The organism is Qipengyuania profundimaris, from assembly GCF_030717945.1.
GTDB classification, from domain to species: Bacteria; Pseudomonadota; Alphaproteobacteria; order Sphingomonadales; family Sphingomonadaceae; genus Qipengyuania; species Qipengyuania profundimaris.
This window is the reverse complement of record NZ_JAVAIM010000001.1, coordinates 339015-394816: the sequence shown is the minus strand read 5'-3', so window position 1 is coordinate 394816 and position 55802 is coordinate 339015. Positions and strand designations below refer to the sequence as shown.

The following is a 55802-nucleotide window of genomic DNA, read 5'->3' as shown; positions in this document are numbered from 1 at the left end:
GTCACCTTTTTTCAGTCACTGCCGGAACCCCCCGGCGTCTCGTGAGTATTGGGTAACGGCGAAGAAGTTAACGAGGCAATAGGCCCGTAGAACTCCAGCGGTAGGCCGCCTGCCAAACGCGCCGAGTCGTTGAACGGCGGCTTCAGACCCCCTGAAAAGTGAACTCGGACAAGATTTTGCCACGTTTCGGGCGGCCTTTCGTCGCGCTTGGCGCACAGCTCGTGGAAGTGCCTTGACCCGATGCCCACGTGGCGAATCTCGTCGTCAAGGATTCGCTGCAGGATTTTCGCGCCGTTTCCGTCGCCCTGCGCGCGTACGCGCTCCAGCGTGGCGGGCGTTACATCGAGGCCGCGTGCCTCCAGCACCATCGGCACGATCGCGAGCCGCGCCGCCACGTCATGCGCCGTGTCCTGCGCTGCGCTCCACAAGCCATCGTGAGCGGGCAGCGCGCCGTAAGCCGAACCGAGCGTCTCCAGCTTTCGCGCAAGCAGGGCGAAATGCATCGCCTCGTCCGAGGCTACCGACAGGAAGTCGGACACGAAGCCCTCACCCATAGATTCGCCGAAGCGGCCCGCCATATCGAGCGCAAGGTCGATGGCAACGAATTCGATATGCGCGAGCGAATGCCACAGCGCGATGCGGTTGCGCTGCGAACCCATCTTGCCGCGCTTGGGCATGTCGCGCGGCGGAAGGAGTTCGAGGCTTTCCGGCCAGGCGGGCCGGTCGGGCATGGCGACGTCGAAGGCGAAATCGAGCCGGCCCAACCGCCAGTCGCGCGCCACCTGCCGCGCGGCGAAGACCTTCGCCGTCGGGTCCGCTGTCAGCAACGCCGCACGGATTGCGGCAGCCACAGTCTGGCGCGGGGACGTCAGCGTCATGGCCATCAGAGGGCGCGCGCGGCCTCCAGCACGTCTTCGGCATGGCCCTTGACCTTAACCTTCGGCCAGATGCGGGCGATCCTGCCGTCTTCGCCCAGCAAATAGGTCGAGCGGACCATGCCCATGAAGGTCTTCCCGTACATTTTCTTCTCCGCCCACACGCCGAGCGCGTCGGACAGCCCGCCCTCTTCCGCATCGGTCGCAAGATCGACCGTGAGATCATGCTTAGCGATGAAGTTCTGGTGCTTCTTGGGCGAATCCTTGCTGACGCCGAGCAGGGCTACGCCCGCCTTGTCGAATTCAGGCTTGAGCGCAGTGAAATCCTTCGCCTCGGTCGTGCAGCCGGGGGTGTTGTCCTTGGGGTAGAAGAAGATCACCGCCTTCTTCCCCTTGAAATCGGACGGGCGCACCGTGCCGCCATCGGGGGTTTCCATCGCGACATCGGGCATCGGATCGCCTTCGCCGGGGGGTGTGCTCATTCATCCATCTCCAGTGTTTCGCCGAATATCTCGCCCCACGCTGCCGCGACGTCACGCCGTGCCTGCGCGAAGCGGCCGGTGAGGCCATCAAAATCCTCGCACCCGCTCTGCCGCGCCAGGATTGCCGCCGCGGCATCGTTGGGGCGCGCAAGATCGGGTGCCAGCAGGCGCGTACCGACCAGCAGGCGCGTCATCAAGTCATGCGCCGGAGCGATCGTATCGGGCAGCAGGCCCTCTACGGCCAATGCGGCGATTGCATCGCCCAGACGCGGCGTCAGCGCGCTGCGGTGCTCGAGCTGAAGGAAGTGGACGAGGAACTCGATGTCCACCAGGCCGCCACGCAACAGCTTGGCGTCGAGTGGCCCACGTGCTTCCTTATGCCGCGCCATCTCGCCACGCATTTTGAGAACGTCCTTGCGCAGCTGCTCCGCGTCCCGCTCCATCTCGAGGATCGACGTCACGACGGACTGCACCTGATCGCGCGCCGCCTCGCTGCCCACCAGCACCCGCGCCCGCTCCAGCGCCATGTGCTCCCACGTCCACGCATCCTCGCGCTGGTAACGTGCGAAACTGTCGACGCTGACGGCGAGCGGGCCTTGCGCCCCCTGCGGTCGGAGGCGGGTGTCGACTTCGTAGAGCGCGCCCTGCGCGGTCGGGACACTGAGGGCGGCAGTCACCCTCTGGGCGAAGCGATTGAAATAGAGCGTCGCACCGAGCGGGCGCTCGCCATCGGATTCGGCGTCGTGCGATCCGGTGAAGAGGTAGATAATGTCGAGATCGGAGGCATGAGTGAGCAAGCCACCACCCAGGCGGCCCAAGCCCACGATGACGAGTTCGCTGCCCTCGATCCGCCCATGCTTGGCGGCGAATTCGTCCTCCGCCGCTGCCACCGCGACCTGCAGGGCCGCCTCCGCCGTTCGCGAAAGCGCTTCGGCAACGGCGATCGGATCGCGCGCGCCTTCGATCAGCTGGACCCCGAGCCCGAACCGCGATTCGCCCGTGACGATGCGGATGCGATCGAGCCGGTCCTCGTAATCGTCCCCCCGCTCGCGCTGTGCCATCGCCGATACCAATGCGGCCACATCGCCGGGCAGATCGAGCGCGGTTCGATCAATCAGCGCGTCGAGCAAATCCGGCCGCCGCGACAATTCGTCGGCCAGCGGCGGGGCGAGGGTGAGGCATTTTGCCAGCAGGTCGAACAGGCCGGGGCGCGCCTCTAGCAGGCGGAACAGGTTGATCGCGCTCGGCAGCCGGCCCAGCAGGGTCTCCCAGCGCGCCATGGTCCGCTCCGGATCGGCCGACGCCGCGACGGATTGGAGCAGGTCAGGCCGGATCGCATCGAAGGCCGCCAGCGCCGCCGGGCTGCGCAGGGGCGGATAGCGCCCGTCGCTCCATTCAGCCACGCGGGCGACGATCTCCTGCGGCACCGGAGCCGCAGCGGCGTCTGTGCCCGCCACGTGCAAGGCATGCCCCGGCACCGACACGCGATCTTCGTCGAGCAGGGCATCGAACCGCTCGCCCACCGGCGCCGTGACGTCATTCAGCAGCGCGACAAGCGCCGCGCCGTCATCCAGCCCGTGCAGCCGCGCGACATTGTCCAGCGCCTCGCCGGACGGGAGCGAGTGCGTCTGCTGGTCCCGCACCATCTGCAATCGGTGCTCGATGGTGCGCAGGGTGTCGTAACCCTCGCCCAGCACAAGCGCGTCTTCTTCCGCTATGCGCCCGCTTGCCGCCAGCGCGTCGAGCGCGGCGCGCGTTCCCCGCACGCGCAGCGATGGATCGCGCCCGCCATGAATGAGCTGGTGGGTCTGGGCGAAGAACTCGATCTCGCGGATGCCACCCCGCCCGAGCTTGAGATTGTAGCCCGGCCCGGGCTGTTGCGGCCCGCTCTGCTGCTCCCGGATGCGGCGCGTCAGGCGACGGATCTCGTCGATTGCTCCGAAATCGAGGCTGCGTCGCCACACGAAAGGGCGGATATGGTCGAGGAAGGCCTCGCCCGCTGCAATATCGCCCGCACAGGCGCGCGCACGAATGAAAGCCGCCCGCTCCCACGCCAGCGCAGAGCTCTCGTAATGCGCCGTGGCGGCATTGAGCGGCAGCGCCAGCGGGCTGACTTCGGATTGCGGACGCAGCCGCAGGTCGACGCGGAAGACATAGCCCAGCGGCGTCACTTCGGAGAGCAGGCGGACGACTTCGCGGGCATAGCGCTGCGCCGCCTCCCCCGGCTCGTCGCGCTCGCGGCGGGGCAGGGTTTCGGGATCGAACAGCAGGATCGGATCGATATCGGAGGAATAGTTGAGTTCGCCCGCGCCATGCTTGCCCAGCGCGAGGCCGATCATGCCTTCGTTGCGGGCATCCTCCACCCGCCGCGTTATCGCTGCGCCGATGGCGGCATGCAGCGCCCGGTCGGCGAAGGTCGACAGTTCGCGCATGACCTTGTCGAGGTCGAACGCCCCGGCGAGATCGCCCACCGCCAGCACCAGCGCGAGGCCGAGGCGTTCGCTGCGCAGCGCCGCCGCGACGTCACTTTCGCGCGTCCTCTTCGCCGCCAGCAGCGCATCCTCGCCGCGCCCCTGCTCCAGCATCGCAGCCAGATCCTCGCGCTTCTCCAGCGCGCGCGCCAGAAACGGCGCGTGAGTGTGCGCCCGATCGAGAGCGGAGGTCCAGTCGGCAGCCATCGCCGCTTCCCTGCCGCCACTGCGCCGCACGCGCAAGCTTGCCCTCGCGCCGCCATGCTGCAAGAAGCGCGGCCGAGAACGGGACACGAGAGAGAGGTTCGCAACGATGAAACGCCTGACCCTTGCCGCCACGACAGCGCTGTTGCTGTCCGCCTGCACGACCATGGAACCGGCTGGCGACATGAGCGCCGCCCCGACCGGCATCGACGTACCGGAGGTCGCCGAAGGCACATTGTCCGAGCAGACGATGAAGACCGTGACCGAGCGGCTTTCTTCCGACGAGTTCGAAGGTCGCGCGCCCGGCACGGCGGGCGAGGAAAAGACCGTCGCCTATCTGATCGAGCAATTCACGCGCGCCGGCCTGACCCCGGGCAATAACGGCAGCTGGGTGCAGAACGTGCCGCTGGTGGAAATCACCGGCAAGGACTTCGCCCCGCTCACCATCGCAGGCGGCAGCGGCGGACCGATGAGCCTCGACTTCGGCGACGACTGGGTCGGCGTCTCCTATCGCGAAGACGCGGCGACCTCGCTCGAAAACAGCGAGCTGGTGTTCGTCGGCTACGGCATCAATGCGCCCGAAAAGGGCTGGAACGATTATGCCGGGCTCGACATGCGCGGCAAGACGGCGGTCATCCTCGTCAACGATCCCGATTTCGGCGCGCAGACGCTGGAAGGACCGTTCGGCGGCAAGGCCATGACCTATTACGGGCGCTGGACCTATAAATACGAAGAGGCCGGCCGCCAGGGCGCGGCGGGCGCGATCATCATCCACGATACGGCGCCTGCCTCCTATGGCTGGAACGTCGTCGAAAGCAGCTGGAGCGGTCCGCAGGCCTATGCCGCGCGCGGTGCGAATGCGCCGATGATGACCAAGATGAACGGCTGGGTGCAGAAGAGCGTCGCCGAACGGATCATGCAGGCGGCAGGCCAGAACCTCGCGCAGCTCTCCGCAGCAGCCAAACAGAAGGGCTTCCAGGCCGTGCCGCTCGGCCTGACCGCCTCGACCAGCTTCGAAAACGATATCCGCACTTTCCAGTCGCGTAACGTGATCGGCATGCTGCCGGGTAGCGAGCGGCCGGACGAATATGTGATGCACACCGCCCACTGGGACCATCTCGGCCGCTGCAAGCCCGCGCCCGATGGCGACGACATCTGCAACGGCGCGGTCGACAATGCGACCGGCACGGCCGCACTGGTCGCACTGGCCGAAGCGCATGCAAAGGCAGGCGCGGCAGACCGCAGCCTCGTCTTCCTCGCCGTAACGGCCGAGGAATCGGGTCTGCTCGGCGCGGATTATTACGCCGCCAATCCGGTCTTCCCGCTCGACCAGACGGTCGGCGGCATCAACATGGACGCCTTCCAGGTTGCCGGCCCGGCCAGGGACGTGACCGTCGTCGGTCCGGGCAAATCGGAACTCGACCTGTTCATGAACGCGGCGCTGGAGTCCGAAGGCCGGGTGGCGACGCCCAATCCGAAGCCGGAAGCAGGCTATTACTACCGCTCCGACCATTTCGCCTTCGCCAAGCGCGGCGTGCCGATGCTGTATATCGACGGCGGAGAGGACCTGGTGGCAGGCGGCACGATCGCCGGGGCAGAGGTCGCGCGCGATTATACCGAGAACCGCTATCACGGGCCGAAGGACGAATATAACCCGGACTGGGACTGGTCCGGAGTGATGAGCGATCTCGAACTGTTCTACCGCATCGGGCGCATGCTGGCGGAAAGCGACAGCTGGCCCAACTGGAACCCGGGCGACGAGTTCAAGGCCACGCGCGATGCCGATTGCGCGGACGGGCCTTGCGGGTCGTAATCGCCCTTTAAGCGAAAGAACCGATCCATGCCTTACACCATGCCGCCCGAATGGGCGCCGCAGGACTGGCTGTGGATCGGCTTCCCGCACAATGCCGATGAATGGCCCGAAGTCCTGCCGCGTTCGCAGGAGCAGATCGCGGCATTCGCCAATGCAGTAGCCGAAAGCGGGCAGGAGGTTCGCCTGCTGGTCCGCGATGGGGCGAACGAGGCGCGGGCGCGGCAATTGGTCACCGGATCGGTCAGGCTCGAGCGCCGCACCTATGGCGACGTCTGGCTGCGGGATACCGGGCCGCTGGTGCTGGCCGACCGCGAGGGCAAGCGCATGGCACGGCGCTTCGGCTTCAACGGCTGGGGTGGCAAGTTCCTGATGGAAGGCGACCAGACCGTCGGCGCGGAACTGGCGGAGGATGCAGGCCTGCCGCTCGAGGTGTCGGACTGGATCCTCGAAGGCGGCGCGATCGATGGCGATGGCGCGGGCCTCGTCGTCACGACCGAGCAATGCCTGCTCAACCCCAATCGCAATCCGCAGCTCTCGCGCGAAGACATCGAGGCGCGGCTGCAGCGCGATCTCGGCTTCGAACGCGTGCTCTGGCTCGGCGACGGGCTGATCAACGATCATACCGACGGGCATGTCGACAATCTCGCGCGCTTCGTCGGCCGCAACACATTGTGCCTGCCGCGCGCGACCGGCAACGACGATCCCAATGCCGCGATTTACGCCGACGCCAATCGGCGCGCACAGGACGCCGGGGTGGCGGTCGCCGAGATTCCCTCGCCCGGCCTCGTTACCAGCGGCGATCATGTCGAGCCCGCCAGCTACGCCAATTTCGCGATCACCAGCCATTTGGTCGTCGTTCCGACCTTCGGTAGCCCGCATGACGAGGACGGGGTGGCGGCCATCGCCGAACTCTTCCCCGACCGCGCGACAATCGGCCTTCCCGCCGATGCCGTGCTTGCCGGAGGCGGAGGTTTCCATTGCGCCAGCCAGCAAATGCCCGCGGCGAGAGCCATATTTTAACGCTTCGTTAGGATTTGCCCGCGACAATGGCGGCATGGCCAAGGCTATCGCTCTCGCCCGTACGCATGTCGCCCCGATCTCGGCGACCGACATGGCGCGCGCACTGATCGTGAGCGGATGCGGCCTCGCACTGGCCCTTGCCGGGCCGGTCCTGCCTTTCTGACACGCTAAATCAGCCGAACGCCTTCCACAGCGCGGCGAGCGCCGCCCCGCCTAGCACCGCGCCCACGCAAATGCGCCAGGTGCGGTCCTCGATCCGGCCCGACACCCTGTTGCCCAGCCAATTGCCCGCGAGCACGGCCGGGAACAGCAGAGCCGCAAGCAGCGCGAGCGCCCAGTCGAGCATGCCCAGCGCCGCGCCGCTCACCAGCCCAGCGGACGAGGCGCAGGTAAAAATCAGCAACATGGAGGCTTTCGCCACTGCGCGCGGGATATCGCGCCCCACGTAATAGGGCACGACCGGCGGGCCGGGCATGCCGGCATAGCCGGTCATCAGCCCGCTCAATATCCCCACCCCGCCGGTTGTCGCCGGATGATGCTCCAGAGCGCCCCGGCGTGGCAGGAGGATGGCGACGAAGGCCGACAGGGCGATGAAGGCGATGACCACGCGGGCGATGTCCGGCGTGGTCGCGCCGAGTAGGAACAGCCCAACAGGCGTCGTCAGCGCAACCAGCCCGATGATCGCCCAGGCAGAGCGCTCGGCATCGCGCAGCAGGCGGCGGATTTCCGAGAGGCCGATGAAGACCGAAAGGAAGTTCGTCAGGAGCACTGCATCCACCGGCGTCAGTGCCAGCGCGAGGATCGGCACGATCAGGATCGCCATGCCGAACCCGGTCAGCCCGCGCACGAAGGCCGAGCCGAAAGCGGCAACCAGCGCGGCGACGATGGCCGCCGTGCCGTAGCCCGCAAGCAGGTCCATCGGCGGCCTAGCCCTCGCGCAGGTCGGGCGGCGTCGCTTCGGCCTTGAGCATCGCGATCGCCTCGTCGAGGCTCATCACGCGCTGCTCCTTCTCGCCCAACGTGCGAATGGCGACGGTGCCTTCCTCGGCCTCGCGATTGCCGACCACCAGCAGGTGCGGGACCTTGGCGTGGCTGTGTTCGCGCACCTTGTAGTTGATCTTCTCGTTGCGAAGATCGCTCTCGACGCGGATGCCCGCGGCTTCCAGCTTGGCGACCGCTTCCTTCGCATAATCGTCGGAGTCGGAGACGATGGTCGCGACCACCGCCTGTACGGGCGCGAGCCAGACCGGAAGACGTCCTGCGAAATGCTCGATCAGGATGCCGATGAAGCGTTCGTAGCTGCCGAAGATCGCGCGGTGGAGCATGACAGGGCGGTGCTTCTCGCCATCCTCGCCGACATAGCTCGCATCGAGGCGGTCGGGCAGCACGCGGTCGCCCTGGATCGTGCCGACCTGCCAGGTACGGCCGATCGCATCGGTTAGGTGCCATTCGAGCTTGGGCGCATAGAAGGCGCCTTCGCCGGGCAGTTCTTCCAGCTTGCCGTCACCTTCGCCCTGCATGTCGCTGACCGCGACGGCATCGCGCAATTCCTGCTCCGCCTTGTCCCAGTCCTCGTCCGAACCGAATCGCTTTTCGGGGCGCAGGGCGAGCTTGACGTCGTAGGTGAAACCGAAGTCGCGATAGACCTGGTCGGCTAGCTCGATGAAGGCCTTCACCTCCTCGACCACCTGATCTTCCGTGCAAAAAATATGCGCATCGTCCTGCGTGAACTGGCGCACGCGCATCAGCCCGTGAAGCGCGCCATGCGGTTCGTTGCGGTGGCAGCAGCCCATTTCGCCCAGCCGAATTGGCAGGTCGCGATAGGAGGTGATGCCCTGCTTGAATACCAGCACATGCGCCGGGCAGTTCATCGGCTTGATCGCCATCCAGTCCGCATCGGGCGCGACGCTGGGGTTTGCCGGTCCGTCTCCGAGCTCCTCTACCTCCGGGACCATGTCGGGCACGGCGAACATGTTCTCGGCATATTTGCCCCAGTGGCCGGACTGCTCCCACTGGCGCACGTCCATCAGCTGCGGCGTCTTGATCTCGCGATAGCCGGCCTTGTCCATCTTGCGGCGCATATAAGCCTCCAGCTCGCGCCAGATGCGATAGCCCTTGGGATGCCAGAAGACGCTGCCGTGCGCCTCTTCCTGCAAATGGAAGAGATCCATCTCGCGGCCCAGCTTGCGGTGGTCGCGTTTGGCGGCTTCCTCCAGACGCGTGAGGTGGGCGTTGAGCTGCTTCTTGTTGAGCCAGCCGGTGCCGTAGATGCGCGTGAGCTGCGGATTATTCTGATCGCCGCGCCAGTAGGCCCCGGCAACGCGCGTGAGCTTGAAGGCCTGCGGATCGAGCTTGCCCGTGCTGGCGAGATGCGGACCGCGGCACATGTCGAGCCAGTCCTCACCCGACCAGTAGACCGTCAGCTCCTCGTTCTCGGGCAGTTCCTTGGCCCATTCGGCCTTGAAGACCTCGCCTTCGGCTTCCCACTTGTCGATCAGCTGCTGGCGGCTCCAGACTTCGCGGCGCAGCGGCTTATCGGCCTTGATGATGCGGCGCATCTCCTCTTCGATATCGGGGAGATCGTCCATGCTGAACGGCTCGCGATCGGCGGGTGCCTTCACATCGTAATAGAAGCCGTCGTCCGTCGCGGGGCCGAAGGTGATCTGCGTGCCGGGATAGAGCGACTGGACCGCTTCGGCGAGGACGTGCGCGAAATCGTGCCGCGCCAACTCGAGCGCGTCTTCCTCGTCGCGGCTCGTGACCAGTGCGAGTTCGGCATCGCCCTCGAACGGGCGGTTGATGTCGCGCAGTTCGCCGTCCACGCGCGCGGCAATGGCGGCCTTGGCAAGGCCGGGTCCGATCGCGGCGGCGACATCGCCGGGCGTGCTGCCGGGTTCCATTTCGCGCACCGAACCGTCGGGCAGGCTGATCTTGAGCAGTTCCGTCATCGTATCTCGTCCGTCGTTTGGCGCGCCATGACACAGGCGCGCGCGCCATTGAAGCGGCGTTTGCGTTATTTCCGGTTTCGAGAGGAACGCCGCGCCACCCGAAACCGGGCGGCGGTGGCTGCGGTTAGGCCGCGACCATCCGCCCCCGGAGACCCGGGGTTGTGGTAGTCGTGGTGGTGAAGCGCAGTTGCGTCATGGCCGGACAGATAGCGCGGGTGCCTGCGCTTCTCAAGTCGCTTGCAGCTTGCGGTTGCCCGCCAACGTGGTCATGCGGTGGGTTGCGGAGACGCCCGCGCCCTTCTCGCGCACGCTGGAGAGGAAGCGGAACTCGCTCGACGCGCTGCCGGGCGTGAGCTCTACCGCCATATAGCCGCGGCGCGCCGAATCCATCCATTGAAGCTGCGGATTGTGGTCGACGATCGCGCGCTCCAGCCGGTCTTTCGGAATGAACGACAGATAGCTTTCGAGCCCCGGCGACGTGACGCCCTGCACGCCGAACTCAACGCCGACCGGCTGCCCGGCGTGATCGAGATCGAAGGCCCAGGCATTGTGCGTGTCGCCAGCAAGACTGATCAGGTTCGCATTCGCATTGAGCGCGGATTTCAACAATCGCTCGCGCGCGGCGGGATAGCCGTCCCATGCGTCCATATTGAGCGGCAGTTCCGCCCGCCCGGCCATCGCGCCTGCCAGGATGCGCTGGCGAATGAAGTCGGGAAGATCGCCCGGCAGGCCCTCGGTCAGACCCGGGGCGGTGGAGAGGTTGCCCATCAGCACCTGCTGCACCAGCACCTGCCACGGCTTGCCTGCCCCGGCGGAGCGCCGCATGCCATCGGCGAGCCACGCCTGCTGCCGCGCCCCGAGCAATTCGCGCGAGGCATCGCGATAGTCGCCCTCGCGGAAGGCGGTCAGCGCAGTCATCGCCTCGTCGGCCGAGGTCTGGCCGGTCAGGATATCGCCATAGGAAAACTGCTCCGCCCGCGCGGTTAGTCGCGTTTCCAGGCGGAACAGCGTGGCGAGATCGCCGATTTCGTAAGCCGCCCAAGGCTCGTCGGAGACGGGCATCCACTCGCGATAGGCCTTGATCGCCGCCGCCTTGCGGACCGACCATTCGCCCTCGCTATCGGGCTGGTGGTTCTGGGCGCCGCCTTCCCACGAATCGTTCGCGCTCTCGTGATCGTCCCAGCCGCTGATCATCGGATACATCTGGTGGAGGCGGCGCAGATCCGGGTCGCTGCGATAGAGCGCATAGCGGCGGCGGTATTCGTCGAGACTGACGATCTCCTTCGCCGGGAACAGCGTACGGCCGGACAAGGCCTCGTCGGCGGAGGGGTAGGTGCCGGGCCCGTATTCATAGAAATAATCGCCCAAATGCAGCGTGCAGTCGAAGGCGTTCGCATCGGCGGCATGGGCATAGGCGTTGAACCAGCCGAAGGCGATGTTGGAGCAGGAGAACACCGCCATGCGGAACCGCTCGGTCGGGCCTTCGGGCAGTGTCTTCGTGCGGCCGACATCGGACATCGAACCGTCGGGCGCGACGAAGCGGAAGTAATAGAAGCGTGCCGGGGCAAGGCCGCGCGCGGTCGCCTTGCAGCACCAGTCGTTATCCGCGCTGGCCGTGACCGTGCCGCCCGCAGCGATACTGCCGAAATCGGCGCTTTCCGACAGCTCATAGGTCAGCGGCGTGTCCTGATTAGCCACGAACCGAGTCCACACCAACACGCCATTCGCCGCAGGCTCGCCGCTTGCGACCCCATGCGTGAAGCCGCGTACGGGCACCTGCGCGGCCAGCGGCATCCCGGCGAGGCCTGCGCCGAGCACTCCACCCTTGATCACGCTCCGGCGATCGAGCGACGGCAGCTTCGCGGCAGCAGGCGGTTCGGTGGCGATCATTTGTTTCTCCTCACTCATTCTGCTGCCTGCGCCGGATGACCCCTGCATGACAAGTCTTTCGACACTGCTGGAAAGGTCGCGCTCCATATTGGAAAGTGTGCTTGACATAACCCGCCTCCTATGACAAATACACTTTACACCATAGCAAAGGAGCTTGACCAATGAACCGTACAATCCTTTCCAGTGGCTTCGCCATTGCCATGCTGCTGACCGCGCTCGGCGTGTCTCTGGGCGCAATTGACGCCGCGGTCGGTGAACCGATGCTGATTGTCTTCCCGGCACTGGCGATCGCGACGATCCGGCCGGGCAAATGCTGCGCGTCGCTCAAGGGCGTCTTTTCGTGACCGATAGCAGCGAAAACGCGCTCCGCAGCTCGGTGCCCGTATGGGCCGGACTGACCTTCGCCAGCTTCGGCGCAGCGATGGGGTTGGCGCTGAGCGATGCCATCAACTCGACCACGGCCATGATCCTCCTGATCGTTCCGGCAGCGCTGTTCTTCCAGACGATGCGCGCGGCCAACCGGGCCGCGAACAATCGCGGGCCCTGCAGCGCCAAGGGCGAGGCACAGCAACGCTATATCAAGCGGGTGATGGTGTTCAGCAGCGCCTATCTGGTTGCCATCGCGTTGCAGGTCTCGTTGCTGAGCGATGGCGATCCGTCGACCGCCGCTCGCGTGGCGCTGGCGCTGCTACCCGCCTTCGCCATCATCGGGGTGTTCTGGGCGATTGGCCGGCTGATCGTCGAGGAGCAGGACGAGTTTCTGCGCATGCTGATCGTACGCCAGTCGCTGATCGCCACCGGCTTCGCACTTGCCGCCGCCACGCTGTGGGGGTTCCTCGAATCGACTGGCGTCGTCATCCACCTCGACGCCTATTGGTGGGCGGTCGCATGGTTCTTCGGCCAGTTCGTCGGAGCGATTGCCAACCGCATCAGCTACGGCACCTGGGGCGCGCTATGAAGAACCGCCTCAAGGTGCTGCGCGCCGAACGCGACTGGAGCCAGCAGCAGCTTGCCGACCTTCTCGAGGTGAGCCGCCAGAGCGTAAACGCGATCGAGACCGGGCGTTACGACCCGTCGCTGCCGCTGGCTTTCCGGATCGCCGAAGTCTTCGAGCTGGCGATCGAGGAGATCTTCCAGCGCGACGAATAGTCGCTCGCTCTGATTGACACAGCCCCTTCGATCCCCGAGCATCCGGCGACGGGATCGAAGGGGTTTTACTGCATCATGCACGGTAAATACGATGGCGAGGGCGGCGAAAGCGCTTTCGTGTTCGAAGGCAACTGGCGCGAATTCGCACCGATCGCCTTCACCAATCTGCTGCTGACCATCGTCACGCTGGGAATCTACCGCTTCTGGGCCACTACCCGCGAACGGCAATATCTGTGGTCGCGCAGCCGCTTCGTCGACGAGCATCTCGAATGGGCCGGAACGGGCAAGGAGCTGTTCTTCGGCTTCCTGATCGTGCTGGTCCTGTTCGGACTGCCCTATTTCATCATCTCCTTCGGCGCGCAGGCGCTGATCGCGCGCGGTTATGAAGAGATCGGCGCGGCCCTGGGCGTGCTGGCATTCGTCGCGATCTTCTACCTGATGGGCGTCGCGCGCTTTCGCGCCCTGCGCTATCGCCTGTCGCGCACGCGCTGGCGTGGCATCCGCGGGGGGAGCGACAATCCCGGTTTCGTGTTCGGCCTGTCTTATATGTGGAAGACGATCGTCGGCTGGCTCCCGCTCGGCCTGCTGATCCCCTGGTCGATGACCAGCCTGTGGAACGAGCGCTGGAGCAAGATGAGCTTCGGCCCCTATCGCTTCGAAGCCAATGCCGAGGCGGGCGGCGTGTTTGTCCGGTTCCTGCTGTTCTATCTTGCCCCGTTTATAATGTTCTTCGGAGCCCTGTTCATGGCGGGGATGGGCATGCTTGCAGGCTATGGAATAGGCGGCGAGGATGGCGCAGCTTTCGGCGGTGTGCTTGGGATTTTTGGCCTCGTCCTGTTCTTCTATCTCGGCCTCGGCCTGATTGCGGTGGCTTTCTACGCCAAGTTCTATCGCGAAGTGGTTGGCGCGACGCGGTGGAAGGATCTCGATTTCAGCTTCGAGGCTTCGACGCTGGAGTGGTTCAAGCTGCTGGTCGGCGATGTGCTGCTGGTAGTCTTCACGTTCGGGATCGGCCTTATCTTCCTGTCCTATCGGCACTGGAAGTTCTTCATCACTCACTTGGAGGCGAGCGGGGAAATCCTGCTCGACGAACTGACGCAGTCGACCACCAAGACCGCGCGCCATGGCGAGGGCCTTCTCGACGCTTTCGACATGGGCGCGATCTGAGCCGATGGACGACAGCTTCCAGGTCCCGGCCAGCTGGTACGACGGACACTCGGCCGTCCGGCACGAAGGCCATGCGCGCTGGGACGGCGGGGGGCAATTGCTGCTCGATGCGCCGACCAGCCAGCTTGCCGTGCCGCTGGACGACCTGCGCTTCGGCGAGGCGCGGGGGGAGCATGTCTTCTATCGCCGCGAGAGCGAGACCGATTTCCGCCTGACCCTGCCCGCCGACATGCCGCCGGGGCTGGCACGGCATTTGCCTGAGAAAAGCGAATACGGCGCGTGGATCGACCGGCTGGGCCTTGGCAAGGCGGCGGTGATTTTCGCCGCGGCCAGCGCGGTCGCCGTGGCGCTCTTCATGACCGCGCCCGAATGGCTCGGCCCGCGCGTGCCCGAAAGCTGGGAGCGCAATCTGGGCCAGGCGATGATCGGCGATTTCGGCGGCCGGCTGTGCAGCACGCCCGAAGGCGACGCAGCCCTTGCCAAGCTGCTCGACGAGGTCGATCCGGCGACGACGCAGGTGAATGCGGACGTTGCCAATATCGACATGGTCAATGCGGTGGCGCTGCCCGGCGGGCAGGTGCTGCTGTTCGACGGCCTCATCCAGCAGGCCGAAAGCCCGGAAGAGCTCGCCGGTGTGCTCGCCCACGAGGTCGGCCATGTGCGGGAGCGGCATGTGATGACCGCGCTGCTGCGCCAGTTTGGCATGTCGGTGCTGCTGGCGGGCGCAAACTCGGGCGTCGGCGACACGGTCTTTGGCGTCGCCTCCATGGGCTATTCGCGCGATGCCGAGAGGGAGGCGGACGACTATGCCCGCGCGCGCCTCGCCGAAAGCGATGTTTCGCCGCTGGGCGCAGCGGGTTTTTTCGAGCGCATGGCCGAGGAATATGGCGACGATGGCGAGAGCAATGCGATGACGGGGTGGCTGGCGAGCCATCCTGCGGCGGGCGAGCGAGCGCGGGCTTACAAGAACGCGGCGAAGGAAGGCGCGGACTATCCGCCGGTCCTCTCGGAACGGGAATTCGCCGCGCTCCAGTCGATGTGCGAGGACGATCCCGACGTCGAGGAGTTCGACTTCTTCTGACGCTTCGCCCGGAGCCGGGGTTGCATTCGCGCCCCCGAGGTTCGACATCTTGACGCCATGAGCGACACGCAATTCCATACCATGCCCGACGGTCGACGCATCGCCTTCCGCCATTCGCCGGGCGCGGGTCCGACGCTCGTTTTCCTGCCCGGCTACATGTCCGACATGGATGGCGGCAAGGCGACTGCGCTGGTCGCCTGGGCGAAGGCGCGCGGGCAGGGCTGCCTGTTGCTCGATTATTCGGGTTGCGGGTCGAGCGGGGGCGACTTCGCCGACGGCACGCTGTCGCGCTGGGCCGAAGAAGTGCTCGCGCTGATCGATGCGCATGTCGAGGGCCGCGTGATCGTGATCGGCTCGTCCATGGGCGGCTGGCTGATGTTGCTGGTCGCCATCGCACTGGGCGAGCGGTTAGCCGGACTGGTCGGCATCGCTTCCGCGCCCGACTTCACCGAATGGGGTCGCTCCGACGAGGACAAGGCGAAATTACGCGCAGGCGAGACGGTCTACGATCCCAATCCCTATGGCCCCGAGCCCACGCCGATGCATCCGGGCTTCTTCGCCGACGGGCAAGAGCAGCGCCTGCTCGACGGCGAAATCGCGATCGATGCGCCGGTGCGCCTGCTCCACGGCCAGCGCGATGCCGACGTGCCGTGGCAGATCAGCATGAAGCTGGCCGAAGCGCTGCGTTCGGACGCGGTACACTTGCTGCTGGTTAAGGACGGCGATCACCGGCTGTCGCGCGAGCAGGATATCGCCCTGCTGCTGCGCACGGTCGAATCTTTGTCCGGAGACGTCTGAGTGTTCATGTCCGCCCTTGCCCTGCTGATCATGCAGGTCGGCCCCAATCCATCCGTCGGCGCGATTCCCGACGTGCCCGATGAGCTGGCGAATCGCCCGCAGCGCGAGACTGCCGATATTATCGAAACGACGCCGTCCCCGCGCAGCGAATATCTCTCGCGGTGCCTGGCGCTGACGACCGGCGAGCCGGAAGAGGCGCTCGATTTCGCGCAGGCCTGGCGCGTGCAGGTGGAAAGCGATCTCGAACTGGCGCAGTCGGCCCATTGTCTCGGGCTGGGGCTGGTGAGACTGGAGCGATACGAAGAGGCGCGCACGATCTTCGAGACTGCCAGTGCCGAAGCGCCGGATACCCTGCCCGCCTACCGTGCCCGGCTGGGGGCGATGGCCGGCAATGCCGCGCTAGCCGACGACAAGCCCGCCACTGCCGAGCCGCTGTTCGCGCAGGCCATCACCCATGCGACGGCAGCGGGCGACGGCGCTCTCGCAGCGAGTCTCCATGTCGACCGCGCCCGTGCGCTCGTGGCGGCGGGTCGTCAGGAGGATGCGGCAGAGGCGCTCGCCTCGGCCCGCGCAGAGGACCCGGCCAATGCGCGCGCATGGTTGCTGTCCGCAACTCTTTCCCGCCGCCTTGATCGGCTGGGCGAGGCGCAGCTGCAGATCGAGCGTGCTGCCGAAATCGATCCGCGCAACCCGGTGATCGGGCTTGAGGCCGGCGTGATCGCCGCCCTGTCCGGCCGCGACGACGACGCGCGGCGCAGCTTCGAATCGGTCCTGCTGGTCGCACCCGAAAGCACAGAAGCCGACCGCGCCCGCGCCTATCTGGAGCAACTTGCCCAATGACCGATTTTTCCGTCCTCGACCTCGTCCCCGTTCGCGAAGGCGGCAGCGTCGGCGATGCGCTCACCGCCGCGACCGACCTTGCGAAAGCTGCCGAGGCCGCGGGCTGCAAACGCTTCTGGGTTGCCGAGCATCACGCGATGGAAGGCATTGCCGGCGGTGCGACCTCGGTCGTGCTCGCGCATATCGGCAATGCCACCAGCACCATCCGCATCGGATCGGGCGGCATCATGCTGCCGAACCACACGCCGTTCCAGATCGCCGAGCAATTCGGCACGCTCGACGCGCTGTTTCCCGGCCGCATCGACCTGGGCCTTGGTCGCGCACCGGGGGCGGGACCGGAATTGCAGCGGGCGCTGCGCAAGGACCTGCACCGCGCCGCCGAGATGTTCCCGCAGGACGTCGTCGAGTTGATGGCGCTGATGAAGGGCGAAGGGGCGATCCACCCCACACCCGGACGCGGCGCAGAGCCCGAATTCTGGATGCTCGGATCGAGCCTGTTCGGCGCGCAGCTGGCCGCGAAACTCGGCCTGCCCTACGCCTTCGCCAGCCATTTTGCGCCCGATCACCTCGATGCCGCGCTTGAACTATATCGCCGCGATTTCCAGCCATCCGAGGCTTGCGAGAAGCCGCATGTCATGGCGGCGATGAACCTGTTCGTCGCCGACAGTGAGGCCGAAGCCGAATATCTCGCCAGCTCGCAGTTGCAGGCCTTCGTCGCGCTGCGCACCGGGCGGCCCGGAAAGCTGCCCCCGCCGCGCGAGAACTTCCGCGATAGCCTCCCCCCTCAGGCGCAGGCCATGCTCGCCCACATCGGCCAGGCGAGCGCGATCGGCACGCCCGCAATGGCCCGCGACACGGTCGAGAGCTTCGTCGCGCGTACCGGTGCGGACGAGATCGTTTTCGGCGGCAGCACTTATGACCCTGCGGCGCGCATCCGGTCGCTCGAACTCGCGATGGACGCGCTCCAGCCCTTACGCGCCGTAGCGTAACCCGCCGTTCCGCATAGGAATGCACGTCTGCGCATGTGCCACCTTGCGACGCGCCGACAAGGGGCCTAGGCGCGGCCTCTGACATCTTCGCCGCATGAGTCGAAAATTGCGCGGCGAAGTAACGATACTACGCGATCCTGCGAGAGGTCCCCATGGGTTCGAAGAGCGCCGCCAAAGCGAAATCCGGCACATTGTCCAAGAAACTGCACGCCGAGCTGGTGGAGCGCATGCGCCAGTCGCTGCTGCGCGGCGATACGCCGATTACCGACGCGAAGATGGACGAGGCCGCGCGTTTCCTCGGCGAAACGGCCTATCAGCGCGAATTCGGCGAGCCTGCCATCCATGTCGAAAGCGCGACCGAAGACCGCCGCTTCACGCGCATCGCCATCGTCAATGACGACATGCCCTTCCTCGTCGATTCGCTGGCTGCGGCGATTGCGGCGCTCGGCCTCTCGATCGACCATCTCGTCCACCCGGTCGTCCCGGTGGAGCGCAAGAAGGATTGCGTGCTCAAAGCCATCCCCGAGGGCGATCCGGAGGATGCCTATTGGGAATCGATGATCTACCTCGAAACCGCGCGGGTCGATGCGAAGACGCGCCGCCAGCTCGAGGATAGCATCGTCGAGACGCTGAAGGACGTTCGCGCCGCTGTGAAAGACTGGCCGAAACTGCAAGCCGCCATGGCCGCCGATGCCAATCGCATCGCCGATGTCGATGAAGAGGGGGCGGCGCTGCTCGAATGGCTCAATTCGGGCATGCTGACGCAGCTCGGCCACGTGACCCGCCACCGCGACGGCACGCAGGACGATCCGCTGGGCATCTGCCGCACAAGCACCGAACAATTGCTCGCCGAAGCGTCTTTCGACCGCGCCTTCGCGTGGTTCGACGACACAAAGAACACCCGCGTGCCGCTGGTCATCAAGGCCAATCATTTGAGCAGGGTCCACCGGCGGGTCCCGCTGGACGTGCTGATCGTGCCGCTGCGGGAAGGTGGCAAGCTGGTGGCGCTTTCGCTCCATGCAGGGGTATGGACCAGCGCCGCCCTCGCTGCCCCGCCCCGCGCCGTCCCGCGCCTGCGCGAGCAGCTGCAGCGGCTCTACGATCGCTATGGCTTCGACGAGGGCGGCCATGCGGGCAAGGCGCTGGTGCATGCGCTGACCACGCTGCCCCACGACCTGATGATCGGTTTTCAGGAAGAGGACGTCGATCGCGTCGCGACGACCATGATGAGCCTGGTCGACCGCCCCCGCCCGCGTCTGGCACTGGTGGAGGCCCCGCTGGCGCGCCACCTCTTCGCCTTCGTCTGGCTGCCGCGCGACATGCTGGCGACGCAGGTCAGGCTAGAGATCCAGGCCCTGCTGGAAGACACCGCCGCTGCGCGCCTGCTCGATTGGAGCCTCGAGGTCGAAGGCGGCAATGTCGCTACGCTGCGCTTCGTCCTCGACATCCGCGACGGCTCCGGCGCACCCGATGAAGTGACCCTTGAGGAGCGCCTGCAGACATTGCTGCGCGGCTGGAGCGAAGCGGTCGAGGCGGAACTCGGCCAGACCGAGGAACCGCCGCGTGCCGCCGCGCTGGCCATGCGCTTTGCCGAAAGTTTCCCGACTGCCTTCCGCGGCCGGTTCGGGCCGCAGGAAGCCGCGCTCGATATCGTGCGGCTGCACCGGCTTGGCGCCAGCGCCGAAAGCGAAGAGATCGCCCGCGGTGCGCGCATGTATCAGTGCGAGCGGGAAGCCGAAACCTGCCTGCGCCTGAAGCTCTATCAGTCCGAAGGCAGCCTGCCGTTGTCCGAGGGCGTACCCGCGCTGGAAAACTTCGGGTTTCACGTGCAGTCGGAAATGCCGACCGTGCTCGACGACGGGCGGCTCGGCACGATCCACGACTTCCGGCTGGAGCTGAAGCCGGGCGGCGATCCGGCCGCGCTGGTCGAACGCGCCGACGCGATCGAGGAAGCGATCGCAGCAGTGCTCAATGGCGAGGCGGAGAACGACGTCTTCAACCGGCTTGTGCCCGAAGCCGGCCTGTCCGCGCGCGAGGCCAACTGGCTGCGCGCCTTCTATCGCTATCTGCGGCAGGTCGGCATGGGCTTCACCATCTACACGGTGGTCGATGCGCTGGCCGCCGCACCCGATGTGACTCGCGCTCTGGTGGCGCTGTTCACCGCTCGGCACGATCCCGATTTCGGCAGCGGCCGCGAACAGGCGATCGAGGATGCACGCGCCGCGATCAAGCGCGGCCTGTCCAAGGTAAAGGCGATCAACGACGACCGCCTGCTTCGGCTCTACAATTCGCTGATCGACGCGATCCTGCGGACCAATGCTTTCGCTCCGGCGGCAGGCGAGGCGCTCGGCTTCAAGATCGACAGTGCCCGCGTGCCGGGCCTGCCCAAGCCTATCCCCTATCGCGAGATCTTCGTCTATTCGCGCCGCATCGAAGGCATTCATTTGCGCGCCGGCCCGGTGGCGCGCGGCGGCCTGCGCTGGTCCGACCGGCGCGACGACTTCCGCACCGAAATCCTCGGCCTGATGAAGGCGCAGCGCGTGAAGAACGCGGTGATCGTGCCGACCGGCGCGAAAGGCGGTTTCTATCCCAAGCAGCTGCCCAACCCTGCCATCGACCGCGAGGGCTGGGCGCTGGAAGGGCGCACCAGCTACGAGATTTTCATCCGCACGCTGCTGTCGGTCACCGACAATATCGTCAACGACAAGGTCGTGCATCCAGAAGACGTCGTCATCACCGATGGCGAGGACCCGTATTTCGTGGTCGCTGCCGACAAGGGCACGGCCACCTTCTCCGACGTAGCAAATGCCATCGCGGAAAGCCGGGATTTCTGGCTCGACGATGCCTTCGCCAGCGGCGGCTCCAAGGGCTACGACCACAAGGCCATGGGCATCACCGCCCGCGGCGCCTGGGTATCGGTCCAGCGGCATTTCCTCGAAATGGGTGTCGACGTGCAGAGCGACCCCATCGAGGTCGTCGGCTGCGGTGACATGTCGGGCGATGTGTTCGGCAACGGCATGCTGCTGTCCAAGGCGATCAAGCTGGTGGCTGCCTTCGACCACCGGCACATTTTTCTCGATCCCGATCCCGATCCGGCGAAAAGCTGGAAGGAGAGGAAGCGCCTGTTCGACCTGCCGCGATCGAGCTGGGAGGATTACGACAGCGACCTGATCTCGCGCGGCGGCGGGGTGTTCCCGCGCGATGCGAAGACCATCAAGCTGTCGAAGACGATGCAGGCCAAGCTCGACATCGAACAGGACGAGATCGAGCCCGAGGCCCTGATCAGCGCGATCCTGAAAGCGCCGGTCGACCTGATCTGGTTCGGCGGCATCGGCACCTACATCAAGGCAGCGCACGAGAACAACGTGCAGGTCGGCGACCCGGCCAACGATGCGCTGCGCGTGGACGGGCGCGAACTGCGCGCCAAGGTGATCGGCGAGGGCGCGAACCTCGGCATTACGCAGGCGGGACGAATCGAATTCGCCCACATCGGCGGGCGCAGCAATACCGACTTCATCGATAATTCGGCCGGGGTCGATTGCTCGGACAACGAGGTCAATATCAAGATCGCGCTCGCTGCCGCCAAGCGCGCGGGCAAGCTTTCGGAACCCAAGCGCGTCGAACTGCTCGAATCGATGACCGAGGAAGTCGCCGACCTCGTGCTGGAAGACAATCGCCTCCAGGCGCTCGCGCTTTCGATTGCCGAGATCGGCGGCGACCGCGCGATGGCATCGCAGCGGCACATCATCGAAACGCTGGAAGCCGGCGGCAATCTCGACCGGCGAACCGAAGGGCTGGCCGACGACCAGACGCTGCTTCGCCGCGCGGCCGACGGGCAGGGACTGACCCGTCCGGAGCTCGCCGTGCTGCTGTCGTCCACCAAATTGGTGCTGCAGGCGGCCATCGAGGATAGCGACCTGCCCGACGACAAGCTGCTCGAAAGTACGCTGTTCGAAGCCTTCCCCGAGCCGATGCGAAAGAAGTTCAAGGCGCAGATCGCGGGCCACCGGCTGCGCCGCGAGATCATCGCGACCAAGCTCGCCAATCAGATCGTCAATCGGCTGGGCACGATCCATCCCTTCGAACTGGCCGAGGAAGAGGGCGTCGAACTGTCGCAGGTCGCCGCGGCGTTCGTGGCGTGCGAGGAGCTGTTCGGCCTCGAGGAATTATGGGCGCAAATCGATGTGGCAGACATGTCGGAACAGGCGCGCTTGACGCTGTTCGACCGGCTGGCCGCAGCGGTCGGCAATCTCATGTCCGACGTGCTGCGCAGCGCGTCGGGCAAGGTCGATCCGAGCGCACTCGTTGCCGAACTGGGCAAGGGCGTTCGCGTGCTTGCAGAAGCGACCGACCAGTTGCTGTCGGCCGAATCGCGCCAGCAATCCGCGCGCCTCGAGGCGCAATTGACCGAAGCGGGCGCGCCGGAGAAATTCGCCGCCCGGGTGAGCCATCTCTACGACCTCGACGGGTCGGTCGGCCTGGCCCAGCTGGCCAGCGACACGGGTATCGAGCCGAAGGGCCTCACGCTCGGCTTCACCGAAATCGGGCGCCGTCTCGGCCTCGACTGGGCTCAGTCGACCGCTGCGATGATGAGCCCATCGGATGTTTGGGAGCGCCTGCTTGTTTCGGGCCTCGCCCGCGATTTCCAGCAGATGCGGCTGGAACTCCTGCGCCGCCTCTCGCGCCGCAAGGATGCGAAGAAGGACATGCCCGGCACGGTGGAGAAATGGGCCGACGAACAGGATGTGGCGGTGCGCGGGTTCCGCACGATGATCGCCCGCGCGCAGGCGCAGTCGCCGGTCGCTCCGGCCATGCTCGCACAAGTGGCCAGCATGGCGCGCAACCTTCTGGGACGGTAGCGCCCCCGGCGCCGCTACGCTTGACCGGCAGGCGTTTTCCCGCCAGCCACAGCGCCGATGGAGCATTACGACGTCGTCATAGTGGGTTCGGGGCACGGCGGTGCCCAGGCCGCGATCGCCTTGCGCCAGAACGGCCATGAGGACAGCATCCTCATGGTCAGCCGCGACCGTAATCCACCCTACGAGCGCCCGCCGCTGTCGAAGGAATATCTCGCCGGCGACAAGCCGTTCGAGCGGATCATGATCCGGCCCGAGAAATTCTGGGCCGAAAAGAATATCGACCTGCGGCTTGGCTACAACGTCAACGAGATCGACCCGGTGCGGCACGAGCTTTCGCTGTCGGACGACAGCGCGGTAACCTACCGCAAGCTGATTTGGGCCGGTGGCGGCGACGCACGGCGCCTGTCTTGCCCCGGCTGCGATGCGGAGGGCATCCATTATGTCCGCACGCGGCGCGACGTCGATGCGCTGAAGGCCGAGATCGACGGTGGGGCGCGACGCGCTGTTATCGTCGGTGCGGGTTATATCGGGCTGGAAGCGGCGGCCGTCCTGCGCAAGCTGGGCTGCGAAGTCACCGTGCTGGAGATGCTCGACCGCGTATTGGCGCGCGTCGCGGGTCCGGAACTGTCGGATTTCTATGCCGACTATCACCGCGCCCAGGGCGTCGACCTCCGGCTGGATACGGCGGTCGAGCGGATCGAGGTGCAGGACGGCAAGGCCGGCGAAGTCGTCACTGCCGATGGCGAGCGGATCGCCTGCGACGTGGTGCTTGTCGGCATCGGCATCGTTCCCTCCGTCGGTCCGCTGATCGCGGCCGGCGCGGCGGGCAGCAACGGCGTGGATATCGACAGCTTTTGCCGCACGACGCTCGACGATATCTATGCGATCGGCGACTGCGCCAGCCATGCCAACCCCTTCGCCGACAATGCCGTGCTGCGGCTGGAATCGGTGCAGAATGCCAACGACATGGCAAGCTGTGCCGCCAAGGCGATCATGGGCGACAAGCAGGACTACAACGCGGTGCCATGGTTCTGGTCCAACCAGTACGATTTGAAGCTCCAGACCGTCGGCATCTCCAACGGCTACGACAGCACCGTACTGCGCGGCGATCCGGCAGCATCGAAATTCAGCGTGGTCTATCTGAAAGAGGGCCGCGTAATTGCGCTCGACTGCGTGAATTCGGTCAAGGATTACGTCCAGGGCCGCAAGCTGGTGGTCGACCGCGCGCAGATCGATCCGGAACTGCTCGCCGATAGCGAGACGCAGCTCAAGGAGATGGCGTCAAGCTGACCAGCGCCCAGCGCGCAGCTTCGGCCACTGCCGGGTCGGGATCCTCGGCCAGAGCTTGCACCATCGGGATCAGCGCCGCCTGTCCGCTATTGCCCGCCGCATAGAGGCAGTTGCGCACGAAGCGATCCCGCCCGATCCGCTTGATCGGCGATCCGGAAAAGAACTGGCGGAAGCCGGCGTCGTCGAACTGCAGGAATGTTGCGAGGTCCGGCGCGACCAGCTCCTCGCGCGGAGCGAGCTTCAGGTGACGGTGCGCGGCATCGGCGAACTTGTTCCACGGGCACACGGCAAGGCAGTCGTCGCAGCCGTAGATACGATTGCCGAGCGCGGTCCGGAATTCCTCCGGGATCGGCCCCTTGTGCTCGATGGTGAGGTAGGAAATGCAGCGCCGCGCATCGAGCCGGTACGGACTCGGAAAAGCATCGGTCGGGCATGCATCCTGGCAGGCGCGGCAATTGCCGCAGCGATCGGCATGCGGCTCGTCGGGCTCAAATTGCAGAGTCGAATAGATCGCGCCGAGGAACAGCCAGCTGCCGTGCTCGCGACTGACCAGATTGGTGTGCTTGCCCTGCCAGCCGATCCCCGCCGCCTCGCCCAGCGGCTTTTCCATCACCGGCGCGGTGTCGACGAAGACCTTGAGCTCGCTCTCCGGCTCCCGCGCGATAAGCCAGCGGGCGAGAGCCTTCAGCGCCTTCTTGACCACATCGTGATAGTCGCGCCCCTGCGCATAGACCGAAACACGTGCCTTCTCCGGTTCGCTCTCCAGCGCCAGCGGATCGCCATCGGGCGCGTAACTCATGCCGAGCGCAATGACGCTCCGCGCCTCGGGCCAGAGCCCCTGCGGCGATGCACGCTGGGCCTTTCGCGCCTCCATCCATTCCATCGAGCCGTGGCGGCCTTCGCCCAGGAATTCCTCAAGCCGCTCGGCGCGCACAGGATCGGGCGCGGCCGAGGTAAAACCGCAGGCGACGAAGCCCAGCCGCGCCGCTTCCTCGCGCAAGTCCGCCTGCAACTGCGAATTAACCCCGGTCACCTATGCTCCGTTCACTGGCGAGGACTAGATTGACACGATGCTTACCGAGACCGGCTTCATGACGCGACCCCCTGCAGACCCCGCGGCGAAACTCGCCATCGAAGCGCGCGGCCTCGTCAAGCGTTTCGACGACACGCTGGCGGTGGACGGGGTGGACATCTCCGTGCCCGAAGGCGCGATCTACGGCATCCTCGGCCCGAACGGCGCAGGCAAGACGACCACGCTGCGCATGCTGCTGGGCATCATCGACCCGGACGAGGGTGTGCGCCGTGTGTTCGGCCACGACCGCCCGCACGAAGTCGCCAAGCTTATCGGCTATCTGCCGGAAGAACGCGGGCTCTACCCGGCGATGAAATGCGACGAGGCCATCGCCTTCCTCGGTGCCTTGCGCGGCCTGCCGCTGGACGAGGGCAAGGCGCGCGGGCGCGACCTGCTCGAACGGCACGGCCTCGGTTATGCCGTCGACCGCCAGATCCGGCAGCTGTCGAAGGGCATGGCGCAAACCGTGCAATTGCTCGGCACGCTGGTGCACCGCCCGAAGCTGGTGGTGTTCGACGAACCGTTCAGCGGGCTCGATGCGATTAACCAGGGCAAGCTTGAGGTAATGATCCGCGAACTCGCGCAGAGCGGGACCACGGTGATTTTCTCGACCCACGTCATCCATCATGCCGAGCGCCTGTGCGACGAGGTCGCGATCGTCGCGGGCGGCAAGGTGCCCTATGCCGGATCGGTCGACGCGGCACGCGACCGGATTCCGGCGCAGGTAAGGCTGGAAACGAGGGTCGACACCGGCGACTGGCGCTCCGCCCTGCCGGGCGATGCGCGCCACGACGCGAAAGCAGGCGGCAATCACTTCTGGTACTTCCCAGTCCCCGACAGCGGGATCGAAACGCTGCTCAAGCACCTGATCGACGGCGGCGCGGGCATTCTCTCGCTCTCGATCGAGCGCGCGGGACTGCACGACGCCTTCGTCGAAATCGCCGGTGAGGCCGCAGCCCGCGCCCTTGCCGAAGACAACGCGCTGGAGACTGGCCGATGAGCGATACCACCCGCCTCTCGCTGTTCGAAGCTGCGCGCGTCGTAGCCCGCCGCGATTTCCGCGCGATCCTATTCAGCCGCGCGTTCTTTTTCTTCCTGCTCGGCCCGCTGTTCCCGCTGGTCATCGGTGCGCTGGCGGGCGGTATCGGCGGCCAGGTCCAGCGCGATGCGGCGACCAATCTGGTGGCGGTTGCCATGAGCGAGGCCGACACGGCGGCGCTCCAGTCCGCTTCCGCAGCGCTCTCGGATCAGGTCCGCTATGCGCTGCCGCGCCTCGTGCCCGATGCGAGCGGGGAGGCCCCGGCAGACATATTGAAGCGCGGAGGCGCGAACTTTGCGGCAGTGGTCACCGGATCGCTCGAAGCGCCGGTGGTCACGGCACCGGAGGACCAGATCGAGCGCTGGCGCGGTCCCGTCGCCCTGCTGGCGGCAACCGCCACCGGCACCTCTCCGAGCAGCTTTCCAGAAATCGTGACGGAGCCGGTGGCCTCCAGCGCCGCCACGTCGCGCAGCGAGCGCATCCGCACCGCGCAGGCCGGTCAGCTCTTGCTGTTCCTGCTGATGATGTTGCTGGCCGGCATGGTGCTGTCCAACTTGGTCGAAGAGAAGGCCAACAAGGTCATCGAAGTCCTCGCCGCGGCCATCCCGATGGACGCAGTGTTCCTTGGCAAGCTTTTCGCCATGCTGGGGGTGAGTTTCGTCGGCATCGCAGTCTGGGCGAGCTTCGGCGGAGTGGCGGCTCTCCTGCTCGGCAACCAGCTGCCACAATTGCCGGAGCCTGCGCTGGGCTGGCCTGCATTTATCGCGCTCGGCATCGCCTATTTCGGGATGGGTTACCTGCTGCTCGGCTCGCTGTTCCTGACCATCGGCGGGATGGCGGCCACGGTGCGCGAGGTGCAGACCCTGTCCATGCCCGTCACCATGATGCAGCTGCTGGTGTTCTTCCTGGCCGCCGCCGCGATCACCACGCCCGGATCTCCGCTGGAACTGACCGCGGCGATCTTCCCGCTGTCGTCGCCCTTCGCCATGCTCGCCCGGGCCGCCCAGTCCGACGCACTGTGGCCGCATGCGCTGGCGCTGGCATGGCAGGCCTTGTGCGTGGTGCTGTTCGTCCGCTTCGGCGCGCTGCTGTTCAAGCGCCGGGTGATGAAATCCGGCAAGGCCGGGCGCGCGGTGAAAGGCCACGTCGGCGGGACGAAAACCGCCTGATTGTCGCATGCCGACAAGCGCAGCGCCGATTTCTGCAATAGATAGGTTCCGATTCGCAACGCACTGTTGACACCAATGTCAGTTAGGGCAGGATGCGAAGCGAAGAGGGCGACCGCATTGCAGAGTCGCTCCGACGAGGAGAGAAAAATGGCCCCCGCCGCTGTCACCCGCCCCGAAGTCCGCTCCGAGCCGACTGCCTACGATGCGCTCAAGAAGCATTTCGAAGAGTATCCCGAACAGCGCTTCGAGCACCCGCATAAGTGGGATGTCAGCCGCAGCGACATCTATGCCGAGAATACCTGGCATCCGATCTTCCGCGAAATGCGTGAGGCGGGGCCGCTGCACTTCATTCCCGAGAGCCCTTTCGGCCCCTATTGGGCAGTGGTCGGCCACAAGGCGATCCAGCATATCGAGGCACTGCCGGATGTGTTCTCTTCCAGCTGGGAGCATGGGGGGATCACCATTCTCAACCGGCTTACCGAGGAGGAGCTGGCGGAAGCCGGCGAGGACAGCCGCGAACTGCCGATGTTCATCGCCATGGACCGGCCCCAGCACACCGGACAGCGGCGCACCGTCGCGCCGAAATTCACCCCGAGCGGCATGGCCGAGATGGAAGGCGAAATCCGCCAGCGTACCGGGGAACTGCTCGACACGCTGCCGCGGGGCGAGGTGTTCGACTGGGTGGACAAGGTCTCGATCGAGCTTACCACTGGCATGCTCGCGATCCTGTTTGGCTTTCCCTGGGAAGACCGCCGGCTGCTGACCTTCTGGTCAGACTGGTCGGGTGATACCGAGCTCGCCTCGGTCCGAGCGCTCGACAAGGTGCGCTGGGAAATCCTCAAGGAAATGGGCGCCTATTTCCAGTCGCTGTGGGTCGAACGCACGCACGACAAGGAACCGGGCGACGATCTCATCTCGATGATGATCCATTCCGAGGCGATGAACCAGATGCGCCCCGAAGAATTTATGGGCAACCTCGTGCTGCTGATCGTGGGTGGCAACGACACGACCCGCAATTCGATGAGCGGGTTCGTTTACCAGCTCGACAAGAATCCCGACCAGCGCAAGCTGTTTGAACAGAACCCTGATGTCATTCCCAATGCGGTGCAGGAAATGCTCCGCATGCAGACCCCGCTGGCACACATGCGCCGCACCTGCACCGAGGACACCGAGGTGTTCGGCCAGACGATCAAGAAGGGCGACAAGGTCGTCCTCTGGTACCTCAGCGCAAATCGCGACGAAGAAGTGTTCGAGAACCCCGACAAGCTGGACCTGACGCGCGAGAATGCCCGCCGGCACATCGCTTTCGGCTACGGCATCCACCGCTGCGTCGGCGCACGGCTGGCAGAACTGCAGCTGCGTATTCTGCTGGAGGAGATGCACAAGCGCCGCATCCGCGTGCATGTCGCGGGCGACATCGAGCGCGTGCGAGCGAATTTCGTCCACGGCTTCCGCAAGCTCGAGGTCGAGGTCACCGAGTTCTAGGCGGAGAGCCGCGCGCCTGTAACCTCGGGCTGTTTTCAAGCGTAGTTCAGATGCGGGGCGCTATCCTCCCCGCATCATGGATAGAAACACGATGACCAAGACCGTACCCACCCGCCGCGGCTTTCTCGGCTGGATAGGCGCGTCCGCCAGCTTCGCTGCGCTCGCTGCATGCGGGTCTGGCCGGGCCGAGGCGAAGACCTTTCCGGTCAACCTGAGCGAGGCGGAATGGCGCAAGAAGCTGACCAGGAGCGAGTTCGCCGTGCTGCGCAATGCCTCGACCGAGCGGCCCTATTCCTCGCCGCTCAATGAGGAGAAGCGCGCCGGAACCTTCACCTGTGCAGGCTGCGGCAACCGCCTCTACTCGTCCAAAACCAAGTTCGAATCCGGCACCGGCTGGCCCAGCTTCTGGGCCCCGATCGACAAGGGCGCGGTCGGCACCAGCACCGATTACAAGATCGGCTATCCGCGCACCGAAGTGCACTGCGCCGACTGCGGCGGGCATTTGGGACACATCTTCAACGACGGCCCCAAGCCGACCGGCAAGCGGCACTGCATCAACGGCGTCGCGATGGACTTCCGCCCCGCTTGATCGGGCCGGACCTACCGACTCAGTTCTTGAGCAGGATCGGGCACTGTACCCGCGCGGCGAGAAGCCCAAATTCCCGCAGCGAGAGGAAGTTCTCGAACGCCAGGCCATAATTCGCATCGCGCCGCCAGCGCACCTTGCAGCGCGTTTCCTTCAGAAATTCGTTCTCGATCCGCAGGCTCTGGTCGACTGCGAAAACATTGCCGCATTCGAGCCGCGCGCCCTGCTGCGAGATGTTGGTGATGAAGGCATTCGATCTTTGCGTCAGGGTCGAAGCGGTCACGGGCATCATGATGTTGAGCCGCAGCTGGCGCTTGGGAAAACTCCAGTTCTCCCGGATCAGGCGATCGACATCAACCTTTTCCGCGAATTTGTAGCTGGCATCGAAATCGCGCGAGCGAACCTTGGTCAGTTCGTAGCTCTCGCCGTTCTGCAGCTCCAGTGCGACCGCAGCGTCGGTCGGCTGCGCGTGGAACGTGCGAATACTGACGCCGGTCGCCGATACATCGCGAATGACGCAGACGAACTCGCCTTGTCCGCAAACCAGCTTCGCCGCACGGATCAGCGAGGTATAGCGCTCCGCAGAGCGTTTCTCCGTTCCGTTCTCGGTGTTCGTATCGGCAGCCAGATGCCCCGCCGTGAAATCCATGTTCGCCCAACCCCAAATCGCTCACGGCTCACAACTGTCCGTTCGAAATCCCCTATCCCGAACGGCGTTCAATCATGGGAAATAGGCAGTTACGGGTTAACACGAGGATAAGGCGGTCCACGGCCGAACGGACGCGATGGTGCGGGTGGTGGGACTCGAACCCACACGATCAAGGATCAGGGGATTTTAAGTCCCCAGCGTCTACCATTCCGCCACACCCGCCGCGGCGGCAGGGTTAGGGTTTTAAGAAGAGCGACGCAATCGCCGATGACAGGGGGCGGGGTGGGCCAGGTCAGTCCTCGTTGAGGCGGCGGCGCATATCCTTGCCCGGCTTGAAATACGGTACGCGTTTCGCGGGAACATCGACAGATTCGCCGGTCCGCGGATTGCGGCCTTTACGGGCTTCGCGTTCGCGCGTCGAGAAAGCGCCGAAACCGCGCAGTTCGACGCGGCCACCCTCTGCCAGGCGCAGGGCGATTTCCTCGAAGAAAATGTCGAGCACCTGCTCGACCTCCTCGCTACGCAAGTCGGGATTGTCCTGCGCCAGGGCGGCAAGAAGTTCGGAACGGATCATCTGCGTTCTCCCGACCGGCCCCGCTTTCGGCAGCCAGCACGATGTGTGTTTTTCGCGACCCGCCCGACGCGCGATCCCTTGCGTGTCCGGACGAGGCGATAGTGGCAGAAGCCCCGCCTGCCCGCAAGTTAGGATTTTCTGTGGTTTATCGGCCCGGTTCAGGCATCCTGAAGCAGTTTTGAGGGTTCCACGCCGAGGCGCTTCATCCGGGCGCGGATTTCCGGCCATTCTTCGTCGAGGAATGCGCGCCGCTCGGTCTGCCTTAGGCGATCGGCCGCGCCGCGCACGACATACATGCCGACGCCGCGCTGCACTTCCACCAGCCCGTCGTTCTGGAACTGCTGGTAGGCCTTGGCCACGGTCAGCGGATTGGCGCCCTGCTCCGATGCCAGTGCCCGGACCGAAGGAAGCATCTCGCCTTCGGCATAGCGCCCGTCGATGATTGCCGCGGCAATCATGTCGCGCAGCTTCAGATAGACCGGTTTGTTCTGGTTTGGCATCGCGATTCCCCGAGACAGACTGCTACAGTGCCATAATACAGCGCGGCGCACAAGGTTCCCGCCCCTCGCCCGCTGTGTGTCATTCAGCCGCGCGCAATGCGGTCACGACTGTAACTAAGGCTTCACATGCGCGCCCAAGCCGCTAGGGTGCGCGCTTTCTTCGGGGAGGTGGCGCGCGAACACGCGGCTGCCGCATGAATAGGGATAATCGCACACCATGGTCGAAGGCGCCTTCTTCACATTCGGTTCCGCGTACGAGATGTGGGCCTTCCGCATCGCGGTCGTGGCGCTGGTCTCGTTCCTCATCGGCGGGATGGTGCTTGTCACCCGCCCGCAGGAAGAGGTGATCGGCCATCCCAAGGGCCTGTTCCTGCTGTTCATGGCCGAAATGTGGGAGCGCTTCTCCTATTACGGCATGCGCGCCCTGCTGATTTTCTACCTCGTTCAACATTGGCTCTTTTCCGATGCCGAAGCCTCGGTCATCTACGGCGCCTATACCGCCTTGGTGTACATCGCCCCGGTCGTCGGTGGCTATCTTGCGGACCGCTATGTCGGGCAGCGCAAGGCGGTGTTGTTCGGCGCGGTCCTGCTGACCTTCGGGCACTTCTTTATGGCCTTCGAAGGCGACGGGTCGCTCGGCCAAGATAACCCGATGCTCAACGTGTTCTGGCTTGCGCTGGCGCTGATCATCGTTGGTTCGGGCTTTCTCAAGGCGAACATCTCGGTCCTCGTCGGGCAGCTCTATTCGCGCACCGACATCCGCCGCGATCCCGCCTACACCATCTTCTACATGGGCATTAACGTCGGCGCGGCGACCGCCTCGATCATCTGCGGCTACCTCGGCCAGACGGTGGGTTGGGAGTACGGCTTCGGCCTCGCCGGTTTCGGCATGCTCATCGGTCTCGTGTTCTTCGTCATTGGCAAGCCGCTGCTGCGCGGCAAGGGCGAACCGCAGCATCCGGAACGCATTGCAGGCGGCAAGGAATACCTGATCTACGGCGCGGGCCTCGGCATGGTCGCCCTGTGCTGGTTGGCCATCCAGTATCAGGAACTCGTCGGCGTCCTCCTCGGCGGGTTCGGCGGGGCGCTGGTCGCCTACGTCCTCTCGATCGTGACCTTCCAGATGGCCTACGGGTCGTGGAAAGCGGCACCGACGGTGCCCTTCTTCATCTACATCTCCAGCGCGGTCGGCCTGATCGTCTCGCTGATCGCGGCCTCGCAGGGTAGCGAACCGGCCCAGTACACGGCTGGCGCTTCGCTGCTGGTCCTGATCGGGGTCCTTATCCAGCAATCGATGGTAAAGACCTTCCACGAGCGCGACCGCATCTTCGCGGCCATGTTCCTGATCATCGTCTCGGTGGTCTTCTGGGCCCTGTTCGAACAGGCCGGTTCCAGCCTCAACCTGTTCACCGATCGTCACGTCGATACCGCGGGTGTCAGCGCGTCGATCTTCCAGTCGGTCAATGCGATCTACATCGTCCTGCTCGCGCCGGTCTTCGCCATGCTGTGGCAGGGCCTCGCACGCAAGGGCATGGAGCCGAGCACGCCGATGAAGTTCGGCCTTGCCGTCGTGCAGGTCGGTCTCGGCTTCCTCGTCCTCGTCTGGGGCGCGGAAAGCGTGGGCGTGAACGTCCCGACGCCGGTGATCTTCATCTTCCTGATCTACCTGCTGCACACCACCGGTGAACTGTGCCTCAGCCCGGTCGGCCTTTCGGCCATGAACCGCCTCAGCCCGGCGCATATCGCTTCGCTGGTGATGGGTACGTGGTTCTTCGCGTCGGCCACCGGCAACTTCGCCGCCGGCCTGATCGCTGCGGCCACCGGCGCCGAGGGTGTCGGTGAGGAAGCCGGCAAGCAGCTGGTTCTCGACGTTTACGGGACCGTCGGCTGGTGGGCCGTCGGCATCGGCGTCGGCGTCATGGTGCTCAGCCCCCTGGTCAAGAAGCTGCTGCACCTCGACACGCTGCGCGACGACAATGTCGGCGACGATCTCGAAGGCCAGGCCGGTGCCGGTCTCGAGGCGCAGGAAGCCGGCATGCACCCCGCGACCAATCCGCAGATGCCCGGCAAGCACGAAGAGAACCGCTGATCGTCGGATACGTCTCGACGAAAGGCAATTGACCGCGCGGGCCGGGGCAGCGATGCTCCGGCCCGACTGCTTTGGGGGACCCATGAAACGTTACGCTCTATTCGCCTGCGCCGCCGCCCTCGCGATGGCCGGATGTTCGACCACGGGAAGTGCCGACGATGCGTCCGATGCCGACTGGACGGCACCGGTCGGTGAAGACGGCAACGCGCCCTTCTCCTCTACCTACGAGCGCTATCCGGGTCGGCCCACCGCGCTGGTTGGCGCGACCGTCTATGACGGCGCGGGCAACCGCATCGACGATGGTACGGTGCTGTTTCGCGATGGCGAGGTGGTCGGTGTCGGCGACGCTACACTCGATACGTCCGGCTACGATGTTCTTGACGGCAGCGGAAAGTTCGTGACGCCGGGCATCATCGACATCCACTCGCACCTCGGCGACTATCCCACGCCGAGCGTCGATGCGCATTCGGACGGCAACGAAGCGACCAGCCCGACCACGCCCGAAGTCTGGGCCGAACATTCGGTCTGGCCGCAGGACCCCGGCTTCAGCCGCGCGCTCGCCAATGGCGGGGTTACCGCGCTGCAGATCCTACCCGGCTCGGCCAATCTCATGGGTGGCCGCTCGGTAACGCTCAAGAACGTGCCTGCGCGCACGGTGCAGGGGATGAAGTTCCCCGGCGCGCCCTACGGCTTCAAAATGGCTTGCGGCGAAAACCCCAAGCGCGTCTACGGCAACCGCGGTCGCATGCCGTCGACTCGCATGGGCAATTTCGCGGTCAACCGGCAGACCTGGCTCGATGCGCGTGCCTATGATGGCAAGAAGCGCGACCTCGCCAAGGAGACGCTGAAGGGCGTGCTCGACGGCGAAATCCTGGTGCACAACCACTGCTACCGCGCCGACGAGATGGCGCTGGTGATGGATATGGCCAAGGAGATGGGCTACAAGGTCAGCGCCTTCCACCACGCGGTCGAAGCCTACAAGATCGGCGACCTGCTGCGCGAAAACGACGTGTGCAGCGCGATCTGGGCCGACTGGTACGGCTTCAAGATGGAGGCTTACGACGGCATCCTCGAGAACGCCGCCTTCCTCCAGCGGGAGGGTGCTTGCGTGGTGATCCATTCGGACAGCGCGCAAGATATCCAGCGCCTCAACCAGGAGGCCGCGAAGGCTCAGGCCGCGGGTCGCCGGCTCGGCATCGACATTTCCGATGCGACCGTGATCGGCTGGATCACGCTCAACGCCGCCAAGGCGATGGGCATCGACGACATGACCGGCAGCCTCGAACCCGGCAAGATGGCCGATGTCGTGTTGTGGAACGGCGACCCGTTGAGCGTCTACTCCCGGCCAGAGAAGGTCTGGATCGACGGAGCGCTGATGTATGATGCAATGGACCGCAAGCGCAGGCCGGTGAGCGATTTCGAGCTTGGCCAGCCGGGCGAAGGAGATGTGAAATGAAGCGCGCTCTTGCCGTTGCCGCAGGACTCCTCGCCTGCGCCTCCGCCGTTCCCGCTGCCGCACAGAACATCGCCATGACCGGCGTGACCGTCGCCACCGGGGACGGCTCCGACCCGATCGAGAACGGCGCCGTGGTCGTGGAGAACGGCCGCGTGGTCTACGCTGGGCCTGCTGCTGGCATGCCGCAAACGGCGATGCCGCTGATGGAGGCAGCACCCGGTACCTGGGTCACGCCCGGCCTCGTCGCCACTGTCACCAACCTGGGCCTGTGGGATGTGGGCGCAGTCAGCGAGTCCAACGATATCCGCGCGGGCGATTCGCCCTTCAGCGCTGCGCTGGATGCGGCGCCGATCGTCAATCCGGCATCGCAGCATATCGCCATCCACCGGGCGGCGGGCGTCACGCGCGCAGCCACGGTAACTTCGGCCAGCAGTTCGATCTTCGGCGGACAGGGCGCAATCATCGACCTCGGCAGCGATCCGCAGGCGGTGACGCGCGCGCGGGCGTTCCAGACCGTGTCGCTCGGCGAAAGCGGTGCGCGCCTCGCCGGTGGCAGCCGTGCATCGGCCCACGCCCTGCTGCGCAACGCCCTGCGCGAGGCGAACGAGTTCGGCAGCGACGGGCGCATCCCCGGCATCCGCTCGCGGCCCGCCGAGCAGGGCAGCGGCGACGATGTGCCGCTCGATCCGCGACTGGTCGACAACCGGGCGGAGCGGGGCGACGACGTGCTCCTCAGCCGCTTCGATGCTGCAGCACTGGTGCCCGTGGTTCGCGGGGAGCAGCCGTTATATGTGATGGTCGAACGCGCATCCGATATCCGCAGCGTGCTGGCCCTGAAGCGCGAATTCGCCAATCTCGACCTCGTGCTGGTCGGTGCGAGCGAGGGCTGGCTAGTTGCGAGCGACATCGCCGCAGCCGGAGTTCCGGTGATCGCCGACGGGCTCGACGACCTGCCGCAGGGCTTCGAGGAACTTGCCGCGACGCAGAGCAATATCGGCCGCATGGTCAAGGCTGGTGTAACAGTCGCAATCAATGCCGCGGCGATGGAAAATCCGCGCAACCTCAACCAGTATGCCGGCAATCTCGTGGCTCTCTCGCGCATACCCGGCGCCGACGGGCTGAGTTGGGGTCAGGCGTTCGCCGCCATTAGCTCGGTCCCGGCACGGATCAGCGGGCTTGGCGGTCGTGCGGGCGTGCTTGCGCCCGGTGCCGCGGGCGACGTGGTGATTTGGGATGGCGACCCGCTGGAAGTCGGCGCGATGCCGACCCGCGTGTTCATCGACGGGGTGGAACAACCCCTCGAAAACCACCAGAGCCGCCTGCGCGATCGCTATCGCGATCTCGACGAGAGCGACTTGCCCAAGGCCTACGACTGGTAAAGTGACCATAGATATGCGGACGACTTTTCTCGCTTTGGGGGCGGCGGCGCTGGCGGTCGGGTTCCATACCCTGTCGGCACAGGACGGCCCGCCCGACCGCTCGCAGGACATCGCCTGGATGAATGCGCAACAGAGCTATCTCGCGGGTCTGAAGGCCGAAGACGGCTGGCGCTACGAGCCGGGCGGCCTGCGCTGGCGCTATGTCGATTATGCAGGCAGCGAGCGCAGCCCGACCGTCGTGGACACGGTGACGGTGCATTATGCGGGCACCTTCATCGACGGGGAGACCTTCGATTCGAGCTTCGACCGGGGCGAGCCGGCGACCTTCCCGCTCGGCCGCCTGATCAAGGGCTGGCAAGTCGCCATCCCGAAGATGGGCGTGGGCGACACGATCGAAGTCGCGATCCCGGCCGAACTGGCTTACGGCGTAGAGGGCAAAGGCCCGATCCCCGGCGGTGCGACGCTGCTGTTCAAGGTCCAGCTGATCGATTTCGAAAGCCCCTGACGCCGGGCGACAGGTTGGCGACGAAGGCGACGCAGTGTCGCCCCGGGGTGACCGATCCAAAAACCGGTTATCTTTATCTTTTTCCCCAGGCCGGGGTGATCATTGAAAGCCGTCTCGCCCCCCGGGGGGCATGCTTCGATCGTTCTGCGCCTCAGCCGATATCCGTACACCGTGGCCCGGACTGTAGGAAAGGGCCCTACCCCATTCGTCCGACGCAACGTGGCGCTTGCAAAAGGGTTTCGATCTGCTACCTATGTTGACGCTGTAAACATAGGAGTGGGTGATGGATCAAGCTCTCGTTTCGCTTCTCGCTGCGTCGGTGGCGCTGGTCGGCACGCATTTCGCGCTGTCGCATCCCCTGCGCGCCCCGCTTGTCTCGGCGCTGCGCGAGGGCGGCTTCATGCTGGTTTACAACGCGGTCGCCATCGCCTGCATGGTGTGGATGTATCTCGCCTTCAAAGACGCTCCGTCGGCCGATCTGGGAGGGTCGGGCGAGCTGGGCTGGGCCGTCGCGACGCTCCTCACCCTTCCTGCGCTGGCGCTGTTCCTCGGCGCGATGACCCCGCGCAATCCGGCAATGCCTACGCCCGGAGCGGAGGCGGCAGCGCGGGCGGGACCGGCGGGAGCGTTTCTCGTGACGCGCCATCCGATGATGTGGGGCTTCGCCCTCTGGGCATTGTCGCACATCGTGCTCTGGTGGAGCATGCGGACGCTGATCGTCGCCGGAGCGATCCTCGTCCTCGCGCTGGTCGGCGCCAAGCTGCAGGACGCGAAGAAGCGCAGCCAGATGGGCGATGCGTGGCTCGCATGGGAAGCCGAAACGAGCTTCGTCCCGCGCCTGTCGAAGCTTGGCGCGCTCGGCTGGAAAGGCTGGCTCGCGGCCCTGCTCGCCTGGGGCGTGCTGATGTGGGTGCACCTGCCGCTGGGCGGTATCCCGGCGGGTGTGTTTCGCTGGGTATGACCGTCCTCAAGTAGCGAAGCGGTAGGACGACGAAGATGTCCTCAAGTAGCGAAGCGGTAGGACGACAAAGACTCAGCTACCGGTGAAGTTCGGAGCTCGCTTCTCGATCAGCGCGCCCACGCCCTCCATGTGATCCTCGGTCAGGTGCATCAACGCCTGCGTATTCGCCGCCATTTCGAGTGCGGTGTCATAGCTGACCGAGCGCCCCTGCCGCATCAGATTCTTCGCCTGCCGCAGCGCGTGCGGGGGCATGGCTGCGACCTTGCTCGCGAGCATGCGGGCTTCGTCCATCAGCGCTTCGCCTTCGACCACGCGGCTGACGAGGCCCCAATCCTGCGCGGTCGCGGCATCGATCACGTCGCCGGTGTAGAACAGCTCCGCCGCCCGCGCCTCGCCGATGATGCGCGGGAGGATCCAGGTGCCGCCATCGCCCGGGATGATGCCGAGCTTGAGGAAGGTAACACCGAACTTCGCCTTGTCACTGGCAATGCGCATGTCGGCGAGGCAGGCGAGGTCGCAGCCGAGCCCGATGGCTGGGCCATTCACTGCCGCAATCAGCGGGACACGCAGGCTGTAGAGCGCGCGCAGCACCTTGTGGATGTTGTTGCGATAGCCATCGGAGATTTCCGGCGCGGTCCCGCCGAAGGTCCCGGTCCGCTCCTTCATCGCCTTGATGTCGCCGCCCGCACTGAACGCCCGCCCTGCCCCGGTCAGGATCACGCAGCGCACATCCATGTCCGCATTGATCGCATCGCAGGCCGCAGCGAAGGCATCCCCGTCGCCCGATGCCCCGAGCGGGTTCATCGTGTCCGGGCGGTTGAGGGTGAGCGTGGTGACGTGGTCGGCGGTATCGATGGAGAGCAGGGTCATGGGCGGAAGGTCCTTTCGCCCAACTCCATGCCACTACCCAATCACTTCGTCACCCCGGCCGCCGAGCCGGGGTCAAGCTACCTTCGAGCGCGACATTGGGAAAAGCGGAACCCCGGATCAAGTCCGGGGTGACGGTTCCGTCGGACTCATGTCGAGCCAGCGGCCGTAATTTCGGATCGTCCCTGGCCAATCGTTCGGCCAATTCGGAAAGTTGCTTTCGTGAAATCCGCGCTGTTCGGCCCAGTCTCGTGGCCAGTCCATCGCTATGTCATCCTCGTCGATCTTCAAATCGAGGATGAGATCGTCGTCAGGGTGCGGAGTAAGTCTCGGCTCGACGTAGAATACTGCTTTCTCCCAAAGGAAATCCGATACTTCCGGAGAGCAATCCTCTTCCATCATTGCAATAAACTGCTGCTTCGTCGGGTTGGGGCGGCTGGCTTCGACGCGTCGGTGCGCCCTTCGAATGCTCCAGAACCCATAAAGCATAGCAATGCTAAGCGCAGAAATGACCCACAACGTGACTGCGAGCCATTCGGGAATGCTCAGCAACTCACCCACGCTGCGCTAAGTTAAGCCCGCGCCTCTTCCACCCCGGCGCTGTTGTGCCGCAGCGCGTTCAAAACCGTATCGACGATGTGCGGCGCGTTCAGACCCGCCTCGTCGTACTGCTTCGCGGGATCGTCCTGGTCCTGGAACACATCGGGCAGGCGCATGGTGCGCACTTTCAGCCCCGCGTCGGTCAGCCCATTGTCGCTGGCATAGGTCAGCACATGCGCGCCGAGGCCGCCGATGGCCCCTTCCTCGACCGTGACCACGACCTCGTGACTGCGCATCAGCTTTTCGATCAGCGCGGTGTCGAGGGGCTTGGCGAAGCGCAGGTCGGCGACCGTGGTCGACAGGCCCTTTGCCTCGAGCTGGTCGGCGGCCTTCTTGGCCTCCTCCAGCCGCGCGCCGAGCGACAGGATGGCGACCTTCGAACCCTCGCGCACGATCCGGCCCTTGCCGATCTCGAGCTTCTCGAGCTTCTCAGGGATCTCCACGCCCGTGCCGCTGCCGCGCGGATAGCGGAAGGCGATCGGGCCGTCGTCATATTCGGCGGCAGTGTAGGTCATATGTGCCAGCTCCGCCTCGTCGGCGGCGGCCATCACGACCATATTGGGCAGTGTGGCAAGATAGGTGATGTCGAAGCTGCCGGCGTGCGTGCAGCCGTCGGCCCCGACCAGCCCGGCGCGGTCGATGGCGAAGCGCACGGGCAGGTTCTGGATCGCCACGTCGTGCACCACCTGGTCGTAGGCGCGCTGGAGGAAGGTCGAATAGATCGCCGCGAAGGGCCGCATGCCTTCCGCTGCCAGGCCCGCGGCGAAGGTCACGCCGTGCTGTTCGGCGATACCGACGTCGAAGGCCTTGTCGGGATGCGCCTTCGCGAATTTGTCGACGCCCGTCCCGCTCGGCATGGCGGCGGTGATGGCGCAGATGCGCGGGTCCGTATCGGCCAGCTTGGCCAGCGTTTCGCCGAAAACATTCTGGTAGGCGGGCGGACCGCCGGAGGACTTCTTCTGCTCGCCGGTGACGACATCGAATTTGGCGACGCCGTGATATTTGTCGGCGCTGTTTTCGGCCGGGGCATAGCCCTTGCCCTTGGTCGTCACGACATGGATCAGCACCGGACCCTGCTCGCTGTCGCGCACGTTCTCCAGCACCGGGATGAGGTGGTCGAGATTGTGGCCGTCGATCGGGCCGACGTAATAGAAGCCGAGCTCTTCGAACATGGTCCCGCCGGTCACCATGCCGCGGGCATATTCTTCCGCCTTTTCGAGGCCGCCCCATACGCGGCGGCCCATCTTGCGGGCGATCTTGGACGCCATGGACCGCAAGCCGAGATATTCGCTGCTCGACACCATGCGCGCTAGATAGGCGGACAGGCCGCCCACCGGCGGAGCGATCGACATGTCGTTGTCGTTGAGGATCACCACGAGGCGGTTGCCCGCCTGCTCGGCATTATTCATCGCCTCATAGGCCATGCCGGCGCTCATCGCGCCGTCGCCGATCACCGCAATGCCGCGGCCCGGGCGGTTCTGCATCTTGTTGGCCATGGCGAAGCCCAGCGCCGCGCTGATGGAGGTGGAGCTGTGCGCCGCGCCGAAGGGGTCGTATTCGCTCTCCGCGCGCTTGGTGAAGCCGCTGAGGCCGCCGCCCTGGCGTAGGGTGCGGATACGGTCACGGCGGCCCGTCAGAATCTTGTGCGGATAGCACTGGTGCCCGACGTCCCACACCAGCTTGTCGGTCGGGGTATCGAAAACGTAATGGATCGCGGTGGTCAATTCGACCACACCGAGACCCGACCCGAGATGCCCGCCGGTCGTGCCCACGGCATCGATCATCTCTTCCCGAAGTTCGTCGGAAAGTTGGCGCAATTGCTCTTTCTTGAGCTTGCGGAGATCGTCGGGAGTGTCGACCGTGTCGAGCAGCGGCGTCTTGGGACGGGTATTCATACGAATGCCTTACACCCGCATATCCGACCTGTCGATGAACGGTTTGACAGGCGAATGACCCGCTTCGCCGCCTGTGTCAGGCCGCGCAATCGTCGCACAGGCCCCTGAGTTCGACCACCGGCCGCACATCGGTAAAGCCCGCCGCCTTGCCCGCATCGCGCAGCGTGCCGGTTACGCGTTCGTCGTCGAGATGGGTGGCTTTCCCGCAATCGTCGCAGATCAGGAAGATGCAGTCGTGCCGGCAGCCTGGATGAGTGTTGACGAGGTAGGCGTTGGCGCTCTCGATCCGGTTGGCGAGGTTGTTGCGCACGAACAGGTCGAGGATGCGATAGACGCTGTTGGGCGCGACCCGCTTCCCGCGCGAGGCGGAGAGGTTGTCGGCGATGTCGTAGGCGCTTGCGGGCCGGTCGTGCTTCGCGAGTTCCTCGAACACGGACTGGCGCATGCCGGTCCACTGCTCGCCATGCTCGGTGAGTGTGTGGCGCGCCGCATCGATCAGCGCGTCGCCTTCATGCTCTTTGTGGGAATGGCCGCTCATGGTGCGAGAGGTAAGCCCGCCCTGCAAAGCTATCAAGTCAGTTCGGCTGGAACTTCGCGCTGTAGACGCCCGGATACATCGCCTTCAGCGCACGGACCTTCGGCGAATCCCAGCGCACGATATAGCCGTGGCGAGGGTTCTTCAGCATGAAATCCTGATGATAGGTTTCGGCATCGTAGAAAGCCTGCGCCCGCTCGATCTTCGTGACGATCGGCTTGTCCCACAGCTTCGCTGCCTTCAGCTGGCCGAGATAGGCCTTGGCGACCGCGTTCTGCTCCGCCGACAGCGGGACGAGGGCGTTGCGATAATGTGCGCCGGTGTCCGGGCCTTGGCGGTTGAGCTGGGTCGGATCTGTGACGACCGAGAAGAAGATGCGCAGCAATTGGTCGTAACGGATGACCTTGGGATCGTAGACGACCTTCACGGCCTCTGCATGATCGGTCACGCCGCTGGACACGAGCTTGTAATCGGCCTGCCGCTCTGTGCCGCCGTGATAGCCGGAAACGGCGCTCTTCACGCCCTTGACATGGCTGAACACGCCCTCGACGCCCCAGAAGCAGCCACCGGCGAAGATCGCGGTCTTGAGGCCGCTGCCTTCCTGCGCGATGCGCTTGGCCTGCGGCGCCTCCACCACCGTTTCGGCGGCAATGGCGGGCTCCATACAGGCGCTTGCGCTAAAGGAGAGCGCAGCGGCGAGGAGGATCGCGCGAAGCTTCATCAGAATATCGATGCCACGAGCTGCGGGACGACGGCAAGTATCTCGCCGCCACTGGCGATAGCGATGGCAAGGGCTCCGGCAGCGAAACCGATGCCGAAGTTGCGATAGAGGTCGGGGGTGAAGAGTTGCATGGTGGGTCTTTCGTCAGTCTTGCCCACATGGTTACACCTGCCGCAATTGCGACATGCTTAATGCGATGGTTGTGAACTATTCAGCCGATCAGCCCGCAAGCTGAATGGGTCCTCAATGGCGGAAGTGACGCATTCCGGTGAAGACCATGGCGAGCCCGCGTTCGTTGGCGGCGGCGATGACCTCGTCGTCGCGGATCGAGCCGCCCGGCTGGATGATCGCTGTCGCGCCCGCTTCGGCGGCAGCGAGCAAGCCGTCGGCGAAGGGGAAGAAGGCGTCCGATGCCACCGCGCTACCGACGGCGCGGCTTTGGTCCCAACCGTATTTCTCTGCCGCTTCGGCAGCCTTGAGCGCGGCGATGCGTGACGAATCGCGGCGGTTCATCTGGCCCGCTCCGATTCCGGCGGTGGCGCCGTCCTTGGCATAGACGATCGCGTTCGACTTTACGTGCCGCGCCACTGTCCAGGCGAAGAGGCAATCCTTCAATTCTTGCTCGGTCGGTGCGCGTTCGGTCACGACCTTCAGCTCGGCCTCGCTGATCGCGCCATTGTCGCGCGTTTGCACCAGCAGGCCGCCGGTAATCGGCTTGACGCTCAACCCGCCGCGGCGCGGATCCGGCAGGTCGCCGGTGACCAGCAAGCGCAGGTTCTTCTTCTTGGCGAAAGCCTCGCGCGCCTCATCGGTTACGGAAGGAGCGATGACGACTTCGGTGAAGATCTCGCAAATCGCCGCCGCCGTTTCACCGTCGAGCTCGGTGTTGACGGCGACGATGCCGCCGAAGGCCGAGACGCTGTCGCACGCCAGTGCTTCGTTCCACGCGTCAAGCAAAGTCGCGCCTTGCGCCACGCCGCAGGGGTTGGCGTGCTTGACGATGACCACTGCGGGATCGCCGCCCTTGAATTCGGCGCACAGTTCCAGCGCGGCATCGGCATCGTTGTAATTGTTGTAGCTGAGCTCCTTGCCCTGCAGCTGCTCGGCCTGCGCGATGCCGCGGGCATGGGGGCCGACCGGCGTATAGAGCGCGGCCTTCTGGTGCGGGTTCTCGCCATAGCGCAGCTCGACCGGCGCCTTGCCGTTGACGGCCAGGAAATCGGGGAAGGTCTGCTCCTGGTCGGCGAAAGCGAACCACCGGCTGATCATGCTGTCGTAGGCAGCGGTTGCGGCAAACGCCTTGGCCGCACATTTGCGCCGGAAATCGAGACTGGTCGCGCCGGTCGCATCCAGTTCGCCGATCAGCGTATCGTAATCCGCCGGATCGGTGACGATGGTGACGAACTGGTGGTTCTTCGCGGCGCTGCGCACCATGCTCGGCCCGCCGATGTCGATATTCTCGATGACCTCGTCACGCTCTGCCCCTTTCGCCACGGTCGCTTCGAAGGGGTAGAGATTGACCACCACCAGATCGATCGCGCCGATCTCGTGCTTTTCCATCGCGGCGGCATGGTCCGGATTGTCGCGCACGGCGAGAAGGCCGCCATGCACCATTGGGTGCAGCGTCTTGACCCGCCCGTCCATCATCTCGGGAAAGCCGGTGAGGTCGGAAACGTCCTTCACCTCCAGCCCCGCTTCGCGCAGCGCCCTGGCCGTCCCGCCGGTGGAGACCAGTTCCACATCCTTGGCGGCCAGTGCCTTGCCGAGCTCCACCAAACCGCTCTTGTCGGACACCGAGAGCAGTGCCCGCTTGATTGCCACATCCGCCATTGATTTCACCCCATGCGTTTGAGCAGCCAGGGGAAGCGCCCCCCGCTGCGCGGCGTCAGTCCTTCGACGACCAGCTGTTTCGTCGCCCGCGGGCGGCCATGGCCATCGACCCACAGGCTGTCTTCGAGCGTCATTTTCGCCTCGCCGCTATCGCCGCCGAGCCTAAATTGCCAGTAGGTCCCATCGGGCAGGGCGAGGCCCGCGCCGCGATTGTCTTCCGACAGTCCGGCCTCGATCCCGTAACCAAGATGGAAACGGATCGCGAAGGCGATCTTGCCGCGCTTGCCTTCCTTGCCCGACGGTTCGAGCAGGTCTTCGCCGCGCAATTCCTCGCCATCTGCCGAGAGCAGCAGGATGCGCCGGTGCAGCAGGCCGTGGCGCGCGGCATAGCCATTGTGTGCCGCTTCCAGCCGCGTAGCGTCGCGCCCGCGCTGTTTCACCACGGTGCGGGCGATATCGACTTCCTCGACGCCCTTGCCGATCTGGCCCTTGATCAGCACGGCGGTAGAATTGGCATCGTCGAGCACCAGCGTCGAATGCGCGGCCGTGCCGCGCAGGCCCTGTTCGATGCGGATCGGCACCTGCCCGCCCGCCAGCTCCGCGCCGCCGCAATTGACGATGATGCGTTGCTGCTTCGCCGAGAATTCGAAGGCCAGCGTCGAGGCGCAGCCGTGGCGGGCGTGGCGCGGGCGCGGCGGCGGGGCGGCATCAAGCAGCAGCACACTCTTGCCGGCATCGACCCGCTGGTATCCCCAGTGGCGCGTATCCTTGGCCGGGCGGGCGCGCACGCCGGTAGCTTCGATCAGCGCATCCAGCCGGGCGGCGGAGGTCTTGCCTGCGCCCTGCCAGCTGCCGAGCGCCCGGTCGCCCATGCGCAGCGTGAGCAGCGGCGGGACCAGCAGCGCGATCATGGTTTCGAGCGCGGCGGGAGGGTCGCGATCGACCGCATCGTAACACGCCTTGAGATCGACCAGCAGCGCGATCGCTTCCATCTGCGCCAGCGGGCTGCGCGAGAGGACCCCGCCATCGTCGCTCACCAGCTCGCCGAGCGCGCGGAGCAGGCCGGCTTCGCTATAGAGCCGACGCGGGCGGCCATCGGGCAGCAGTAGTCCGGCTGCGGTAATCGCGCACCAGCCTGCGACCTGGCCCAGCCGGTCATCGGCGCTTGTCACATTGCGATCGAGCCAGCGCGCGGTCGTTTCCATCTGCTCGAGCATCTTGGCTCTCGTTGCGGGGTCGCCCGACAGGATCAGCGGCGCATGCACGAACCAGCCGAGCAGGCGCAGGCCCGCATTCTCGACGGTCCAGGCCGCGCCCTTGCCCGGTGCCGGATTGGCTTTGAGCCATTTGCGCAAGGCACGTTCGGCAATCGGCGCGCATTCCTCGCGCGGGGCGCAGGCCGACAGGTCCCGCAGCCAGGTAAAGCCATGCACTACGCGCAGAAACGGCGGAGTCAGCGGCGCGGAGCTGGCGAAATCGACCTTGTCGATCGGCGCCTTGAGCCCATGGACCTGCAGTTGCCCTGCCCTCAGCGCCATGCCGGCAGCCCGGTCGCCCTCCAGCGGCGACATGACCGTGCCGAGCATCCGCGGCGCAGCGGGCTTGCGCAGAGGCGCCGCCAGCAGGCTGCCGGGCACGCCCAACCGGTACGCCCAGCGCAGCGCGGAATCGACCGGTCCGGCCTGCGGCGGCTTGAAATCGGAAAGGGCGAGCGCACGTCCGGGCTCCTGCGGCACGTCATTCGCCGCAACAGCCTCGCCATCGGTGACCAGTGGTTCGTCCGCATCGCCCAGCGGCAGGGCGAGCGCATCGGCGGTGTCGAGCGTACGGTCGTCCTCGCGCAGCAGCGTGTGGACGCCTTCCGTCACTGCCCGCCCTTCAACGCGGCGATGTTGGCGGCATATTGCCCCGGCCCGCCCTTGAAGGTGGCCGAACCGGCGACGAGCACATCCGCGCCCGCATCGACGCACAGCCGCGCGGTTTCTTCATTGACGCCGCCATCGACTTCGAGGTGGATATCCCGCCCGGTCCTGTCGATCATCTTCCGGATCGCCTCCACCTTGCGCAGCTGCGAATGGATGAAGCTTTGCCCGCCGAACCCGGGATTGACGCTCATCACCAGCACGAGGTCGACTTCGTCGATGAGATAGTCGAGCATCTTGGCAGGCGTGCCCGGATTGAGCACCACGCCGGCCTTCTTGCCCAGCCCGCGGATCGCCTGCAGCGTGCGGTGGATATGCGGCCCGGCCTCGGGATGGACGGTGATGATGTCCGCCCCCGCTTCCGCGAAAGCTTCGAGATAGGGGTCGATCGGCGCGATCATCAGATGCACGTCGAACGGCTTGTCGGTGTGCGGGCGGAGCGCCTTCACCACCGCTGGGCCGATGGTGATATTGGGCACGTAATGCCCGTCCATCACGTCCACATGGATCCAGTCCGCCCCCGCCTCGTCGATGGCGCGGACCTCTTCGCCCAGCCGCGCGAAATCGGCCGAGAGGATGGAGGGGGAGATCAACGGTTGGGTCATACGGGCGCGGGCCTTGGTCGCGTGTGAGCCTCGGCCAGCCCTACGCGCGCGAAACGGCGGTTAACAAGCGAGCCACCATGCCTTTTCCACATCGCGCGATGCGCCTAGGGTCGGTTTATGACCACGCCGCGCAAGAGCGCCCTGGATCTCGTCGAAACCGAAATCGACTACGAGGTCCCGTCGGTCGATCTCGACGCGACCGCCTGCGGCCTTCCTGAACACCGTGCCCTTGAAAAGTTCAGCCGCAATTCAGAGCTGTCCGGTTAGAGAACGGGGCATATCGAAGGTGCGTGGATTACGCACCCGTTCCGCCCGCGACCGGGCGCGATTGACGACAACAGGGATTGTTATGACACGCCGCTTGAAGACCTTTACCGGCCTCGCCGCCACTGCTGCGATCGCCGCCGGCACACTCACCGCGCCTGCCGCCGCGCAATATCGCCAGAAAATCACCGAAAATCCGGCAAAATGCGCCGCTGGCGCAGGGCCCGCCGTGCGCGTGACCATTACGGGCATCAAGGAATCGAGCGGTACGATCCGCGTGCAGAGCTATCGCGGAACGAAGGAAGACTGGCTCGAGAAGGGCCGCTGGATCAACCGCATGGAAGCGCCTGCACGGGCCGGTACGATGACCTTCTGCATGCCCGTGCCGCGGCCCGGGACATACGGCATCGCCGTACGCCACGATGTCAACGGCAATGGCGAGACCGACATTTTCTCCGACGGCGGAGCGATGTCGAACAATCCCAGCATCAACATCTTCAACCTCGGCAAACCGAGCTACAAGAAAACCGCCTTCAATGTCGGATCGGGCGTCGAATCGATCAGCATCCGGATGCGCTATCGCTGAGCGCCGCGTTTACGCCAGAGTTCGACCAGCGCTCCCGGCGCCGCGAGCAGCGGATGCTTTGCGCGGAATGGCGTGACTTCGAGCGCGATGCCGGTGTGCCGGTGCAGCTTCCAAGCGGCATAGTCAGCCGCGCCTTCGAAGGTCGTCGTCGCCTTGGCCAGCCGCAGCAGGTTGAGTGCCTTCCCCGCGCGCGCGCGAGCCTGCCACCAGCGCAGGATCTCGGCTTTCCGGCGCTCGGCAAGTTGGGGCGACAGTCGCTCGCCATCTTGCGTGAATTGGATCCCCTGCGCCTCCCACGCCAGCGGCAACAGCCCGACGAAATGCGCCCGGTTGGCCGACAGGATCGAGTCCTCGCGCCCCGGCTTCTCCACGCGGAACTCGGCTCGATAGGTGGCCCGGAACAGCGCCCGCCAGAAATCTCCTGCCGTTCCGCTCTCAGGACCGAGCGCAGCGGCCAGCCGAGCCGCGGTTTGCGCCGCTTGCGATACGGCTTCGGCTATCGCCACGCTCGGCGCGTCGTCGCTCGCCCAAATCAACGCACTCGGCTGGACGAACCGCGCCCAGATCGTGGTGTCACGCGATGCCCCACGCGCCGCCTTGGCAAATTGCTCGAGCGATAGGGTGGCGATCTTGGCCCGCAGGACCTCGCCGCGATAGTCCCACTCGCGATAGCTCACGCGCGGCCAGATCCGCTCTCGCTGCGGCCCCGGCAACAGGACGTAAAAGTCGAGCACTCCCTCCAGCGACCCGGTCCGCAGGTTCGAGCCGTAGAAGAGCACGCCGAGCGCGTCCGCCTCTTCGCCGAGCATCCTCGCATAGGCGGCCACTTCCTCGCGTACATCGCGCGCAAGGCTTTCACACACCCGCTCGCCCAGCGTATCGGTCACGGTGCGATGAAGGTCAGGTCGGGCCCCTGCCCGACGACGTAGGTGCCTGCCGGGAAACTCTCTCCGTCGAGGATGACCGGCTCCCCCACTTCGATCGCGAAGCTTTCCGCAGAGAGCTGATGGAAGCCGCCTTTCGCCAGCCATTCGGGTCGCCAGCCCAGAAGGATTGCCGGGGCCATTCCCATGATCCGCCGCCGTGCCGTATCGAGCACAGCCAGCCTGATGCCCTCGCCACCTGGCGCGAATAACTTGATATCGAGCGGCATTTTTTCGAGCGTGCTCGCCAGCACCAGCGTGCGCCGCCCGGGGTCACCATGCTCCGACCGCGGCATCGGCTCGCCGGACGGCAGATAGGTCAGCTTCGTCGGCGTGCCGCGCCGCCACCGGTTGGTATCGCTGCCGAACAGCGCCTGCAGCACACCCCATGACCCCGTTGCCCCGACGGCGAGCGAATTGAAGAACCCGAGGTCATGCGCATCCTGCCCGACCTCGACCCCGAGCGTGAAAGCGCCGCATCCGAAGATGAAGCCGAGCATCGGGGTGTCGTCCGCGCCCTCGCGCTTCACGGACAGCGGACGGCGCACAATCCGGCGGCCGGTCGCATAGGCGTCGATCGCGTCGGGCAGGTTCCACCCGGCGGGTGCGCCCAGATCGACATTGAGGGCGTTGGTCTTGCCCTTGGGCAGGATGGCGAGCGCAGGCCACGTCTCGCCGAACACGCTTTGCCCCATCGTCAGCACATCGCGCACGGTCCCGTCGCCGCCATTGATGATGAGATAGTCGATGCCCTGCTGCGCAAAATCCGCAAGCGCGCTGGCGATATCTTCGCGCCGGTCTGGCTGGGCCACGGTAATGCCGGGCCGCTCGGTACAGTCGAGATCCTGGCCCTTGTTGCGATGGCTGCGCGGATTGTAGATCACGCCGATCTGCGGCTCGCGCGAAATCGACGCGCCGCTGCCTCTGGTCGGCGCGGCAGGGCGCCCCTCGGCTGCTGCGGTCATCGCCAGCGGGTCGAAGCGGTAGACGGTGTGATCCATGGTCGCCCGGAGCCTTAACCGTTTAGGCGGGCTTATTCCTAGAGGTAAAAGAGTGCGAACGGGCTCATGCTTGCGCCGAGGTGTGTGAACCGAAGCGACAGCCAGAGCGAAAACATGGCGCACCCGACAGGTCTATAACTGTCCATTCGCTGACCTTCGCCATCCTTCGCATGGCATTGAAAAAACAGAGCAAATGCTCAATAAAATTTCGCATTCCTTCGTTGCGTTTCGCCTCAAGCCGCCCCATAGTGTGGGAACGAATGAGGGAATGGCATGGCTAAACTGACCGCATTGGCGGTAAAAAATGCGAAGCCCGGTCGACACGGGGACGGAGCTGGGCTGTACCTTTTGGTCAAGCCTTCAGGCGCAAAATCATGGGTTCTTCGGGTTCAAAAGCACGGGAAGCGCCGCGACATCGGGTTGGGCTCTGTAGCTGCGCTCACCTTGGCGGAGGCTCGCGAAAGAGCGGCGGAATTGCGGAAACATGCTCTCAATGGTCGTGACCCGGTAGCCGAGCGGGACCGCGACATTAGGCCGACACCTAGCTTTCGTGAGGCGACTATCGAGACCCATGCTGCTTTGAAACCCAGCTGGGTAGAGAAGAATGCGGCAGCCTTTTTGACCTCGCTCGAAACCTACGCTCACCCAACGTTGGGGGATCTACGCGTTGACTCGATCAAAGCCGCTCACATCCTTTCGGCGCTTACACCAATTTGGATCGCGAAACCGGAACTCGCCCGAAAGGTCCGCATGAGGATCGGACAGGTCCTTAACTTTGCCCACTCGAAGGGCTGGCGTGCAGCAGAAGCGCCAAACAGGGCAGTATCCTTGGGCTTGCCGAAACAACCAAAGGGGCGAAACTTTTCGGCGATGCCTTATGAGCAGGTGCCCAAGTTTGTCGCTGGACTGCAAAAAAATTCGCCCACCGCAGGCCGCCGCGCGCTATTATTCTTGATACTTACCGCCGCGCGTCCAGGAGAAGTACGCCATGCACGCTGGGAGCAGTTTGATCTCGCAAAGTCAGATTGGAATCGCCCCCCCGAGATCATGAAGGAAAGAGAGGCTCATACTATTACACTCAATGCGGCAGCGGTCGGCCTATTGAAGGAACTACAAGGCTCCCAACTGCCATCGAAGAACGGCTTGGTTTTCCCTGGAGCACGTGGAAACCCTCTAAGCGACATGACGATGCGGAAAGTCTTACGCGACGCCGGACTTCCTTTCGATGCACATGGGTTCCGTAGTTCATTCCGAGATTGGGCGGCCGAGCAAATGCCCGCCATTCCCGACGCAGTTGCTGAGGCTGCGCTCGCGCATGCAGTCCCGGACAAAATTGTCCGAGCATATCGCCGCACCAAATTCGTATCGATGCGACGCGAGCTACTTGAGGCGTGGGCGAAACATATTTTCGAGGGCCAAGATATTGAACAAAGTTAGACCAGCACGAGCGATCGAGATGGTCCAAGCATGTACTGATTTACCGCAGGAAGCAGCTGCAGGGTGGCTGATATCTCGTGCCGCACAGGGAACATTGAAGACGACTGCGCGATCCGAGGAGTGGGTTAGACCCACCCTTACTTTGGGCGGCGAACGAGAAGCTTACGAGGACTGTTTGGCGATTTTTGATGGAAATGAGCTACAGGCTTATTTGCAATTCGCCATCGATTTGCATGAGGATGGCATTCCAATAACTTGGGAGCGGGTCTCAAGCACCAATGTCAAGATTCCAGCCTTATTTTGGTCATGGCGTGAGGGCAGTGAAGAACTCTGGGACCACGGTTCATTTCTCGGGCGCGATGAGAGGCTGCCCGACTTCAAATATCAACTATTGTGCATAGAGTTCGATCTAGCCTGTCTTCAGAAGCTGCTCGCGCCCTATCGGCCACATCAGGAGCTTGATGAGACAAACATCGTGCGCCTTTTTCCAGGACCTTCCGACTTTGATATTGATGAGCTTAGAAGTTCTCGCCGCCGCCGGGGTCGCCCCAATATCGACGACTCTCGTCCATTAAAGAAGATGGTTGAGTTGTTGCAACGCGGCGAAGTGGAGACGCACACTGGCGCAGCAAGGGCTGTCTTGTCGTTAGCCGAAAACTGGGGAGGTGAAGCCAGCACAATTCGTCGGTTAACCCGGAAATTGAAGACGGAATTGGACAAAAATAGACAAAATTAGTCTCATGAATTTATCCATTTAAGTACGAAGCCAATCGCGAAAACGTGTGAATAATGGGGAGCGGTCACGAAGGATCGCTCATCTGCGGTCCCAACTATGGAGGACTGCACATGGAACCCATCACCGTCACGATTGAGGGCGCTAAAGCGCTCTTGGGGGTTGGAACTACAAAGCTCTATGAACTGATCAACGCTGAAGAGATTCAGACTGTTAAGCTCGGTCGTCGCACCCTCGTGCGCGTCGACAGTATTCGCAGCCTTGTAAACCGGCTTGCGCAGAAATGACCGTCAACGAGCAAAGCGGAGAGCGCCCCACCATCAAGACCCAGGAAGGCTCGCTGCACATCGTTGCTGATGAGGCAGAGCTGGCGTTGCGGAATAACGGCGCCCCATTCTACGTTCGGTCCGGCTTGGTACGTCCAATTGTCGACACCACAACTGCATCGCACGGTTACAAGACCAAAGTGCCTCGGATCAAGGACGTCTCGATCGACTACATGCGCGATCAGATGAGCAGATCGGCACAGTTTTTGCGGTTTCATCAATCCAGGCAGTCGTGGGTCCCGGTGGACCCCCCCAAAGATGTCGCTTCGGTGATTCTCGCAAGAGAGGGGGAGTGGCATTTCCCTCAACTATCGGGCGTCATCACGACTCCGACGCTGAGGCCCGACGGCTCGATCCTCTCCAGCCCTGGCTATGACGAGCAGACACAGTTACTTCTGCTTGATCCCCCAGAATTGCCGGCAATTCCAGATGCTCCGACCAAAGATGATGCATTGGCCGCATTGCGACTTCTCGATAGCCTTCTTGACGAATTTGCGTTTGTGGATGCTCCGAGCCGAGCAGTCGCGTTGTCCGGATTTCTTAGCACTGTCGCCCGCGGGGCTCTTCTCGTCGTACCGATGCATGCAATGAAGGCGCCTACTGCTGCGAGTGGTAAATCTTACGGAGTTGATCTTTGGTCTGCGGTCGCCACGGGAGATAGAGCTCCTGTGATCGCTGCAGGTGCTGGGGAAGATGAAACCGACAAGCGTGTCGCAGGAGAGCTGCTGAAAGGTCAGCCGATAATCAATATCGACAACGTGAACGGTAAACTGGGTAGCGACGCTTTGTGTCAGATCGTGGAGCGACCGGTGATCTCTCTCCGCATTCTTGGGACTTCTCGAACCGTATCGGTCGAAAACCGAGCGACTGTGTTTTGCAACGGAAATAATATTCAGCTCGTCGGAGACATGACGCGGAGGGTGGTTACATGCTCCTTGGATACGAACCATGAGCGTCCGGAGCTGCGCAAGTTCAAAAGGGATCCGTTTCAGGATATCTTGTCCGACAGGGGCCGCTATATTGCTGCAGCTCTCACTGTAGTGCGTGCATACATAGTAGCCGGCTATCCCAACCTTCTAAATCCTCTTGCCTCGTTTGGGGATTGGAGCCGGTTGGTCCGCTCACCACTCGTCTGGCTTGGTTATGCGGACCCTGTGGAAACCATGTCCGAGACTCGCGCCACTGACCCTACCATCGTCTTGTTGTCACGCATGTTATATTCCCTTGAAAAGGCCGTTGGGGAGAAATGGCTCACGACCGGTGAGGTCATCGAGCTGGCTAAGAGCAGCGATAATCAGGGGAAGCGCATCTACCCGGACCTTTGCGAGGCGCTTTTGGAGATCAAGAATTCCAGCGAGGGCGAGATTTCCTCGAGAGATCTCGGGATTTTCCTTGGCCGCCATAAGGACCGTGTGATCGGTTCCCTCAAACTACTCGCGAATTTCGACGCTCATAAGAAACAGCAGAAGTGGTGTGTCCGATCGGTAAATGTGGTTGCCGATAGTTGATGATGATAGCGGGTAGTTGCGGGTAGTTGCGGGTATCCACCAGCTATACATAGGCCATGTAAAACCGGTCCTCAGAGGACGCGCGCATGCTCCACCACACCCGCAGTTACCCGCAGTCCCTGCATGAGAGCGAGATGTCCAAACAAGTCCCAACTTACCGAGGCGAATGGCACCCGCTCACGGTCATCAAGGCTCTAGCGGTTTGCTTCCAACGTAAATGATGTTGTTTGAGTGAAGGTCGAATGGCGCTTTATACTCCGATGGCCTAGGAACCTCTGACCCAGGCTTCCGCTCCTCATCGACCAACATCTTGTCACTAGAGCTCAAACGGGCGATCGTCCGCGTCGCCATCTGCCCCCCTCGGTATCCGAGCTCAGCGACATTCACGAACGTGCGCGCAACATCTACGGCAGTTGCAGTAACGCCCGCCCCTAGTGCGCTGGCTGCATTTCCCCCTGACCGATACTTGCCCCACGCCGCATTTGCTCCGCGGATGATGGCGACGATGCCCACGCCACCAATGCCTGTAGAAATGCCGTCGAGAAGCGTGTCGCCAAAATCGATGACCGATCCGCCCAGTGCCAAGTCAACAGCTTCTGTGAGATCGAGGTCGGAATAGCCGATGTCGATACCACCGGTAAGTTCAGCTACCTCCGTCGTCGTTACGACAGGAATATGGTCGGCGACGCTTTCGACGTAGGCGGCATTGTCGGTCGCTTTAATTTGGAAAGCGACCCCATCTATCACAATGTCCGTATCCGGATGGTTGAAATTCGCGAAGCGTTCACCGCCTAACTCATTCTCGACCAAGCCCTCGAAATAGGAACCCTTGGTTAGAGCGGCCAGGCCGGCGAGAGACTCTGCTGACATAGACAGAGATTCTTGCCAGATTTCTAGGTCAGTCAGTGAGGCATAGTTCCCATTGACGTCGCGAAGTGCATCATAGACGCTTCCCGCCTGATCCAAGTCCATCGCCACTGAAACTGGCACTGACATTGCAGCTGAAATCAATCCGACACTTAAGGCATGATCCGGTTCAAATTGGTGATGATGGCTGGCGGGGATAGCTTCCGATGCCAGTTTTTTGGCAGTCGAAAGCCGCTGATCAACCAGCCTCAAGAGGTCTTCATATTCCTGCTCGGTGGCGATCAGTTCTGAGTTTGCGGAAACGTTCGCTAACGCCGCCTCTAGAGCCTTAATCTGATCCCTAGCGTTGCGCAGTTCCTTCCGCCCAGGGCGCGTGATTGTTGCCCATGCTTTCAGAAATTTCTTTTCCAGAGCCTCTTCGAATTGCCGGTCCGCTTCGGCGACGAGCTTTCGGAGGTGGGACAGCGCTTGTTCGAGTTCCAATTTTGCGCGGACATGGGGTTTACTCTCATGCTGGCGGCATAATGCATCCTTAACTAGCCGGTCCGCTTCTTCACAAAGCTGAGCGATATTGGCGGCACGCTTTAGCCTGGCCTCTCGATCCAAAAGTTCTTCGAGACGCCGAGACAGGCGAGGCCAGAATGTTGATATCACAGCTGCAAAATCTGAGTTTGAGTCGGCTTGATCGGCGAGTTCGTTCATGCAGCTTCTTAAGCTAGACGAGTCTCCGAGCTTGAGGGCACCGTCCGCCTTGGCCTCGAATGAGGCAAGTCGACGAATCCGGGCCCCTAATATGAGACGAACAGCCACCGTAGCGAGGAGCCCCATCAATGCGATGATACGGACGGGCTCTAAATGCGCGAACAGCACTTGTTGAGGATCGTATACACTGAGTGCGACGAGCGATGTGAAGAGGAGGCCGAGCCCGATTGCGATAGTGGTCGCGACCCGACGCCTTAAACCCAGCCTGCGCTTAACAGCCCTCAATTGATCGAAGTGTTCTTCGTGCGCCACAGGCTGCCCCCTCATTCAACAGGAGGCTTGGCAAAGAACCTTATTTTTCTCAAGATTTTCTATGGAAATTTGGCCGAAGAGAGAAGCTCTATCGTTTGCCTCGGCCTCCGGTGTTTTCTTGATGCCTTTTGAGCAGTGCGGCCGAGTAACCCGGATCATCAGCCTTCGCATCCCGTAGCAATTTTAGTCCATCGCCCTTCGCGGTGAGGTCGAAGGATGAGCTTACTGTCTCCATCGCTTTTTTCTGATCGAGCGACTCTCGACCAGCCCATATCCTATCGGAGGCCTTGTAAGCCGCCTGCAGGTCAGGATGGCCTTGCCACGAGTTGGCGATTTCAGCCAAGTCGGCGCTGGCTGTTGTTACTTCCCAGCGCTCACCATTCCAGAAGACTGGCCGCACGCCTGCACAGTCTATCTCTTTCATGATCCGCGCCCGCAAGCGCTGATCGTGTTGCTCGCACCGTGCGTCATTGGCAGCGGCCGCCTCTCGCTGCTCGATTTCAAGATTGGCGCGAGCCCTATCCGCGAGCGCCTCCTTCACAAGCGGCTCCTCGCTGAACACGTCTGCACTGATTTTCCAGTCGCCTGCGCTTTCTCTGGATAGTCTCAAGCTACCATCGTGTTCTTCGATAATGACACCCGGATTGTCTCGGATGAAGGTTACAAAATCTCGAATGGTTAGGTCGCGCGCATGGTTGGCCGCCTCTTTCTCCGACGCAAGCTTGCTGTCGAGGTCAATCAGATCAGTCTTCTCGGATCGTGCGGGGATAGCCTCGATTGGCTCCGAGCCTCTCTCTGGTCCATCCTGTGCCCCTGATTCCGAGACGA

51 protein-coding genes and 1 tRNA gene (1 of these 52 only partly in view) are annotated in these 55802 nt (G+C 64.2%); 28 read left to right on the top strand and 24 right to left on the bottom strand.

What is annotated here, in order from left to right; all coding sequences use genetic code 11:
• Nucleotides 1–11 precede the first annotated feature (11 nt).
• Genes Q9K02_RS01990 through glnE form a run of 3 tightly spaced genes read right to left on the bottom strand, consistent with a single transcriptional unit; the run spans nucleotide 12 to nucleotide 4035 of the window.
• Nucleotides 12–884, bottom strand: coding sequence for a ferritin-like domain-containing protein (locus tag Q9K02_RS01990; protein WP_305931370.1), 873 nt, complete (start codon nucleotides 882–884; stop codon nucleotides 12–14).
• Nucleotides 884–1357, bottom strand: a complete 474-nt coding sequence (locus tag Q9K02_RS01985; protein ID WP_305931369.1) for a peroxiredoxin — start codon at nucleotides 1355–1357, stop codon at nucleotides 884–886. Before Q9K02_RS01985 ends, Q9K02_RS01990 begins: the two co-directional genes overlap by 1 nt.
• A complete protein-coding gene (gene glnE, locus Q9K02_RS01980; protein ID WP_305931368.1) occupies nucleotides 1354–4035 on the bottom strand; it encodes a bifunctional [glutamate--ammonia ligase]-adenylyl-L-tyrosine phosphorylase/[glutamate--ammonia-ligase] adenylyltransferase in 2682 nt (893 codons plus the stop codon). Before glnE ends, Q9K02_RS01985 begins: the two co-directional genes overlap by 4 nt.
• 106 nt (nucleotides 4036–4141) lie before the next feature.
• On the opposite strand from glnE, the gene Q9K02_RS01975 reads away from it, so the two are divergent.
• From Q9K02_RS01975 to Q9K02_RS01965, 3 genes are read left to right on the top strand one after another with little or no spacing between them, the layout of a single operon-like run.
• Nucleotides 4142–5845 carry a M28 family metallopeptidase gene (locus tag Q9K02_RS01975; RefSeq protein ID WP_305931367.1) on the top strand — a complete coding sequence of 568 codons (1704 nt, stop codon included), beginning with the start codon at nucleotides 4142–4144 and terminating at the stop codon, nucleotides 5843–5845.
• Between the two features lie 27 nt (nucleotides 5846–5872).
• A complete protein-coding gene (locus Q9K02_RS01970) occupies nucleotides 5873–6865 on the top strand; it encodes an agmatine deiminase family protein (protein WP_305931366.1) in 993 nt (330 codons plus the stop codon).
• Nucleotides 6866–6899: 34 nt separating this feature from the next.
• Complete coding sequence (locus tag Q9K02_RS01965) at nucleotides 6900–7028, top strand: hypothetical protein (RefSeq protein WP_305931365.1); 129 nt, start codon at nucleotides 6900–6902, stop codon at nucleotides 7026–7028.
• A gap of 9 nt (nucleotides 7029–7037) precedes the next feature.
• Here the strand turns inward: Q9K02_RS01965 and Q9K02_RS01960 are convergent, their stop codons facing one another.
• From Q9K02_RS01960 to Q9K02_RS01950, 3 genes are all read right to left on the bottom strand, one after another.
• Nucleotides 7038–7784, bottom strand: a complete 747-nt coding sequence (locus Q9K02_RS01960; protein WP_305931364.1) for a sulfite exporter TauE/SafE family protein — start codon at nucleotides 7782–7784, stop codon at nucleotides 7038–7040.
• Nucleotides 7785–7791: 7 nt separating this feature from the next.
• Complete coding sequence (thrS, locus tag Q9K02_RS01955; RefSeq protein ID WP_305931363.1) at nucleotides 7792–9813, bottom strand: threonine--tRNA ligase; 2022 nt, start codon at nucleotides 9811–9813, stop codon at nucleotides 7792–7794.
• A 228-nt stretch (nucleotides 9814–10041) separates the two neighbouring features.
• A complete protein-coding gene (locus tag Q9K02_RS01950; protein WP_305931362.1) occupies nucleotides 10042–11703 on the bottom strand; it encodes an alkaline phosphatase D family protein in 1662 nt (553 codons plus the stop codon).
• Nucleotides 11704–11864: 161 nt separating this feature from the next.
• On the opposite strand from Q9K02_RS01950, the gene Q9K02_RS01945 reads away from it, so the two are divergent.
• The 10 genes from Q9K02_RS01945 to Q9K02_RS01900 all read left to right on the top strand — a co-directional run bounded on the left by Q9K02_RS01945 (nucleotide 11865) and on the right by Q9K02_RS01900 (nucleotide 23876).
• On the top strand, nucleotides 11865–12047 hold the full coding sequence (locus tag Q9K02_RS01945) for a hypothetical protein (protein WP_278329119.1): 183 nt from the start codon (nucleotides 11865–11867) through the stop codon (nucleotides 12045–12047).
• Complete coding sequence (locus Q9K02_RS01940) at nucleotides 12044–12661, top strand: hypothetical protein (RefSeq protein WP_305931361.1); 618 nt, start codon at nucleotides 12044–12046, stop codon at nucleotides 12659–12661. The genes Q9K02_RS01945 and Q9K02_RS01940 overlap by 4 nt, the downstream gene beginning before the upstream one ends.
• Nucleotides 12658–12852 carry a helix-turn-helix transcriptional regulator gene (locus Q9K02_RS01935; RefSeq protein ID WP_305931360.1) on the top strand — a complete coding sequence of 65 codons (195 nt, stop codon included), beginning with the start codon at nucleotides 12658–12660 and terminating at the stop codon, nucleotides 12850–12852. Before Q9K02_RS01940 ends, Q9K02_RS01935 begins: the two co-directional genes overlap by 4 nt.
• Nucleotides 12853–12927: 75 nt before the next feature.
• Complete coding sequence (locus Q9K02_RS01930; protein WP_305931359.1) at nucleotides 12928–14019, top strand: YjgN family protein; 1092 nt, start codon at nucleotides 12928–12930, stop codon at nucleotides 14017–14019.
• Between the two features lie 4 nt (nucleotides 14020–14023).
• Nucleotides 14024–15100 carry a M48 family metallopeptidase gene (locus tag Q9K02_RS01925; protein WP_305931358.1) on the top strand — a complete coding sequence of 359 codons (1077 nt, stop codon included), beginning with the start codon at nucleotides 14024–14026 and terminating at the stop codon, nucleotides 15098–15100.
• 57 nt (nucleotides 15101–15157) lie between these two features.
• Complete coding sequence (locus Q9K02_RS01920; RefSeq protein ID WP_305931357.1) at nucleotides 15158–15898, top strand: alpha/beta fold hydrolase; 741 nt, start codon at nucleotides 15158–15160, stop codon at nucleotides 15896–15898.
• Nucleotides 15899–15904: 6 nt separating this feature from the next.
• Nucleotides 15905–16738 carry a tetratricopeptide repeat protein gene (locus Q9K02_RS01915; protein WP_340310318.1) on the top strand — a complete coding sequence of 278 codons (834 nt, stop codon included), beginning with the start codon at nucleotides 15905–15907 and terminating at the stop codon, nucleotides 16736–16738.
• Nucleotides 16735–17727, top strand: coding sequence for an LLM class flavin-dependent oxidoreductase (locus Q9K02_RS01910; protein WP_305931355.1), 993 nt, complete (start codon nucleotides 16735–16737; stop codon nucleotides 17725–17727). The genes Q9K02_RS01915 and Q9K02_RS01910 overlap by 4 nt, the downstream gene beginning before the upstream one ends.
• A gap of 152 nt (nucleotides 17728–17879) precedes the next feature.
• On the top strand, nucleotides 17880–22586 hold the full coding sequence (locus Q9K02_RS01905) for an NAD-glutamate dehydrogenase (protein WP_305931354.1): 4707 nt from the start codon (nucleotides 17880–17882) through the stop codon (nucleotides 22584–22586).
• Nucleotides 22587–22643: 57 nt separating this feature from the next.
• Nucleotides 22644–23876, top strand: a complete 1233-nt coding sequence (locus Q9K02_RS01900) for an NAD(P)/FAD-dependent oxidoreductase (RefSeq protein ID WP_305931353.1) — start codon at nucleotides 22644–22646, stop codon at nucleotides 23874–23876.
• Here Q9K02_RS01900 and queG read toward each other — a convergent pair.
• A complete protein-coding gene (gene queG / locus Q9K02_RS01895) occupies nucleotides 23854–24909 on the bottom strand; it encodes a tRNA epoxyqueuosine(34) reductase QueG (protein WP_305931352.1) in 1056 nt (351 codons plus the stop codon). The genes Q9K02_RS01900 and queG overlap by 23 nt on opposite strands.
• Nucleotides 24910–24946: 37 nt before the next feature.
• Between queG and Q9K02_RS01890 the strand changes: the two genes are divergently transcribed.
• From Q9K02_RS01890 to msrB, 4 genes are all read left to right on the top strand, one after another.
• The gene (locus Q9K02_RS01890) at nucleotides 24947–25948 is read left to right on the top strand and encodes an ABC transporter ATP-binding protein (RefSeq protein ID WP_305931351.1); all 1002 of its coding nucleotides are present in this window, start codon (nucleotides 24947–24949) and stop codon (nucleotides 25946–25948) included.
• Nucleotides 25945–27156: an ABC transporter permease gene (locus Q9K02_RS01885; protein ID WP_305931350.1), complete on the top strand. Its 1212-nt coding sequence runs from the start codon at nucleotides 25945–25947 to the stop codon at nucleotides 27154–27156. The genes Q9K02_RS01890 and Q9K02_RS01885 overlap by 4 nt, the downstream gene beginning before the upstream one ends.
• Nucleotides 27157–27303: 147 nt before the next feature.
• Complete coding sequence (locus Q9K02_RS01880; RefSeq protein WP_305931349.1) at nucleotides 27304–28641, top strand: cytochrome P450; 1338 nt, start codon at nucleotides 27304–27306, stop codon at nucleotides 28639–28641.
• A gap of 91 nt (nucleotides 28642–28732) precedes the next feature.
• Nucleotides 28733–29230 carry a peptide-methionine (R)-S-oxide reductase MsrB gene (gene msrB / locus Q9K02_RS01875; RefSeq protein WP_305931348.1) on the top strand — a complete coding sequence of 166 codons (498 nt, stop codon included), beginning with the start codon at nucleotides 28733–28735 and terminating at the stop codon, nucleotides 29228–29230.
• A gap of 19 nt (nucleotides 29231–29249) precedes the next feature.
• On the opposite strand, the gene Q9K02_RS01870 is transcribed toward msrB, so the two are convergent.
• The 4 genes from Q9K02_RS01870 to Q9K02_RS01855 all read right to left on the bottom strand — a co-directional run bounded on the left by Q9K02_RS01870 (nucleotide 29250) and on the right by Q9K02_RS01855 (nucleotide 30950).
• Entirely contained in the window at nucleotides 29250–29876 is a 627-nt protein-coding gene (locus Q9K02_RS01870; protein WP_305931347.1) for a PilZ domain-containing protein, read from the bottom strand.
• Nucleotides 29877–30013: 137 nt separating this feature from the next.
• Nucleotides 30014–30098 (bottom strand) — tRNA-Leu (locus Q9K02_RS01865).
• Between the two features lie 70 nt (nucleotides 30099–30168).
• Nucleotides 30169–30450 (bottom strand): integration host factor subunit beta, encoded by a 282-nt coding sequence (locus Q9K02_RS01860; protein ID WP_305931346.1) that lies wholly within the window; start codon nucleotides 30448–30450, stop codon nucleotides 30169–30171.
• 158 nt (nucleotides 30451–30608) lie between these two features.
• Nucleotides 30609–30950: a GntR family transcriptional regulator gene (locus Q9K02_RS01855; protein ID WP_305931345.1), complete on the bottom strand. Its 342-nt coding sequence runs from the start codon at nucleotides 30948–30950 to the stop codon at nucleotides 30609–30611.
• 217 nt (nucleotides 30951–31167) lie between these two features.
• Here Q9K02_RS01855 and Q9K02_RS01850 point away from each other — a divergent pair, with 217 nt between their 5' ends.
• The 5 genes from Q9K02_RS01850 to Q9K02_RS01830 all read left to right on the top strand — a co-directional run bounded on the left by Q9K02_RS01850 (nucleotide 31168) and on the right by Q9K02_RS01830 (nucleotide 37340).
• A complete protein-coding gene (locus Q9K02_RS01850) occupies nucleotides 31168–33039 on the top strand; it encodes a peptide MFS transporter (protein WP_278329101.1) in 1872 nt (623 codons plus the stop codon).
• 82 nt (nucleotides 33040–33121) lie between these two features.
• The gene (locus Q9K02_RS01845; RefSeq protein WP_305931344.1) at nucleotides 33122–34495 is read left to right on the top strand and encodes an amidohydrolase; all 1374 of its coding nucleotides are present in this window, start codon (nucleotides 33122–33124) and stop codon (nucleotides 34493–34495) included.
• Nucleotides 34492–35874: an amidohydrolase family protein gene (locus Q9K02_RS01840; RefSeq protein WP_305931343.1), complete on the top strand. Its 1383-nt coding sequence runs from the start codon at nucleotides 34492–34494 to the stop codon at nucleotides 35872–35874. Before Q9K02_RS01845 ends, Q9K02_RS01840 begins: the two co-directional genes overlap by 4 nt.
• A 13-nt stretch (nucleotides 35875–35887) precedes the next feature.
• Entirely contained in the window at nucleotides 35888–36379 is a 492-nt protein-coding gene (locus Q9K02_RS01835; protein WP_305931342.1) for an FKBP-type peptidyl-prolyl cis-trans isomerase, read from the top strand.
• Nucleotides 36380–36662: 283 nt separating this feature from the next.
• Complete coding sequence (locus tag Q9K02_RS01830) at nucleotides 36663–37340, top strand: NnrU family protein (RefSeq protein ID WP_305931341.1); 678 nt, start codon at nucleotides 36663–36665, stop codon at nucleotides 37338–37340.
• Nucleotides 37341–37412: 72 nt separating this feature from the next.
• Here Q9K02_RS01830 and Q9K02_RS01825 read toward each other — a convergent pair whose 3' ends face one another.
• The 9 genes from Q9K02_RS01825 to rpe all read right to left on the bottom strand — a co-directional run bounded on the left by Q9K02_RS01825 (nucleotide 37413) and on the right by rpe (nucleotide 46315).
• Nucleotides 37413–38210, bottom strand: a complete 798-nt coding sequence (locus Q9K02_RS01825) for a crotonase/enoyl-CoA hydratase family protein (RefSeq protein ID WP_305931340.1) — start codon at nucleotides 38208–38210, stop codon at nucleotides 37413–37415.
• A gap of 117 nt (nucleotides 38211–38327) precedes the next feature.
• Entirely contained in the window at nucleotides 38328–38768 is a 441-nt protein-coding gene (locus Q9K02_RS01820; protein ID WP_305931339.1) for a hypothetical protein, read from the bottom strand.
• A gap of 11 nt (nucleotides 38769–38779) precedes the next feature.
• Nucleotides 38780–40702, bottom strand: a complete 1923-nt coding sequence (gene dxs / locus Q9K02_RS01815) for a 1-deoxy-D-xylulose-5-phosphate synthase (RefSeq protein WP_305931338.1) — start codon at nucleotides 40700–40702, stop codon at nucleotides 38780–38782.
• A gap of 76 nt (nucleotides 40703–40778) precedes the next feature.
• Nucleotides 40779–41240, bottom strand: coding sequence for a Fur family transcriptional regulator (locus Q9K02_RS01810; RefSeq protein WP_278329093.1), 462 nt, complete (start codon nucleotides 41238–41240; stop codon nucleotides 40779–40781).
• A 37-nt stretch (nucleotides 41241–41277) separates the two neighbouring features.
• Nucleotides 41278–41958 (bottom strand): peptide-methionine (S)-S-oxide reductase MsrA, encoded by a 681-nt coding sequence (gene msrA / locus Q9K02_RS01805; RefSeq protein WP_305931337.1) that lies wholly within the window; start codon nucleotides 41956–41958, stop codon nucleotides 41278–41280.
• Entirely contained in the window at nucleotides 41958–42089 is a 132-nt protein-coding gene (locus tag Q9K02_RS01800) for a hypothetical protein (RefSeq protein ID WP_305931336.1), read from the bottom strand. The genes msrA and Q9K02_RS01800 overlap by 1 nt, the downstream gene beginning before the upstream one ends.
• 112 nt (nucleotides 42090–42201) lie before the next feature.
• A complete protein-coding gene (gene purH / locus Q9K02_RS01795) occupies nucleotides 42202–43788 on the bottom strand; it encodes a bifunctional phosphoribosylaminoimidazolecarboxamide formyltransferase/IMP cyclohydrolase (RefSeq protein WP_305931335.1) in 1587 nt (528 codons plus the stop codon).
• Nucleotides 43789–43793: 5 nt separating this feature from the next.
• Nucleotides 43794–45656, bottom strand: coding sequence for a heparinase II/III family protein (locus Q9K02_RS01790; RefSeq protein WP_305931334.1), 1863 nt, complete (start codon nucleotides 45654–45656; stop codon nucleotides 43794–43796).
• Nucleotides 45653–46315, bottom strand: a complete 663-nt coding sequence (gene rpe / locus Q9K02_RS01785; protein ID WP_305931333.1) for a ribulose-phosphate 3-epimerase — start codon at nucleotides 46313–46315, stop codon at nucleotides 45653–45655. Before rpe ends, Q9K02_RS01790 begins: the two co-directional genes overlap by 4 nt.
• Before the next feature lie 117 nt (nucleotides 46316–46432).
• Here rpe and Q9K02_RS01780 point away from each other — a divergent pair, with 117 nt between their 5' ends.
• Together Q9K02_RS01780 and Q9K02_RS01775 are read left to right on the top strand one after the other, a co-directional pair.
• Nucleotides 46433–46582: a hypothetical protein gene (locus Q9K02_RS01780; RefSeq protein ID WP_305931332.1), complete on the top strand. Its 150-nt coding sequence runs from the start codon at nucleotides 46433–46435 to the stop codon at nucleotides 46580–46582.
• A gap of 82 nt (nucleotides 46583–46664) precedes the next feature.
• Nucleotides 46665–47165: a DUF2141 domain-containing protein gene (locus tag Q9K02_RS01775; protein ID WP_305931331.1), complete on the top strand. Its 501-nt coding sequence runs from the start codon at nucleotides 46665–46667 to the stop codon at nucleotides 47163–47165.
• Here Q9K02_RS01775 and Q9K02_RS01770 read toward each other — a convergent pair.
• Together Q9K02_RS01770 and Q9K02_RS01765 are read right to left on the bottom strand one after the other, a co-directional pair.
• The gene (locus tag Q9K02_RS01770) at nucleotides 47156–48052 is read right to left on the bottom strand and encodes a hypothetical protein (RefSeq protein ID WP_305931330.1); all 897 of its coding nucleotides are present in this window, start codon (nucleotides 48050–48052) and stop codon (nucleotides 47156–47158) included. The two genes, Q9K02_RS01775 and Q9K02_RS01770, sit on opposite strands and share 10 nt — an antisense overlap.
• The gene (locus tag Q9K02_RS01765; protein ID WP_305931329.1) at nucleotides 48049–49089 is read right to left on the bottom strand and encodes a diacylglycerol/lipid kinase family protein; all 1041 of its coding nucleotides are present in this window, start codon (nucleotides 49087–49089) and stop codon (nucleotides 48049–48051) included. Before Q9K02_RS01765 ends, Q9K02_RS01770 begins: the two co-directional genes overlap by 4 nt.
• A 273-nt stretch (nucleotides 49090–49362) precedes the next feature.
• Between Q9K02_RS01765 and Q9K02_RS01760 the strand changes: the two genes are divergently transcribed.
• The 4 genes from Q9K02_RS01760 (at nucleotide 49363) to Q9K02_RS01745 (ending at nucleotide 53093) form a co-directional block, all read left to right on the top strand.
• Nucleotides 49363–50526: a tyrosine-type recombinase/integrase gene (locus Q9K02_RS01760; protein ID WP_305931328.1), complete on the top strand. Its 1164-nt coding sequence runs from the start codon at nucleotides 49363–49365 to the stop codon at nucleotides 50524–50526.
• Nucleotides 50527–50545: 19 nt separating this feature from the next.
• On the top strand, nucleotides 50546–51262 hold the full coding sequence (locus Q9K02_RS01755; RefSeq protein ID WP_305931327.1) for a hypothetical protein: 717 nt from the start codon (nucleotides 50546–50548) through the stop codon (nucleotides 51260–51262).
• Between the two features lie 110 nt (nucleotides 51263–51372).
• Nucleotides 51373–51546 carry a helix-turn-helix domain-containing protein gene (locus Q9K02_RS01750; protein WP_305931326.1) on the top strand — a complete coding sequence of 58 codons (174 nt, stop codon included), beginning with the start codon at nucleotides 51373–51375 and terminating at the stop codon, nucleotides 51544–51546.
• The gene (locus Q9K02_RS01745) at nucleotides 51543–53093 is read left to right on the top strand and encodes a hypothetical protein (protein WP_305931325.1); all 1551 of its coding nucleotides are present in this window, start codon (nucleotides 51543–51545) and stop codon (nucleotides 53091–53093) included. Before Q9K02_RS01750 ends, Q9K02_RS01745 begins: the two co-directional genes overlap by 4 nt.
• Before the next feature lie 186 nt (nucleotides 53094–53279).
• Here Q9K02_RS01745 and Q9K02_RS01740 read toward each other — a convergent pair whose 3' ends face one another.
• Together Q9K02_RS01740 and Q9K02_RS01735 are read right to left on the bottom strand one after the other, a co-directional pair.
• Nucleotides 53280–54662, bottom strand: coding sequence for an AAA family ATPase (locus Q9K02_RS01740; RefSeq protein WP_305931324.1), 1383 nt, complete (start codon nucleotides 54660–54662; stop codon nucleotides 53280–53282).
• Between the two features lie 400 nt (nucleotides 54663–55062).
• Nucleotides 55063–55802, bottom strand: the end of a protein-coding gene (locus tag Q9K02_RS01735) for a MobA/MobL family protein (RefSeq protein ID WP_305931323.1). 1615 nt of this gene lie beyond the right edge of the window; only the last 740 of its 2355 coding nucleotides appear in the window; the start codon falls outside the window, past its right edge — the gene reads right to left on this strand; it ends in the stop codon at nucleotides 55063–55065.

What these genes read in the sequence shown, in the direction of transcription:
- Q9K02_RS01990 (WP_305931370.1), bottom strand. Translation starts at nt 884, where the DNA reads ATGGCCATGACGCTGACGTCCCCGCGCCAGACTGTGGCTGCCGCAATC.
- Q9K02_RS01985 (WP_305931369.1), bottom strand. Translation starts at nt 1,357, where the DNA reads ATGAGCACACCCCCCGGCGAAGGCGATCCGATGCCCGATGTCGCGATG.
- glnE (WP_305931368.1), bottom strand. Translation starts at nt 4,035, where the DNA reads ATGGCTGCCGACTGGACCTCCGCTCTCGATCGGGCGCACACTCACGCG.
- Q9K02_RS01975 (WP_305931367.1), top strand. Translation starts at nt 4,142, where the DNA reads ATGAAACGCCTGACCCTTGCCGCCACGACAGCGCTGTTGCTGTCCGCC.
- Q9K02_RS01970 (WP_305931366.1), top strand. Translation starts at nt 5,873, where the DNA reads ATGCCTTACACCATGCCGCCCGAATGGGCGCCGCAGGACTGGCTGTGG.
- Q9K02_RS01965 (WP_305931365.1), top strand. Translation starts at nt 6,900, where the DNA reads ATGGCCAAGGCTATCGCTCTCGCCCGTACGCATGTCGCCCCGATCTCG.
- Q9K02_RS01960 (WP_305931364.1), bottom strand. Translation starts at nt 7,784, where the DNA reads ATGGACCTGCTTGCGGGCTACGGCACGGCGGCCATCGTCGCCGCGCTG.
- thrS (WP_305931363.1), bottom strand. Translation starts at nt 9,813, where the DNA reads ATGACGGAACTGCTCAAGATCAGCCTGCCCGACGGTTCGGTGCGCGAA.
- Q9K02_RS01950 (WP_305931362.1), bottom strand. Translation starts at nt 11,703, where the DNA reads ATGATCGCCACCGAACCGCCTGCTGCCGCGAAGCTGCCGTCGCTCGAT.
- Q9K02_RS01945 (WP_278329119.1), top strand. Translation starts at nt 11,865, where the DNA reads ATGAACCGTACAATCCTTTCCAGTGGCTTCGCCATTGCCATGCTGCTG.
- Q9K02_RS01935 (WP_305931360.1), top strand. Translation starts at nt 12,658, where the DNA reads ATGAAGAACCGCCTCAAGGTGCTGCGCGCCGAACGCGACTGGAGCCAG.
- Q9K02_RS01930 (WP_305931359.1), top strand. Translation starts at nt 12,928, where the DNA reads ATGCACGGTAAATACGATGGCGAGGGCGGCGAAAGCGCTTTCGTGTTC.
- Q9K02_RS01925 (WP_305931358.1), top strand. Translation starts at nt 14,024, where the DNA reads ATGGACGACAGCTTCCAGGTCCCGGCCAGCTGGTACGACGGACACTCG.
- Q9K02_RS01920 (WP_305931357.1), top strand. Translation starts at nt 15,158, where the DNA reads ATGAGCGACACGCAATTCCATACCATGCCCGACGGTCGACGCATCGCC.
- Q9K02_RS01915 (WP_340310318.1), top strand. Translation starts at nt 15,905, where the DNA reads ATGTCCGCCCTTGCCCTGCTGATCATGCAGGTCGGCCCCAATCCATCC.
- Q9K02_RS01910 (WP_305931355.1), top strand. Translation starts at nt 16,735, where the DNA reads ATGACCGATTTTTCCGTCCTCGACCTCGTCCCCGTTCGCGAAGGCGGC.
- Q9K02_RS01905 (WP_305931354.1), top strand. Translation starts at nt 17,880, where the DNA reads ATGGGTTCGAAGAGCGCCGCCAAAGCGAAATCCGGCACATTGTCCAAG.
- Q9K02_RS01900 (WP_305931353.1), top strand. Translation starts at nt 22,644, where the DNA reads ATGGAGCATTACGACGTCGTCATAGTGGGTTCGGGGCACGGCGGTGCC.
- Q9K02_RS01890 (WP_305931351.1), top strand. Translation starts at nt 24,947, where the DNA reads ATGCTTACCGAGACCGGCTTCATGACGCGACCCCCTGCAGACCCCGCG.
- Q9K02_RS01885 (WP_305931350.1), top strand. Translation starts at nt 25,945, where the DNA reads ATGAGCGATACCACCCGCCTCTCGCTGTTCGAAGCTGCGCGCGTCGTA.
- Q9K02_RS01880 (WP_305931349.1), top strand. Translation starts at nt 27,304, where the DNA reads ATGGCCCCCGCCGCTGTCACCCGCCCCGAAGTCCGCTCCGAGCCGACT.
- msrB (WP_305931348.1), top strand. Translation starts at nt 28,733, where the DNA reads ATGACCAAGACCGTACCCACCCGCCGCGGCTTTCTCGGCTGGATAGGC.
- Q9K02_RS01870 (WP_305931347.1), bottom strand. Translation starts at nt 29,876, where the DNA reads ATGGATTTCACGGCGGGGCATCTGGCTGCCGATACGAACACCGAGAAC.
- Q9K02_RS01860 (WP_305931346.1), bottom strand. Translation starts at nt 30,450, where the DNA reads ATGATCCGTTCCGAACTTCTTGCCGCCCTGGCGCAGGACAATCCCGAC.
- Q9K02_RS01855 (WP_305931345.1), bottom strand. Translation starts at nt 30,950, where the DNA reads ATGCCAAACCAGAACAAACCGGTCTATCTGAAGCTGCGCGACATGATT.
- Q9K02_RS01850 (WP_278329101.1), top strand. Translation starts at nt 31,168, where the DNA reads ATGGTCGAAGGCGCCTTCTTCACATTCGGTTCCGCGTACGAGATGTGG.
- Q9K02_RS01845 (WP_305931344.1), top strand. Translation starts at nt 33,122, where the DNA reads ATGAAACGTTACGCTCTATTCGCCTGCGCCGCCGCCCTCGCGATGGCC.
- Q9K02_RS01840 (WP_305931343.1), top strand. Translation starts at nt 34,492, where the DNA reads ATGAAGCGCGCTCTTGCCGTTGCCGCAGGACTCCTCGCCTGCGCCTCC.
- Q9K02_RS01835 (WP_305931342.1), top strand. Translation starts at nt 35,888, where the DNA reads ATGCGGACGACTTTTCTCGCTTTGGGGGCGGCGGCGCTGGCGGTCGGG.
- Q9K02_RS01830 (WP_305931341.1), top strand. Translation starts at nt 36,663, where the DNA reads ATGGATCAAGCTCTCGTTTCGCTTCTCGCTGCGTCGGTGGCGCTGGTC.
- Q9K02_RS01825 (WP_305931340.1), bottom strand. Translation starts at nt 38,210, where the DNA reads ATGACCCTGCTCTCCATCGATACCGCCGACCACGTCACCACGCTCACC.
- dxs (WP_305931338.1), bottom strand. Translation starts at nt 40,702, where the DNA reads ATGAATACCCGTCCCAAGACGCCGCTGCTCGACACGGTCGACACTCCC.
- Q9K02_RS01810 (WP_278329093.1), bottom strand. Translation starts at nt 41,240, where the DNA reads ATGAGCGGCCATTCCCACAAAGAGCATGAAGGCGACGCGCTGATCGAT.
- msrA (WP_305931337.1), bottom strand. Translation starts at nt 41,958, where the DNA reads ATGAAGCTTCGCGCGATCCTCCTCGCCGCTGCGCTCTCCTTTAGCGCA.
- Q9K02_RS01800 (WP_305931336.1), bottom strand. Translation starts at nt 42,089, where the DNA reads ATGCAACTCTTCACCCCCGACCTCTATCGCAACTTCGGCATCGGTTTC.
- purH (WP_305931335.1), bottom strand. Translation starts at nt 43,788, where the DNA reads ATGGCGGATGTGGCAATCAAGCGGGCACTGCTCTCGGTGTCCGACAAG.
- rpe (WP_305931333.1), bottom strand. Translation starts at nt 46,315, where the DNA reads ATGACCCAACCGTTGATCTCCCCCTCCATCCTCTCGGCCGATTTCGCG.
- Q9K02_RS01780 (WP_305931332.1), top strand. Translation starts at nt 46,433, where the DNA reads ATGACCACGCCGCGCAAGAGCGCCCTGGATCTCGTCGAAACCGAAATC.
- Q9K02_RS01775 (WP_305931331.1), top strand. Translation starts at nt 46,665, where the DNA reads ATGACACGCCGCTTGAAGACCTTTACCGGCCTCGCCGCCACTGCTGCG.
- Q9K02_RS01765 (WP_305931329.1), bottom strand. Translation starts at nt 49,089, where the DNA reads ATGGATCACACCGTCTACCGCTTCGACCCGCTGGCGATGACCGCAGCA.
- Q9K02_RS01760 (WP_305931328.1), top strand. Translation starts at nt 49,363, where the DNA reads ATGGCTAAACTGACCGCATTGGCGGTAAAAAATGCGAAGCCCGGTCGA.
- Q9K02_RS01755 (WP_305931327.1), top strand. Translation starts at nt 50,546, where the DNA reads ATGGTCCAAGCATGTACTGATTTACCGCAGGAAGCAGCTGCAGGGTGG.
- Q9K02_RS01750 (WP_305931326.1), top strand. Translation starts at nt 51,373, where the DNA reads ATGGAACCCATCACCGTCACGATTGAGGGCGCTAAAGCGCTCTTGGGG.
- Q9K02_RS01745 (WP_305931325.1), top strand. Translation starts at nt 51,543, where the DNA reads ATGACCGTCAACGAGCAAAGCGGAGAGCGCCCCACCATCAAGACCCAG.
- Q9K02_RS01740 (WP_305931324.1), bottom strand. Translation starts at nt 54,662, where the DNA reads ATGAACGAACTCGCCGATCAAGCCGACTCAAACTCAGATTTTGCAGCT.